A 55,387-nucleotide genomic window follows, 5' to 3' on the forward strand; every position below is an offset into this window, starting at 1 on the left:
GGGGACGTCCTCGCGGGAGAGGTACTGCGGCTTCATCGCGGCGATCTGCATGGCGACGCCGCGGGCGGCGTCGGCGTCCGCGCCGTCGTACTCCACCAGCACGCCGACGGCCGGGGGCAGGTCGGCGGCCCGCTTGTGCAGGTAGGTGACCGACTGGCCCTCGAAGTAGGCGACCTCGCCGAGCTCGATCTTCTCGCCGATGGTGACGGCGAGCCCGTCGACGACCTCGCCCACGGTCTTGCCGTCGAGCTCGGCCGCCCGGAGCGACTCGGTGTCGGTCGCGCGAGCGGCGTCGGCCGCCTCGGCGATGCGCTGCGCGGCGGCGACGAAGTCGTCGTTCTTGGCCACGAAGTCGGTCTCGCTCTTGAGCTCGACCAGCGCGCCGCCGGCGTTGGCGACGAGGCCGGAGGTGGCCTCACGCTCGGCGCCCCGCTTGGCGGCCTTCGCGGCGCCCTTGACGCGCAGCACCTCGACGGCCTTGTCGAAGTCGCCGTCGGTCTCCTCCAGCGCCTTCTTGCTGTCCATCATGCCCGCGCCGGTGAGGTCGCGGAGCTTCTTGACGTCGGCGGCGGTGATCGCCACGCTCAGGCCTCCTTGCTCTCGGTGGTGTCGGCAACCTCGGTCGACTCGGTCGACTCGGTCGACTCGGTCGACTCGGCGGCCGGGGTCTCGGCAGCCTCCGCGGCCGGGGCGGCAGCCTCGTCGGTCTCGACCGGGGCGGCAGCCTCGACGGTCTCCTCGGGAGCCGGGGCCTCGGTGGCCTCGCTCGCGGCACCCGTCGCCTCGGCGGCGGGGGTCTCGGCAGCGGCGTCACCGGTGGCGGCGGCAGCGGCCTGCTCGACCTTTGCGGCCTCCTGGCCCTGCAGCAGGTCGCGCTCCCAGTCGGCCAGCGGCTCGGCCTCGCCGAGCGCGGCCTCCTCGCCGGTCGAGCCGCCCGAGCGGGCGATCAGACCGTCGGCGACGGCGTCGGCGACCACGCGGGTCAGCAGCGAGACGGCGCGGATGGCGTCGTCGTTGCCCGGGATCGGGAAGTCGACCTCGTCGGGGTCGCAGTTGGTGTCGAGGATGCCGATGATCGGGATCCGCAGCTTGCGGGCCTCCTCGACCGCCAGGTGCTCCTTCTTGGTGTCGACGATCCAGACCGCGCTGGGGGTCCGGCTCATCTCGCGGATGCCGCCCAGGGTCTTGTCGAGCTTGTCGCGCTCCCGCTTCATCTGCAGGAGCTCCTTCTTCGTGCGGCCCGAGCCGGCCACGTCGTCGAAGTCGACGTCGTCGAGCTCCTTGAGGCGGTTGATCCGCTGGTGCACGGTCTGGAAGTTGGTCAGCATGCCGCCCAGCCAGCGCTGGTTGACGAAGGGCATCCCCACGCGGGTCGCCTGCTCGGCGATCGCCTCCTGGGCCTGCTTCTTGGTGCCGACGAACATGATCGTCCCGCCCTTGGAGACGGTGTCCTTGATGAACGCGTAGGACGCGTCGATGTAGGACAACGACTGCTGCAGGTCGATGATGTAGATGCCGTTGCGCTCGGTCATGATGAAGCGCTTCATCTTGGGGTTCCAGCGACGGGTCTGGTGCCCGAAGTGGACGCCGCTCTCGAGGAGCTGGCGCATGGTGACGACTGCCATCTGGTTCTCTCCGTGTCGGAGCCCCGGACGCGCGCACGCGGCCGGCAGCTCGGTGTCTTCAGTTCCTGCAGGCGCCCCTACCGGCGGTAGGGGGTGTCCTGCCCTGGCGCTCGAACGAGCGACCCGCCCTGGCACGACTGCTGCCAGGGACTGCCGGGTGCTCGACCGCGTGTGACGTGCGAGGAGCGGAAACCACCTCGCACCGCGGAACGGGCGCGCGAAGTCAACCCAGTCGGGTTGCTGGGGCCAGTCTAGGCGGGCGCACGACGCCATGGCGAATTCTCACGCCGCCAGGGCTGAGCCTGCGAAGCCCTGTGGGCGGCGGGAGGTCGAGGAGGTGGCTCTCGGACCCGACGTAGGCGCCGTCCTGAGGAGCCGAGGAACGAGGCGTCTCGAAGGGAGGGCCCGAGAGCCACCGTCTCGAGACCCGCGGGACGACCTGAGGCTACGGAGCCCTGTGGCGGCGGGAGGAGGTGGCTCTCGGACCCGACGTAGGCGCCGTCCTGAGGAGCCGAGGAACGAGGCGTCTCGAAGGGAGGGGCCGAGAGGCACCGTCTCGAGACCCGCGGGACGACCTGAGCCTGCGAAGCCATGCGGGCGGCGGAAGGGCGAGGAAGTGGCTCCCGGACCCGAGAGCCGCCGACTGCCGTCCACAGGGGCCGGGCCGCGGTCCGTCGTCCACAGGTGTGCCGCCGCTCCCCCACGCACGACCGCGGGAGCCCACGCTGGCCGGGTGCTGCGCCGACTGCTGCTCCTGCCGATCCTGCTGCTGGTCCTGCTGCTCCCCCGGCCGGCCGCGGGCGCCGAGCCCGCGCCGTCCCGCGACGGTGCCTGGCCCCTCCAGCCGCGGCCGCAGGTGGTCGAGGGGTTCGACCCGCCCGCGGTGCGGTGGGGCTCGGGGCACCGCGGGGTCGACCTCGCGGGGTGGCCGGGCGCCCCGGTGCACGCGGCGCTGGCGGGGCGGGTGGCCTTCGTCGGCACCGTCGCCGGGCGCGGCGTGGTCAGCGTGCAGCACGGCGCGCTGCGCACGACGTACCAGCCCGTGACCCCCTCCGTGGCGGCCGGCGACACGGTCGCTCGGGGCCAGGTCATCGGCCACCTCGCCCTGGCGGGCAGCCACTGCTTCCCCGGCAGCTGCCTGCACTGGGGTCTCAAGCGCGGCGAGACCTACCTCGACCCGCTCGTGCTCGTGGGTGCCGGTCCGGTGCGACTGCTGCCGCTGCGTCCCCTGGGGCTGCTCGGCGGCGTGGTGTGAGGCAGAGGGCGGTCAGGCCCGCGGGTGGGCCAGGCGGTAGGCCGAGCGGAGCCGCTCGCTGCTGACGTGGGTGTAGATCTGCGTGGTGGCCAGCGAGGCGTGACCGAGCAGCTCCTGCACGGTGCGCAGGTCGGCGCCTCCCTCGAGCAGGTGGGTGGCTGCCGAGTGGCGCAGGCCGTGAGGCCCCAGGTCGGGGGCGTGCGGCACGTCGGCGACGCGCGCGTGCACCATCGCCCGCACCACGCGCTGGTCGACGCGGCGGCCGCGGGCGCCCAGGAAGAGGGCGCCGCCCGCGCCGCTGGCGATCAGGGCCGGCCGACCGACCGCGAGCCAGCGCCCCACGGCCTCGTCGGCCGGCACTCCGTACGGCACGGTGCGCTCCTTGCGCCCCTTGCCGAGGACGCGCACGACCCGGCGGTGCCGGTCGAGGTCGTCGACGTCGAGGGAGCAGAGCTCCCCGACGCGGATGCCGGTGGCGTAGAGCAGCTCCAGCACCGCCACGTCGCGCAGGCCGACCGGGCTGCCGTCGTCGGCACGCACCGCGGCGGCCTCCAGCAGCGACCGGGCCTCCCCCGGGCTCAGCGCCGCGGGGAGCGGCCGCGCCTGCTTGGGCGAGCCCAGGGTGGCACCGGGGTCCTGCGCCGCCCGACCGGTGCGGTGCGCCCAGGCGGTGAAGACCCGCACGGCGGTCGCCCGACGCGCCAGGGTGGTGCGGGCCCGTCCGCGGGTCTGCTGGTTGGCCAGCCAGCTGCGCAGGGTGCGCAGGTCGAGGTGGTCGAGCTCGGTGTGACCCAGCCGCGCGGCGTGCCCGAGCATGCCGGCCACGTCGCCGAGGTAGGCCCGCACTGTGTGGGGGGTGAGGTCCCGCTCGGAGACCAGGTGGCGCTCGTACGCCGCCAGGGCGGCGGCGAAGGTCTCCGGGAGCTCGTCCACCGGCTCAGCGTAGGTGCGGGGACGCCGGGTCACCGGCTCCCCGCGCGGTGTGCCGCGCCGGCGAGCGCACCCTCACCCCGGCGCGGCCCGGTCGAGCACGCGCCACCGCCCGTCGCCGTGCTCCACCAGCCCCGCCTCCAGGAGCACCTCGAGCGCCTGGGCCGTGCGCGTCGGGGCGATCCCGGCCACGGCGGCGATCGAGGTCGCCGCCGCTCCCCGCACGACCGGCACGGCGTCGAGCACCTGCCGCTGCAGCAGGCTCAGCCGGTCGCGCGGCCCGTCGTCGGCCCGCAGCTCCTCCGCCTGGTGGGAGCCGACGGGGGCGACGGCCTCGAGCACCTCCTCGCCCCTGGTGACGAGCAGGGCGTCGCGGGCGCGGATCATCTGATGCACCCCCACCGACTGCGCGCTGGTGACCGGCCCGGGCACGCCCATCAGCACCCGGCCCAGGCTGCCCGCCCAGTTGCCGGTGTTGAGCGCCCCGCTGCGGACCGCGGCCTCGACCACGACCGTGCCGCCCGCGAGCGCCGCGATGAGACGGTTGCGGGCGAGGAAGCGGATCCGCATCGGTGCGGCACCGGGCGGGCTCTCGGAGACCACCAGGCCGACCTCGGCCAGGTGGTCGATCAGGTCGCGGTGCGCCGTCGGGTAGGCGCGGTCGGCCCCGCAGGCCAGCACGGCGACGCTCGGACCGCCCGCGCGCAGGGCGCCCCGGTGGGCGGCCTGGTCGATGCCGAAGGCCGCGCCGGAGACCGTCGTCCAGCCCGCCTGCGCCAGCACCCGGCCGAGGCCGTCGGCGACCTCGGTGCCGTAGGTGGTGGCGCTGCGCGACCCCACCACCGCCACGGCGCTCGCGCAGGCTGCGTCGAGCCGCAGCGGCCCGCGGCACCACAGGCCCAGCGGCACGTCACCCCGGTCGTTGAGGTGGGGCGCGTGGGCCAGGTCGCCCAGCTGCGCGGGCCACTCCGCGTCTCCCGGCACCACGAAGCGCAGGCCCAGCCGGGCAGCCCGGTCGAGCTCGCGCTCCGGGTCGGCGCGCTCCAGGCGCGCGGCGAGGTCGCCGCCGGCCTCCCCGGCCCGGCCCTGCTCGTGGAGGCCCTCGAGCGTGGCCACCGCGCCCAGGTCGGCGACGAGGCCGGCCAGGCGCGGGTGCCCGGGCTCGCCGGCGACCGAGAGCGCCACCCGGGCCAGCCGCTCGGCGTCGTCCGCGACGCCGCCCCGCGGCGCGGCGCTCATGCGCTCTCCTCGGCCGGGCCGCCCTGGCGGTGGGGCAGCTGGCGGTCGAGCAGGGGCTGCTGCAGTCGGAGCCGCAGGGCGACGTCGAGCTCGTCGGGCCCGGGCCGGTCGAGTCCTCGCAGGTCGGCCACGCTCCAGGCGACCCGGTGCACCCGCACCGAGCCGCGACGGGTCAGCTTGCCGCGCAGCACCTCCTCCTCGAGCCGGGCGTGCGCCGCGGCCTCCAGCGGCAGGCGCTCGCGCAGCCACGGACCGGGAGCCTGCGCGTTGAGCCGCCACGGGGCGTCCGCGTAGCGCGCGGCCTGCCGGGCCCGGGCGGCGGTGACCCGGGCACGGACCACCGCGCTGCTCTCGGGCACCTCGAAGGGAAGCGGCCTGCCACCGGTGCGCGGCTCGACGAATCGCGTGATGTCGACGCGATCGGCGATCGGGCCGGAGATCTTCGAGCGGTACTCCCGGCGCCGCCGCTCGCCGCAGGTGCACTGGTGGCTGGGGTCGGCCGGGTGGTACTCCCCGCAGCGGCACGGGTTGCAGGCGAAGACGAACATGGCGCGGGCGGGGTAGACCGCGTCGTCCTCGCCCCGCGAGATCGAGATCTCGCCCGCCTCCAGCGGCTCCCGCAGCGCCTCGATGACGTCGCTGGGGAAGAGCGGGAACTCGTCCATGAAGAGCACCCCGAGGTGGGCCTTGCTGACCTCACCCGGACGCACCCGCCCGGTGCCGCCGCCGAGCACGCCGCTGCGCGACGCCGAGTGGTGCGGGGAGCGGAAGGGCGGGCGCGTGATCCGCGTGGCCCCGGGCGGCAGGGCGCCGCAGAGCGAGTGCACCGCGGTGAGCTCGAGCGACTCCTCGTCGGAGAGGTCGGGCAGCAGCCCGGGGATGCGCTCGGCGATCGTGGTCTTGCCCGAGCCCTTGGGCCCGGTGAGCAGCAGGTGGTGGCCGCCGGCCGCCGCGACCTCGACCGCGTAGCGCACGTCGGGGATGCCGAGCACGTCGCGCAGGTCGAGGTCGTCGAGCCGCTCCTCGCCGCGCCACGACAGCAGCGGTGCGCCGCTCATCGGCTCCACCGGAGGCGCCTCGGGCACCTCCTCACCCGCCAGGAGCGCGACCACCTGGCCGAGCGAGCGGACGCCGAAGACCTGGAGCCCGCTCACCATCGCGGCCTCGTCGACCTGCGGCTCCGGCACGTAGACGGTGTGCAGGCCCTGTGCGGCCGCCGCCATGGCCATCGGCAGCACCCCCGGCACGCAGCGCAGCCGCCCGTCGAGGGTGAGCTCGCCGATCATCGCCGCTCCCCGCATCGCCGCCGACGGGATGTCGGGGTCGGCGGCCGCCAGCACGGCGACCGCGATGGCGAGGTCGAAGTGGGGTCCGCGCTTGGGCAGGTCGGCGGGCGAGAGCAGGATGGTGACGCGCTTGGTCGACGGCCAGCGGCGACGCTCGGCCTCGAAGACGGTGTTGCCGATCGCGGCTCGGCACCGGTCCTTGGCCTCGTTGATGGAGACGTCGGGACGGCCCACCAGAGCGGTGACGATGACGCCGTTGGAGAGGTCGACCTGCACGTCGACCACGTGGCCCGTCGAGCCGACCAGGGCCACCGCGTGGGTGGTGGCCACCGCCATCAGGCGACGCCCCGCACGTGCTCGACGGTCGCCGCGCCGCGGCCGGTGGCCAGCACGCCGACGACGTCGATGCGCACCTCGGCGTCGGGCAGACCGTGCGCCTCGGCCCAGCGCAGCGCCAGCAGCCGCAGCCGGTCGGCCTTCGGCTGCGCCACCGCCTCCAGCGGGTGGCCGCCGACCTCGCCGCTGCGCGTCTTCACCTCGCAGCAGACCAGCAGGTCGCCCTCGCGCAGCACGAGGTCGAGCTCGCCGAGGTCGCAGCGCCAGTTGCGGTCGACCACGGTCATGCCCGCTTCGGTCAGGTGGCGCGCCGCGACGCGCTCGCCGTAGGCGCCGAGCCCCTGGTTGCGTGATGCCGTCATGACGCGATCCCACCAGCGGCAGCGGCGGTACGCCGGGTGCTCGGCGAGGCTGTGGACGACGGGCCTCGCGCGGTGGGCTGTGGACGCCTCCCGGTCGTCAGCGGCCATTCCTAGACCAGTTGTGGCCCAGCGGCACCAGTTCGCTCGCTTCGCCGGACGAAATGCCCGATTTGCGAGGACACTCGTGCCACTCACCCTGCGTGCCCGCCCGACCGTGCCCCCGAGGACCACCACCATGCTGCTGCGACCACGCCCTCGAGGCGAGGACGGCGCCGTCGCCGTCGAGGCGGCCCTGGTCATGCTCCCGCTCTTCCTCGTCGTCATCGGCATCCTGGAGATGTCCTTCCTGATGCGTGGCGTCACCGCCGCCAACAGCGCCGTCGCCGCCGGCGCCCGCAGCGCGAGCGTCTCGGCCGCCGCGGGCCCGTGCGGGTCCGCCTGCAGCAACACCGCCACGCCCCGGCTGGCCGAGGTCACCGTCGACGCCATCGAGCGCAGCGGCACCGCCCTGCCGAGCCAGGCGATCGAGTGGGTGATGGTCTACGACGCCGACACCAACGGCATGCCCACCGGCCAGACCGGCGGCTTCGACGTCACCAAGTGCACGCTCAACTGCGTCGTCTACACGATGAAGAGCAGCGGCCACCTGGAGTACCAGTCTGGCGCCTGGAACACCACGGCCGAGGTCAACGCCTGCGTCAACGACCCCAACCGCACTGCCGTGGGCGTGGCCATACGCGCGAAGCACTCGTGGTTCACCGGCTTCTTCGGGCAGACCTACTCCTTCAACCAGCGCAACGTGATGCAGTTCGAGCCCCTGCCCAACGACTCGTGCGGCAAGGGGAAGCACGCGTGAGCACCGGGCGCCCGCGGCGAGACCCGCACGGCGAGCGGGGGTACGCCGCCGTGCTCACCGCGGTCTTCGTGGCCTTCGTGATGCTGCCCTGCTGCGCCATCGCCATCGACGTGGCGCGGATGTACCTGGAGATCCAGCGGGTCCAGAACGCCGCGGACGCCGCCGCCCTCGCAGCAGTCACCTACCTGCCCGACGACTTCAACGCGGCGGCGACCACCGCGCGGGCGGTCTCGGGCAAGAACGGCTACCCCGACACCGACCCGGTCGACGTCGCGGTCACCCTCGGCGCCAAGCCGACGCAGCTCAAGGTCACGGTCACCAGCACGATCAGGAACAGCTTCGCCGCCGCCTTCGGCATGGACTTCGCCACCGTCAAGCGCAGCGCGATGGCGGACTACAACGGCCCCGCCCCCATGGGCAGCCCCTGCAACAGCTTCGGCAACGAGCCGCCCCCGGGGTACGCCGAGGCCAACGCCCCCGGCCAGCAGACCGTGGCAGCGCCTCCCGGTGGCGCCACCTGCAGCACCAAGCCCGACTTCTGGGCCGCCATCGCGGGACCCGGCACCCCCAAGGCCAACGGCGACGCCGTCATGACGCGCAGCTGTGCCGCGGGCACCTCCGGGTGCAACGGCACCGTCAACGCGGAGTTCGACCCGACCGGCTACTTCTACGTAGTGCGGGTGGAGCCGGCCGCGGTCGGCCAGCCGGTGCGGCTGCAGGTCTTCGACCCCGCGCACGTCGCGGTCGGAGACAACTGCGAGAACGCGCCGAAGGAGGTCGAGGCCACCACGACCAGGCTCGAGGACGTCATGAACCCCTACACCCATGACGGCCTCACCCGCTACGCCGGGGGCGCGGCCGGCAACTACTGCACCGGCGACGTGGGCAGCGGCGTCATCACCTCCTTCGCCGTGCGCGGCCCCACCGACACCTACCAGCCCGTCAACGGCCCGGCCATGACCGACTGCGTGCGCCAGTTCAAGTCCTACGGCGCCAGCACGGCGACGAGCAAGACCCTGCGGGACAAGCGCAACGACGGCAGCACCAACGGCAGCTACAACCACGAGGTCGCCCGGGTCTTCCGGCAGTGGGTCGACCTGTGCACCTTCACGCCGACCAAGGCCGGCGACCACTACATCCAGGTACGCACCAACGTGTCGCTGACCGGAGCAGCGCTGACCGACTCGATCGGCGGCATCTACGGCGGCAACCAGCGCGTCTTCACCCAGATGGGGGACGACACCGCGGTGGGCGGGTCGGGCAACAACCGCTTCGCCTTCCGGGCCGTCGGCCCGGCCAAGGCGTCGGTCAGCATCTCGGGCTGGGAGGAGATGGGCGTCTACGCCAACTACCCGCAGGCGAACACGATCTTCAACCTGGTGCGCGTGATCCCCGCGGCGGCGAGCAAGACCCTCATCGTCACCTTCTTCGACGTCGGCGACGCCAGCGGCGCGGGCACGATCAAGGTGCTCAAGCCGCTGGACTCCAACCTGCCCGACACCCTGGTCGGCTGCACCGGCAGTGGCGTGCGCACCTCGGTTCCCGACTGCCAGCTCACCAACGTCAGCTCCAGCTCGGGCTTCAACGGCAAGACCCAGACCGTGCGCGTGCCCATCCCGGCGACCTACACCTGCGAGTCGACCCAGCGTGGCGGCTGCTGGTTCCGCCTCACCGTGTCGTTCCCGGGCGGCGTCACCGACACCACCACGTGGTCGGCCCGCGTCGAGGGCGACCCGGTGCGGCTGATCGAGTAGCGCTCAGTCCTTCGGCGGCTCGATCTCGCCGTGGGCGAGCTCCTCGACGTTGACGTCCTTGAAGGTCAGCACCTTGACGTTCTTGGCCAGGCGGCGGGCGGGGCGGTACATGTCCCACACCCAGGCGTCGGTGAGCGTGACCTCGAAGAAGACCTCGCCGGTCTCGCTGCGCGCCTTCACGTCGACCTGGTTGGCCAGGTAGAAGCGGCGGTCGGTCTCGACGACGTACTTGAAGATGCCGACCACGTCGCGGTACTCGCGGTAGAGGTCGAGCTCCATCTCGGTCTCGTACCTCTCCAGATCCTCCGCGCTCATCGTGATGCCTCCTGCAGCTCCGGACCGGTCATGGCGTCGGGCCTGATGCTCTCAGGCCCGGCAAACAGCTCGAGCTGCGGCTCCAGCGCCAGCGGCGGCGGGTCCACGATCCCGGCAGCGCGACGCACGTTGACGAAGCGCATCCGGTGGACCGGGCTCGGCCCGTGCTCGGCCAGCGCCGCCGTGTGCTCCTCGGTGATGTAGCCCTTGTGGGTGGCGAAGTCGTAGACCGGGTAGTCCTCGTGCAGGTCGCACATCAGTCGGTCGCGGGTGACCTTGGCGATGACCGAGGCGGCGGCGATGCACCCGGCCACCCGGTCGCCCTTCCAGATCGCGAGCCCGGGCACCTCGAGACCGTCGACGGGGAAGCCGTCGGTGAGCACGTACGCCGGCCGCGAGGCCAGCCGGGCCAGGGCGCGGCGCAGCGCCTCGACGTTGGCGACGTGCATCCCGAGCCGGTCGCACTCCCCCGGCTCCACCACGACGACCGACCACGCCGCCGCGCGTCGCAGCACCTGCTCGTAGCAGCGCTCCCGCGCCCGCGCCGTCAGCAGCTTGGAGTCGGCCAACCCCGGGACCTGCCCGGCCCGCCCCTCGGGGAGCACCACCGCGGCGGCGACGAGTGGCCCCGCACAGGCACCGCGACCGGCCTCGTCGACGCCGGCCACGGGGCTCAGGCCGACACGTCGCAGCGCCCGCTCGTAGCCGTAGAGGCCGGCGTCGCGGCGTACGGTCGCTCCCCGGGGCAGCTCGCTCATCCCGAGCCCTCCTGCGAGCCCCCCTGGGGATCGGGGACGCCGTCGAACACCTCCGGCCGGTCGATCAGCTCGGCCCGGCCCCACGGCCAGACCAGGGCGAAGACCTTGCCGACGACCAGGTCCTCCTTGACGAAGCCGCCGCCGGGACCGCCCATGTGGCCGCGGGAGTCGAAGGAGAAGGCGCGGTTGTCGCCCATCATCCACAGGTAGCCGTCGGGGACGGTCTTGTCGAAGGTGACGTCGGAGGGGTCGGTGCCGGGCGGCAGGTAGGCGCTCTCGTCGAGCGGGTCGCCGTTGACGGTGATGCGACCGTCGTCGTCGCAGCACACGATGTGGTCGCCGCCCACGGCCATGACGCGCTTCACCAGGTGACCGCCCGTGGGGTAGAGCCCGATCCGCTCCAGCACGCCGGAGACGGGGCCGGTCGCGCCGGCGGTGTCGACGGGGTCGAGCCAGCCGCCGGGATCCTTGAAGACGATGATGTCGCCGCGCTGCGGCTCCCCGCTGCCCCAGTAGGAGACCTTCTGCACCAGGATCCGGTCGTCCTCGACGAACTGCGGCTCCATCGAGGGCGACGGGATGTAGAAGGCCTGCAGGAACAGCGCCTTGATCAGCACCGCCAGAGCCAGGGCGATGCCGAGCAGCACCACCGACTCCAGCCACAGCGGCATCGGCTTCTTGCCGGCGCGCTGCTCCTTGCGCCTGCGACGCCGGCCTCCCGAGGTGTCGGTGGCCTCGTCGACGTCAGTCACGGCACGAGCCTACGTCGCCCGACCACGGTGCGGGGCGGACCTCAGGCCTCGCGGCGCTCCTTGATCTTGGCGGCCTTGCCGCGCAGGTTGCGCAGGTAGTAGAGCTTCGCGCGACGCACGTCACCGCGGGTGACGACCTCGACCTTCTCGAAGATCGGGGAGTGCAGCGGGAAGGTGCGCTCCACGCCGACGCCGAAGGAGACCTTGCGGACCGTGAAGGTGCGACCCACGCCGGAGCCCTGCACCTTGATGACGACGCCCTGGAAGACCTGGACGCGCGAGCGGTTGCCCTCGACCACCTTGACGTGCACCTTGACGGTGTCACCGGCGCGGAAGTCGGGGTTGTCGTCGCGCAGGGTGGCGGCGTTGAGCTGGTCGATGACGTTGGACATCTCGGTCTCCTCGTGACGGCCACAGGTCGGCCACGGAATCGGGGTGGTTGCTCGTGGTGGCCCTGGTGGTGCCGAAGCGGTCAGCCCCCTGTGGCAGGAGACCGTGGCGTACGGGCCAAGGAGCGATTTTGCCACAGCGCACGGTGCCGGCGGAAATCGAGCAGCGGACCGCCGGTGTCCGCCCCGGCTGGTAGGACGGGCCCATGACGCCACCGTGGACCAGGTCGCAGGTGCTCGCCCACCGGGTGGTCGCCCAGCAGCTCGACCGCGACCCCGGCACCACCACCGACCCGGCCCAGGTGGCGCTGCTCGACCTGGGGGCGCAGGACACCGGCCCGGACGGAGCGCGTTGGGCACTGGCGGTCCGCGGCGCCGACCTCGATCCCACCGACCTGCTCTGGGCCTGGACCCTGCGCGGCGCGCCCCACGCCTACCGCCGGTCGCAGGCGGCGGCCGTGGCCGCGGCGACGTGGCCGTGGTCGGAGGCCGACGCCGCCAAGCGGGTCTTCGACGCCGCCGCCCGCTTCGCCGCGGCCGACGTGACGGTGCTCGACGCGCTGGGCCGCATCGCCGACGAGATGCGCGACGTCGTCAGCGCGCCCACGGTCAAGGGCGAGGTCTCCGCGGCCCTGCACGAGCGGCTGCCCTCGAGCTGGCAGCGGTGGTGCCGCCCCTGCGGGGCCGAGCACGTCTACGAGCAGCCCTTCCGCCTCGCGGCCCTGCACGCCGGGCTCGAGCTGGAGCCCGGCACCTCGCCACCGGTGCTGCGCCGGGTCCCGCGGTGGCGTGGCCCGGCCGCCCGGGTCCCCGCCGGGCTCGACCCCGTGCGGGCCACGCTCCGCCTGCTCGGACCGGCCACCCACCAGCATGTGGCGGAGTACCTGGACAGCCCGGTCGCCGAGGTGCGCCGCCGCTGGCCCGACGACGCCCGCGAGGTCTCCGTCGAGGGCCAGCGGCGCTGGGCGTTCGGCGCGGAAGACCCGCCCGAGCCCGACGCCACGCGGGGCGTCGTCCGCCTGCTGGGTCCCTACGACCTCTTCCTGCAGGCACGCGACCGCGACCTGCTGGTGGCCGACCCCGCCCGACGCAAGGCGCTCTGGCCGGTGCTGGGCCGTCCGGGGGCGGTGCTCTCGGGCCACGAGGTGGTGGGCACCTGGCGTCCCCGCACCAGCGGCTCCCGACTGCGACTGGTGGTCGACCCGTGGACCCGCCTGCCCGCCCGCGCCCGGCTCGAGGAGCAGGCCGAGCGCCTCGCGACCTTCCGCTCCCTCACCTTCGCCGGCTTCCTCGACCCCTGACCGCCGCCGAACTCAAGCCCTGCTCCGAGGCTTCGACCTCCGCCCGACGACGCGGGTCTCGAGACGGCCGGCCCGCCCCCTCCTCCGTCGGGTCCGGCCATGCCTCCTCGACCTCCCGCCCTGCTCCGAGGCTTCGACTCTCCGCCCGTCCACGCGGGTCTCGAGACGGCCAGCCCGCCCCCTCCTCCGTCGGGTCCGGCCAGGCCTCCTCGACCTCCCGCCCTGCTCCGAGGCTTCGTCCCTCAGCCTCGGGGGCGTGACTTGGTCAGCACGACGGCGCCGTGGGGGGCGGGCAGGTCGGGGCGCAGGCGGTAGCCGGCGCGCTTGTACATCCGCTGGTTGCGCGCGGAGCCGGCGCCGGTGAAGAGCACGAAGCCGGTGACCTCGGGCGGGGCCGCCTGCTCGATCGCGGCGAGCAGGAAGCGACCGATGCCGGCACCCTGCAGGTCGGGGGCGGCCATGAGCCGGCCGACGTCCCAGGTGCGGTCGTCCTGCAGCCGGCCCCGGGCCGCGCCGATGAGCCGGCCCTCGTGGCGCAGCACCAGCGTCGTCCACTCCCCCAGCCACGCCTGCACGTCGGCGAGGGTCTCGTGCATCGCCGGCACGTGGACCCCCGGGTTGGCCGCCTGCTCGTCGACCCAGCAGGCCCGCTGCAGCGTGTAGACCTCACCGGCGTCGGCCGGCTGCGCCGCGCGCAGCACGGCGTCGAGACCGCCGACGTCGACCACCGAGGCGGGGTGCAGCAGGTCGGGGCGTCGCGCCGCCGTACGGCGCACAGCCTGCTCCCGGCGCCAGGCCGCGATGGCGGCGTGGTCGCCGGAGAGCAGCACCGGAGGGACGTCGAGTCCCCGCCAGCTCGCCGGCCGGGTGTAGACGGGCGCCTCGAGGAGCCCCGCGTTGTGCGACTCCTCGGTCAGCGACTCGGCGTTGCCCATGAAGCCCGGCAGCAGCCGGCCCACGGCCTCGAGCAGCACCAGCGCGGCCACCTCACCGCCGTTGAGCACGTAGTCGCCGATCGAGACCTCGCGCACCTCCAGGCGGCGGGCGGCGTCGTCGGCCACGCGCTGGTCGATGCCCTCGTAGCGTCCGCACGCCACGACCAGGTGCTCGCGGGTGGCGAGCTCCGCAGCGAGCGCCTGCGTCAGCGGCTCCCCCGCCGGGGTCGGGACGACGAGGGTCGCGCCGTCGGGCGCGAGGGCGTCGAGCGCCTCGCCCCACGGCTCGGGCTTCATCACCATGCCGGCGCCGCCGCCGGTGGGGGTGTCGTCGACGGTGCGGTGACGGTCGTGGGTCCACGACCTGAGGTCGTGCACGCCGACCTCGAGCAGGCCGGTGCGCTGCGCCTTGCCCAGCAGGGAGAGCCCGAGCGGGGCGAGGTAGTCGGGGAAGATCGAGACGACGTCGACGCGCACGGCTAGGGCTCCAGCTCGAGCAGGCCCGGCCGGTCGTCGATCACGACCCGGCCGCCGCTCACATCGACCTCGGGCACGAGTGCCACCACGAAGGGGAAGAGCAGCTCCTCACCGTCGCGGTCGATCACGAGCAGGTCCTGCCCGGCGGGGTGCTCGACCCGCACGACCTCGCCGACCCGGACGCCGTCGGCGGTCTCGACCCGGAGCCCGACCAGCTGGTGGTCGTAGAACTCCTCGGGGTCCTCGGGCTGCTCGGCCGCATCGACGTCGGCCTCGAGCAGCGCGCCGCCGAGGGCCTCGGCCTCGGTGCGGTCGGTCACCTCGGCGAAGCCGACCAGCAGCCGGCCCTGGTGCTCGCGCGCGGTCTCGACGGTGAGGACGCGGTCCCCCGCGCGCACGACGGCCCCGACGGCGAAGCGCCGTCGGGGCTCGTCGGTGCGTGGCTGGACCGCGACGTCGCCGCGGACGCCGTGGGCCCGGCCGATCCGGCCGACCACGACCCGCGCGACGCGGTGCGTCATCGCCTCCGGTCGACGTCGACGAAGTCGATGCGGGCGCCGCCCGGGCCGGCCAGCGAGCCGACCACGGTGCGGAAGGCGGTCGCCGTGCGGCCGCCTCGCCCGATCACCTTGCCGAGGTCGCTGGGGTGCACCCGCACCTCGAGCACGGAGCCGCGGCGCATCTGCTTGTCGCGCACCTGCACGTCGTCAGGGTGCTCGACGATGCCGCGGACGAGGTGCTCGAGCGCGTCGGCCAGCACGGTCACGCCTTCTCGGCGCTCTCGACGTCGGCGTCGGCGGCAGCCTCGGTGGTCACCGGCGACTCGTCGGCCGGGGTCTCGACGACCTCGGACGCACCCTCGGCGGCAGCCTCGGCCTGGGGCTCCTCGGCCTTCGGCTCGTCTGCCTTGGGCTCGTCGGCCTTGGGCTCCTCGGCGGCCTTCTTCTCGGCCTTCTTCTTGGCCGTGACGGCCTCGGACTTGGCGGTGGTGCCGGAGTCCTTGAGCGCCTCGTTGAAGATCTCGGTCTTGTCGCGCTTGGCCTCGCGGGTCCGCAGCGTGCCCTCGGTGCCCGGCAGGCCCTTGAACTTCTGCCAGTCGCCGGTGACCTTGAGGATGACCTCGACGGCCTCGCTCGGCTGGGCGCCCACACCGAGCCAGTACTGCGCGCGGTCGGAGACCACGTCGATGTACGACGGGTCCTCCTTGGGGTGGTACTTGCCGATCTCCTCGATCACGCGGCCGTCCCGCTTCTTGCGGGAGTCGACGACGACGACCCGGTAGTACGGCTGACGGATCTTGCCCATGCGCTTGAGGCGAATCTTGACGGCCACGTCTGTGGTGTCTCCTTGGAAGCTCGTGATGTGGTGGGGCTCCGCGCACCCGAGTGGGACGGGGCGAGGGCTCCGGGGGCGTGCGTACCGGATGAGAGGGTCCGGAGGCGCACGACTCAGCGCGCCATTCTGCCACGGCGGCGCGACGGAGCCGAATCCGCGTGCCACGATGCCGGGATGAGCCAGTGGGAGCTCCGCCCGACCAAGCCGCGGCCCAAGAAGCGGTGGTGGGTCGTGGGCGCGCTGCTGCTCGTCGCCGCCCTGGCCGTCTTCGTGGTCGGGCTGTGGCAGACGATCAGCTCCGCGACCGCCACCGACGCCGTCGTCGACGCGACGCGCACGCCGGTGCAGGTCGAGGTCGAGGCCGGCACCGAGCGGATGCTCTACGTGCCCGAGGACCAGCTCGGGGCGGGCTGCGCGCTCTCCGACGCCTCCGGCACGCCGCTCACGCTGTCGTCGACCGGCGCCACCACCACGGTGACCACCGAGGGTCGCACCTGGCGAGGCGTGGGCACCTTCACCAGCCCCTCCGCCGAGGTGACCGTCGACTGCGTCGGCAGCCCGCCCGGGTCGCTGGTGCGCGTGGGGGCACCGCTGGGAGCCGGCTTCGCGGCCGGCCTGGTGGTCACGATCCTGGTGCCGATGGTGCTGGGACTGGCCGGGGTCGCGGTCCTGGTCACGACCACGGTGCTGTGGGTCACCCGCAAGCCGGGCCAGCCGGGTCCGCCTCAGGGTCCGGGTCCGCAGCAGCCGGGCTGGACGCCGCCGCCCGGACCACCGTCGCCCCCACCTCCGGCCTGGTGAGCACCTCCGGCCGCAGCCCCGCCGCCACGCACGCGTCGTACGACGCCTCGGCCTGACGCTCGCTGGTCTCGAGCAGCAGCACCCCGCCCGGGGCCAGCCACGCCGCGGCGCCGGCCGCCACCCGGCGGTGCAGGTCGAGCCCGTCGGCGCCACCGTCGAGCGCCACCCGGTGCTCGTGCTCGCGGGCCTCGGCGGGCATCAGCGCCACCTCCTCGGTCGGCACGTACGGCGCGTTGACCACCAGCAGGTCGACCCGCCCGCGCAGCCGCCGCGGCAGGGCGTCGTAGAGGTCCCCCTCGTGCACCCGCTCCGCCGGCAGGTTCGTGCGCGCGCAGGTCACGGCGACGGGGTCGAGGTCGGCCGCGTGCACCTCGAGGTCCGGACGCCGCGCCGCCAGCGCGGCACCGACCGCGCCGCTGCCGCAGCAGAGGTCGACGACCAGGCCGCCCGACGGCGGGTCGGCGAGCTCGACCAGGGCCGCCGTACGCCGCCGCGGGACGAAGACGCCCGGCTGCAGCCGCACCCGCACCCCGGCGAGCTCGGCCCAGCCCAGCACCTGCTCGAGCGGCTCCCCCGCCACGCGACGCCGGACCAGCGTCTCGAGCCGCTCCCCGGCCGCCTCGTCGCGCAGCAGCGCGGCCTCCTCCTCGGCGTACACGCAGCCGGCCGCGCGCAGCCGGTCCTCCAGGCTCACGCGACGACGCGACCCCGCAGCACCACCCGCGCGGGACGGTGGAGCACCGTGAGGTCGGCCAGCGGGTCGCTGTCGTAGACGCAGAAGTCGGCCGTGGTGCCCTCGCGCAGGTGGCCGTCGAGGCCGAGCCACTCCCGGGCGCGCCAGCTCGCCGCCCCCAGCGCCGCCTCGGCGCTCATGCCGAGGCCGTGCATCGCCACGACCTCGCCGGAGAGGTTGCCGTGGCGGCTCACGCCCCCGCCGTCGCTCCCGGCGTACATCGCCACGCCCGCCTCGTGCGCCTGCATCAGGGTGTCGCGGCGTCGGGCGTGGAGGTCGGTCATGGTCTCGGCGTAGGCCGGGAAGCGCTTGCGGCCGGCCTCGGCGTACTCCGGGAACTTCTCCAGCTGCATCACCGTCGGCACCAGCGCCGTGCCGCGGGCCACCATCTGCTCGACGAGCTCGGGCCGCAGGCCGGTGCCGTGCTCGAGGCAGTCGATGCCGGCCTCGATGAGCCCGGGGAGCACCGCGGTGCCGAAGCAGTGCGCGGTCACCTTCGCGCCGTGCGCGTGGGCCGCGTCGATCGCGGCGGCGAAGGCCTCGGGCGGGAAGGACGGGAGCAGGTCGCCGCCCTCGCGGCTGATCCAGTCGCCGACGAGCTTGACCCAGCCGTCGCCGCGCTGCGCCTCCTGCGCGGCGTACGCCGCCAGCTCCTCGGGCTCGACCTCGTGGGCGTAGTTGCGGATGTAGCGCTTGGTGCGCGCGAGGTGGCGCCCGGCCCGGATCAGGCGCGGTAGGTCCTCACGCTCGTGGATCCAGGAGGTGTCGGCCGCCGAGCCGCAGTCGCGGATGAGCAGGGCGCCGCCGTCGCGGTCCTCGACCGCCTGCCGCTCGGTCTCCGCCTCGCTGACCGCGCCGCCGTCGTCGAGCCCGAGGTGGCAGTGCGCGTCGACCAGCCCCGGCACGATCCACCCCTCGGCGACCGTCTCGGCCCCGGGCTGGCGCTCGTAGGTGACCGTGCCGTCGACGACGTAGAGCTCGCGCACCTCGCCGTCGGGCAGGACCGGACCGGCGTACCTGTGGACCGTCATGCCCGGAGGCTAGCGGCCGGCGTGCGGCTCCTGGGTCCGCCGCTACTTCAGGAACTTGGAGAGGTCGCCGAGCGCGGAGAGGTCGACGTCGTCGTCCTGCTGCTTGCCGCCGAGACCGAAGGCGGAGCCGGGGGCCGCGGCGGGCTTCTCGGTCTCCTGCTGCGCCCGCTTGGCGGGGTTGCCGGACTTGCGGGCACCCTTGCCCTTCTTCTTCTGCGGGGCCTGCCGCGCGCCGGCCTTCTTGCCGCCGCCGGGCATCCCCGGCATGCCCGGCATCCCTGGCATGCCCGGCATCCCGCCGCCGCGCGCCATCTGCTGCATCATCTTGCGCGCCTCGAAGAAGCGGTCGACCAGCTGGTTGACGTCGCTGACCTGGCGGCCCGACCCGCGGGCGATGCGGGCCCGGCGTGACCCGTCGATGAGCTTGGGGTTGTCGCGCTCGGCCGGCGTCATCGACTGGATGATCGCCTGGATCCGGTCGATCTCGCGCTCGTCGAAGTTCTCGAGCTGGTCGCGGAACTGACCCATGCCGGGGAGCATCCCGAGCATCTTGCTCAGCGAGCCCATCTTGCGGACCTGCTGCATCTGCTCGAGGAAGTCGTCGAGGGTGAACTCCCCGCCCTCGCCCGAGAGCTTGGCCGCCGCCTTGGCGGCCTGGTCGGCGTCGAAGGTGCGCTCGGCCTGCTCGATCAGGGTGAGCAGGTCGCCCATGTCGAGGATGCGCGAGGCCATCCGGTCGGGGTGGAAGAGGTCGAAGTCGACGAGCTTCTCGCCGTTGGAGGCGAACATGACGGGCTTGCCGGTCATCTTCGCGATCGACAGCGCCGCACCGCCGCGGGCGTCGCCGTCGAGCTTGGTGAGCACGACCGCGTCGTAGCCGACGCCGTCGAGGAAGGCCTGCGCCGTGGTGACGGCGTCCTGGCCGATCATGGCGTCGACGACGAAGAGCACCTCGTCGGGCTGCACGGCGTCGCGGATGTCGGCGGCCTGCTGCATCAGCTCGGCGTCGATGCCCAGGCGACCGGCGGTGTCGACGATGACCACGTCGTGCAGCGTGCGCTTGGCCTCCTCGATCGCCCGGCGGGCGACCGTGACCGGGTCACCGACGCCGTTGCCGGGCTCGGGGGCGAAGACCGTGACGCCGGCGCGCTCGCCGTTGACCTGCAGCTGGTTGACCGCGTTGGGGCGCTGCAGGTCGGCGGCGACCAGCATGGGGCTGCTGCCCTGGCCCTTGAGCCACAGCGCGAGCTTGGCGGCCAGCGTGGTCTTGCCGGCGCCCTGGAGGCCCGCGAGCATGATGACGGTCGGGGGGTTCTTGGCGAAGCGCAGCCGCCGGGTCTCGCCGCCGAGGATCGAGACGAGCTCCTCGTTGACGATCTTGATGACCTGCTGGGCCGGGTTGAGCGCCCCGCTGACCTCGACGCCGCGGGCCCGCTCCTTGACCGCGGCGATGAACTCCTTGACCACCGGGAGCGCCACGTCGGCCTCGAGCAGGGCGAGCCGGATCTCGCGCGCGGTCGCGTCGATGTCGGCCTCGGAGAGCCGGCCCTTGCCGCGGAGGTTCTTGAAGGTGTCGGCGAGCCGGTCGGAGAGCGTGGCGAACAACGGAGCAACCTCGAGGTGGACGGCGTCTGGCCGGCCCGGGCGGGGTGCCCGGGCCACCGCTCAAGACTAGTCGGGGGTGGTGCCGAAGGTGCGTTCGAGGGCCGCGCGCACCACGTGGGCCGCCTCGGCGGCCCGCTCCTCGGAGAGCACCCCGGCCCAGGCCTCCTGCACGTAGAAGACGTCGACCGCCTGCGGGCCCAGCGTCGAGACGTGCGCCGAGCGCACCGACACCTCCGCTCCCGCGAGCGCCCGGCACACGACGTGGATCAGGGCGGGCCGGTCGTCGGAGCGCACCTCGAGCACGGTCGCCGACTCCGAGACCTCGGGCCGCACGGCCACGGAGGGTGCCAGTCGCAGCGCCGGGCCCAGCCGCAGCCGGGAGGCGACGTCGAGGCGACCCTCGACGATGGCCTCGAGGCGCTGCCGCAGCAGGACCGCGTCGAGGTCGTGCTCGACGACGTCCCACACCGAGACGCCGTAGCGGTCCTGCGGCCAGGCCCGGGCAGCACGCACCGAGACCCGTTGCAGCGCCAGCATCGCGGCGGCGTCCGCCAGCAGGCCGAGGCGGTCGCCGGAGACCACCGTCACGCGGGCGCCGTCGGGGTGGTCCTCGACGCTCACGGCGACCTCGCGCGGGTCGGCGGCCACGGCGGCGGGGACGACGATCTCCGGCGTGACCTGCTCGACCTCGTCGTCGGCCACGGGGTCGTCGGAGAGCACGGCGGCAGCACGCCGTACGAGGTCGGCGACCAGCGAGGCGCGCCAGCGCGTCCAGGCCTTCTCGGAGGTGGCCCGGGCGTCGGCCTCGGTGAGCGCCGCCAGCAGCTCGAGCTCCTCGCGGTCGTGGAGGCGCTCGGCGACCACCGCGACGGTGGCGGGGTCCTCGGGGTCGCGGGTCGTGGCCGTCTCGGGGAGCAGCAGGTGCCAGCGGACCAGCGTGCCGACGAGGTCGACCTCACGGGCGTCGAAGCCGATCCGTGCGGCCACCTCGCGCGCCACCGGCTCCCCGGCCACGCAGTGCTCGGTGAGCCCGCCCTTGCCGATGTCGTGCAGCAGGGCGGAGACCGCCAGCACGTCGGGACGTGCGACCCGACGGATCAGCCCGGCCGCCTCGACGCAGGTCTCGATCATGTGGCGGTCGACGGTGAAGCGGTGGATCTCCGAGGCGTGCGGGAGCAGCCGCACCCGCTCCCACTCCGGGAGCACCAGGTCGAGTGCCCCGGTCTCCTCGAGCGTCTCCCACACCGAGCGCAGGCCCGGCCCGGAGGCGAGCAGACGCACCAGCAGGTCGCGCGCCTCGTGCGGCCAGGGCTCGGGCAGCCGCGCCCCCTCGCGCACCAGGCGTGACGCGGTCGGCGGCGCCAGCACCAGGCCGCGCTCGGCGGCCTCGGCCGCGCAGCGCAGCAGCAGCAGCGGGTCGCCGGCGATCGCCGCCCCGCGGTCGAGCACCACCTCCTCGAAGGAGATCGCGACGCCGGGGGCCACCGTCTCCAGGCGCGGTCGCCGTCCCCCGCTCGGCGCCGGACGGCGCTGCGCCGCCTCGGCCCGCTGCCAGGCGAGCGAGGCGAGGTGGGCGAGCCGGCGCGCGAGCACCCGCAGGTGCCGCTGGGCCGCCTCCCCGCCGGGCAGCCCCAGCACGTCGGCCAGGTCGGGCCAGTACTCGGGGACGATCCGGTCGGTCGCCCGGCCGGCGACGGTGTGCAGCGCGTCGCGGACGTCGAGCAGCCCCTGGCGCGAGCGCTCCAGGTCTCCGTGGGGCACGTCGACCAGCCAGCTGGCCACCAGCGCCTTGAGCAGGGTGGCGTCGCGCAGCCCACCGGTCGACTGCTTGAGGTCCGGCACCGACGCGTGGGCCAGCTCCGGGTGGCGGGCGCGGCGCTCGGCCACGAGCTGCCTCAGCTCGCCGAGGCGCAGCCGGGCGTCACGGCGCCACTGGGTGGAGACCGCGGAGCGCAGCCGCAGCGTCACGCCGGGGTCGCCGGCAAGGTGGCGGCAGTCGAGCATGCCGAGCGCGACCCGCAGGTCGGCCGAGGCCTGCTGCTGCACCTCCTCGACGGTGCGCACGGCGTGGTCGACGTCCGCCCCGGAGTCCCACAGGGGGTACCAGACCTGTGCGGCCCAGTCGCCCGGCTCGACGGCGGCGTCGTGCACCAGGACGACGTCGAGGTCGCTGAAGGGGGCCAGCTCGCCGCGGCCGTAGCCGCCGACGGCGACGAGCGAGACCCCCGTCTGGGGGCAGTCCGCCTTGGCGTACGCCGCGCGGCACAGGTCGTCGGCTGCCGCGGTGCGCTCGGCGCGCTCGGCGGCGGTCATCGCGGGGCCGCCCTCAGAGGGCGGCGCTGTCGCGATCGCCGGTGCGGACCCGCACGACCGACTCCACCGGCGAGACCCAGACCTTGCCGTCGCCGATGCGACCGGTGTGGGCCGCGGCCACGATGGCCTCGGAGACCGGGCCCGCGTCGGCGTCGTCGACGAGGACCTCGACCTTGACCTTCGGCACCAGGGCGATGTCGTACTCCGCACCCCGGTAGACCTCGGTGTGGCCCTTCTGCCGGCCGTAGCCGCTGACCTCGCTGACGGTCATGCCCGTCACGCCGACGCCCTCGAGCGCCTCGCGGACGGACTCCCACTGGTGCGGCTTGATGACCGCGGTGATGAGCAACATGTCGGACAACCTCTCAGGTGAGTCGAGGGGACCCGGGAGCGAGCCCGGGGCAACGCGTCGGCCCGCGACGCCGCCGAGGTGTCTCCACCCCGGTGACGTCGCGGGCCGTGTGCACGTGCGTGCGGATCAGATCGCGGCTTCGTCCCGGTCGCCGGTGCGCACCCGCACCACGCTGTCGACCGGCGAGACCCAGACCTTGCCGTCGCCGATGCGACCGGTCTGCGCCGCCTTGACGACGATGCCGGCGACGTCGTCGACGTCCGCGTCGTCGACCAGGATCTCCACGCGGATCTTTGGCACCAGGGCGATGTCGTACTCCGCGCCCCGGTAGACCTCGGTGTGACCCTTCTGCCGGCCGTAGCCGCTGACCTCGCTGACGGTCATGCCCGTCACGCCGAAGGCCTCCAGCGCCGAGCGGACCTCTTCCCACTTGTGCGGCTTGATCACCGCGGTGATGAGCCTCATGCCTTCGATCCCTCCTTCGCCGTGGGGGTGGCGCCGGCCAGGACGGCCGGGCCGCCGACGAGACCGGAGCGGGCGCCCGAGGAGGCGTTGAGGTCGTAGGCGGCCTCGCCGTGCTCCTTGTAGTCGATGCCCTCGATCTCGTCCTCGCCCTCGATGCGCCACCCGAGGGTGACCTTGACCAGCAGGCCGACGATCAGCGTCGCGACGCCGGACCAGACGACCGCGTACAGCGCGACGACGACCTGGGTGACGAGCTGGCTGAGGCCATCGCCGTAGAAGAGGCCGCCGCTGGTGGCCAGGAAGCCGATGCCGACGGTGCCGACGAGACCACCGACGAGGTGGACGCCCACGACGTCGAGCGAGTCGTCGTAGCCGAACTTGTACTTCAGGCCGACCGCCAGCGCGCACAGCGAGCCGGCCACGAGGCCGAGCACGATGGAGCCCACGGGCGAGAGCGAGCCACAGGCCGGGGTGATGGCCACCAGGCCGGCGACCACGCCGGAGGCGGCACCCAGGGAGGTGGCCTTGCCGTCGCGGATCTTCTCCACCACGAGCCAGCCGAGGATCGCCGCGCAGGTGCAGACGGTGGTGTTGAGCCAGACCAGGCCGGTCTCGGTGGTGAACTGCGTCAGGTCGGCCTCGCCGCCCGAGCCGTCGACGAAGACGATGGAGCCCACGTTGAAGCCGAACCAGCCGAACCACAGGATGCCGGCGCCGATCATGGTCAGCGTCAGGTTGTGCGGCTTCATCGGCTCCTTGCCGAAGCCGAGCCGCTTGCCGATGAGCAGGGCGAGCACGAGGCCCGCGACGCCCGCGTTGATGTGCACGACGGTACCGCCGGCGTAGTCGACGGGGGCCGCGGTGCCGATCAGGTCGGCGAGCGCGCCGTCCTCACCGCTGAGGAAGCCGCCACCCCACACCATGTGGGCCAGCGGGAAGTAGGAGAGCGTGACCCAGATCGGGACGAAGACCATCCACGCCGAGAACTTCACGCGGTCGGCGATCGCACCGGCGATCAGCGCCGCGGTGATGACCGCGAAGGTCAGCTGGAAGGCGACGAAGACGTAGTCGCCCGGGTCGACGCCGTTGAGTCCGAAGAGCTGGAAGGGGTTGGTGAAGAGCATCGCGACCGACGTGTCGCCGTAGGTCATCGACCAGCCCCACAGCACGTAGACGATCCCCACGACCGCCATCGCGCCGAAGCACATCATCATCATGTTGAGCACGGACTTCGAGCGGCTCATGCCGCCGTAGAAGAGCGCCAGCCCGGGCGTGGTCATGAAGAGCACGAGCGAGGCCGACACCAACATCCAGGTGTAGTAGCCGTCGTACATAGGACGGACCTCCGTTGAGTGGTGAGTGAGCAAGACCGGACCGCCCATGAGCCGACAACGCCGTCGAGCGGCGCGATCCTGTTGGCCGTACTCTCGGTGCCGGAGGTTTCGGGTTCCTGAGGTCCGTGTTTCGCCCAAGTCACGGGTGCGGGCGTTGTGTTACGTGCGTGTGTCGTGGCGCGGTTTCCCGGAAAGGCGGGCAAAAGCGGACGTTTCCCCCTAATCTCAGGGGGTGGACGCAAGCATGACGAGCACCCGCGACGAGGTGCTGGCCGCGACGGAGGTCGCCTACCCCGACCCCGCCTCGACCGCCGGGGGGCCGCGTCCCACCGTGCCCCGCACGGTCGCCCCCGCCGTCGTGCCCGACGCCACCGCCCCGGTGCGCCGCAAGCGCGGCCGCCCGCGCGACCCGCTGGCCGACGGCCGGATCCTGGCGGCGGCGTCGTCGCTGATCCTGCTGCGCGGCTTCGACGCCATGACCGTCGACGAGGTCGCCGCCACCGCGGGCGTCGGGAAGGCCACGGTCTACCGCCGCTGGGCCAAGAAGGAGGACCTCGCGGTGGCCGCCATGGAGCGGCTCTACTCCGACGAGATGCCCGTGCCCGACACCGGCACCCTGCGGGGCGACCTGGCCGAGGCCTACCGCGCGCAGCTGGGCTTCGCCCAGTCGCCCGCCGGGGCCGACTACCTGCGCACGCTCGTGAAGGAGTCGATGCGCGACGACCGGATGGCCAGCCTCTACCGGGCCGCCCACGAGCAGTCCGAGCGCAACGCGCGCGAGATCTTCCGGCGCGCCAAGGAACGCGGCGAGATCGACGTCGAGGTCCCGGTGTCGCTGCTGGTCAAGCTGGTCTCGGGCCTGGTCGTGCTGGCGACGGTGATGGGCAACGACTCCCCCACCTCGGAGGACCTCGAGGCGCTCGTCGACCTCGTCGTGCGCGGCATCAGCGCCTGACGGCGGGCGCTACTCCGAGAGCAGCGCCTCGACGAAGGTCGCCGGGTCGAAGGGCGCCAGGTCGTCGGCACCCTCGCCGACGCCGACGAGCTTGACGGGCACGCCGAGCTCGCGCTGCACGGCGACCACGATGCCGCCCTTGGCCGAGCCGTCGAGCTTGGTCAGCACGATCCCGGTGACGTCGACCGCCTCGCGGAAGACCCGGGCCTGGACCAGACCGTTCTGACCGGTGGTCGCGTCGAGCACCAGCAGCACCTCGGTGACGGGGGCCTGCTTCTCGACCACGCGCTTGACCTTGCCCAGCTCGTCCATCAGGCCGGCCTTGTTCTGCAGCCGGCCCGCGGTGTCGACGACCACCACGTCGACGCCCTGCTCGACGCCGGTCCTGACGGCCTCGAAGGCCACGCTGGCCGGGTCGCTGCCCTCGGGGCCGCGGACGACGTCGACGCCGACCCGCTCCCCCCAGGTCTGCAGCTGCTCGCTGGCCGCGGCGCGGAAGGTGTCGGCGGCACCCAGCACCACGCTCTTGTCCTGCGCCACCAGGACCCGGGCGAGCTTGCCGACCGAGGTGGTCTTGCCGCCGCCGTTGACGCCCACCACCAGCACCACGCCGGGCTTGCCGTCCTCGCCGGTGACCGCGACGCGACGGTCCATCGTCGGGTCGACGAGCGTCAGCAGCTCCTCGCGCAGGACCGTGCGGGGGTCGGCGCCGGCGCCCTCGACCCGCAGCCGCGTGCGCAACCGCTCGACCAGCTCCTGGGTGGGCGCCACCCCGACGTCGGCGGTGATGAGGGTGTCCTCGAGCTCCTCCCAGGTGTCCTCGTCGAGACGGTCGCGGGAGAGCAGGGCCAGCAGGCCGCGCCCGAAGCCGCCCTGGGAGCGGGAGAGGCGCTGGCGCAGCCGCACCAGACGACCGGCCGTGCCCTCCGGGCGGTCGAGGACCGGGACCGGGGGCGCCTCCTCCTCGACCGGGGCCTCCGGCGAGGTGGTGACGGCGGTGTCGGGTGGCTGCTCGACGAGGACGTCGCGCGGGGCCTCCCGCGGCGGCGCCTTCGGCTGCCTGCGGCCGCCGAGGAAGGCCGCGATCCCGACGCCGACGCCCAGGAGCAGGACGACGACGCCGATGACGACGTAGAGCTCGATGCCGGTCATGGCACCGATCCAATCAAACGTGGCGGGGCCGCCGCTCAGCGGCTGTGCGTTGCCTCGAGCTCGCGCTCCTCAGCGGGCGCCACCGTGGGCAGCCGCAGCACGCCGCGACGCATCGCCCGGCCGACGAGCGGCAGACCGGGGGTGTCGGCACCGCGGTAGGGGAAGGCGGCGTACACGAGGACGGCGGCGGCAAGCACCAGGGCGGGGAGCAGCACGAGCACGACGGCACCCATCGGGCCTCCTCGGGACGACGATCGGGGGAAGGCGCCCGGGCGTCCCGGCCCGAGCGACGTCCACCAGGCTAGGGCAGGGGCACCGGTACGCCGCGGCCGGGTCAGGTCTCGGAGGTCAGCGGCGCCAGCGCGGCGCGGACCGCCTCCGGCACGGGCCGGACGACCCGGCGTGCTCCCCCGTCGGCGGGCGCCGCGGGGTCGACGTAGACGTGCACGAAGCGTCCCTCGGCGGCCGCCTCGTCGCCGGGGCCCTGGAAGAGGCCGACGCGGTAGGTCACCGAGGAGGTGCCGAGGCGCTCGCAGGCGAGCCCGAGCTCGACGGGCTCGGGGTAGCCGACCTCGGCGAAGAAGCGGCAGGAGACCTCGGCGACCAGGCCGACGGCCGGCAGCGTGCGGACGTCGGCCCCCACGGCCTCGGTGACGTGGGCGTTGACGGCCGTGTCGATCAGCTCGAAGTAGCGCGCGTTGTTCATGTGGCCGTAGACGTCGACGTCGGCCCACCGGGTGGTCGCCTGCCGCCACACGGCGTAGTCGGCGCGGGTCGGTCGCGCGGGTCGCTCGCTCACCGGTCGGTCACGCCGGCTGCTGCTCACGCAGCCGCTGGCTGATCACCGTGGTCACGCCGTCGCCGCGCATGGTGACGCCGTAGAGGGCGTCGCCGACCTCCATGGTGCGCTTCTGGTGGGTGATGACGAGCAGCTGCGAGCTCTCGCGCAGCTCCTCGTAGATCTCGAGCAGGCGGCCGAGGTTGGTGTCGTCGAGCGCCGCCTCGACCTCGTCGAGGATGTAGAAGGGCGAGGGCCGGGCCTTGAAGAGCGCGACCAGGAAGGCCACGGCGACCAGCGAGCGCTCGCCGCCGGAGAGCAGCGAGAGCCGCTTGACCTTCTTGCCCGGCGGCCGCGCCTCGACCTCGATGCCGGTCGTGAGCATGTCGTCGGGGTCGGTGAGCACCAGCCGCCCCTCCCCTCCGGGGAAGAGCCGGGCGAAGGTGGCCGCGAAGGCCCGCTCCACGTCGGCGTAGGCCTCGGTGAAGACCTGCTCGACCCGCTCGTCGACCTCACGGACGATGTCGAGCAGGTCCTTGCGGGTGCTCCTGAGGTCCTCGAGCTGCTCGGTGAGGAACTTGTGACGCTCCTCCAGCGCGGAGAACTCCTCCAGCGCGAGCGGGTTGATGCGTCCGAGCTGGGCGAGCGCGCGCTCCGCGGAGCGCAGCCGCTTGCTCTGCTCCTCGCGGTCGTACGCCGTGGGCTCGGGCTCCGGCTCGCCCTCGGGCACCTCGGCGAAGACCGGCACCGGCTGGTCGGGGCCGTACTCCGCCACCAGCGCCTCGGCGTCGAGGCCGAGCTCGTCGAGCGCGCGCTCCTCGAGCTGCTCCAGCCGCATCCGCTGCTGGGTGCGGGCCATCTCGTCGCGGTGGCTCTCGTCGACCAGCCGGTCGAGCGAGCGGCCCAGGTCACGCAGGGTGGTGCGCTGCTCGCGCAGCGCGGTCTCGCGGTCGGCGCGGGCGGCCTCGATCGACGCGCGCTCCTGGGCGGCGACGCCGATCGAGCGCTCCAGCCGGTCGAGCACGACGGCCGCGGCGCGGGCGACCAGCTCGCCGGCGCGGCCCTCGGCGAGCAGCTGCTCGCGCCGGGCGATCGCCTGGGCGCGGGAGTCGCGCTCCTCACGGGCGGCCCGGCGCAGGCCGTCGGCCCGCCCGTGCAGCGCCCGGGCGCGCTCCTCGGCGGTGCGCAGCGCCAGCCGCGCCTCCATCTCCGCCGCGCGCGCCGCCCGGGCGAGCTCGGCCAGCCGGTCGCGCTCGGCGGTGTCGGGCTCCTCGTCGGGCGCCTGCTCGGCCTGCGCGAGCCGCTCCTCCAGCGCGGCGAGGCCCTCGAGGTCGCGGTCGCGGGCCGCCTCGGCCGCGGCGACGGCCTCGGCCAGCCGCTCGGCCTCGGCGCGGGCGTTGCGGGCCTGGGAGCCGTGCTGCCCGAGCTCCTCGGCGACGGCGGCCAGGGTCGCGTCGGACTCGTGCAGCTTGGCCAGCGCGACGTCGGCGCGGCGCTGCGCCTCCTCGCGCTCCCGCTCGACGGCGCCGAGCTCGAAGCCGAGCCGCTCGAGGTCGTGACCGACGGTGGTGACCTGCTCGGCGGTCTCGTCGACGGCGGCCTGCACCTCGAGCAGGCTCTGCCCGTCGCTGGACCCGCCGCGCGCCGCGTGGGCGCCGAGCACGTCGCCGTCGCGCGTGACGGCCGTGAGGTCGGGACGCTCGCGCACCAGGGCGCGCGCCGAGGCCAGGTCGTCGACCACCGCGACGCCGTCGAGCAGCACGGCGAGCGCCTCGGTGACCTCCTCCGGCGCCTCGACGACGTCGATCGCGTAGGTCGCCGCGGCGGTCAGCGAGCCGACGGGGGCACGGCGCTCGCGGCTCCCGGAGGGCCCGCCACCGACCAGCAGGTCGGCGCGACCGAGCTCCCGGCTGCGGAGGTGGTCGAGGGCGCGCTCGGCGGACTCGAGGTCGCGCACCACGACGGCCTCGGCCATGGTGCCGAGCCCCGCGGCCACGGCCGCCTCGTAGCCCGGCCGGACGCTCAGCAGCGCGGCGACCGACCCCAGCAGCCCGCTGACCTCGTCGGTGGCGGCCAGCAGCGAGCCGGCGCCGTCCTTGCGCGAGAGGCCGAGCTCGAGGGCCTCCTTGCGAGCCTCGAGACCGGTGCGCTCGTGCTCGAGCCGCGACCGCTCCTCGGTCAGCTTGGCGACGCGCGCCTCGAGCTCCTCCAGCGCCGCGGACGCCGCCTCGTGCTCGGCGTCGAGCCCCTGCTCGCCGGCGTCGAGCCCGGCGACCCTGCTCTCCAGGGAGGTGAAGGCCTGCTGGGCGCGCTCGGCTCGGGTGAGCGCCTGCTCGCGCGCCTCGCCGAGCCGGCCGAGCTCCTCCTCGGCCGCCGCGGCGCGGCTGCGCAGCCCGCCCAGCTGGCCACTGAGCCGCGCCAGGCCCTCGCGCCGGTCGGCGGCGGCGCGCAGCAGGTCGGCCACGCGTCGCTGCTCGGCGTCGGCGGCCGACTCGGCGTCCTGCCGTGCCTGCAGCGCGGCGTCGAGCTCTCCCCGGCGCTGGCCCACCTCGGCCTGGGCGCCCTCCTCCGCGGCCTGCACCCGGGTGGCCTCGGTCTCGAGCTCCTCGGGGTCGCGACCCTGGGGCACGGGCGGGAGCGCCGCGGCGTTGCGGACCCGCTCAGCGGCGAGGCCGGCGGTGCCGTGCAGCCGCTCCCGCAGGCCCGACAGGGCGAACCAGGTCTCCTGGGCCTGCGCCAGCGCGGGCAGGTCGGTGCGCAGCGCCTCCTCGAGCTCGGCCTCGCGCTCGCGTGCCCGCGTCAGCTGCTCCTCCAGCTCGGCGCGGCGCTGCTGCAGCGCCGACTCGTCGGCGAGCTCCTGCTCCAGGGTCGTGCGCGCGGTGGCCACGTCGTCGGCGAGCAACCGGGCCCGGGCGTCGCGCACCTCGGCCTGCACGACCTGTGCCCGGCGCGCCACCTCGGCCTGGCGCCCCAGCGGCTTGAGCTGGCGCCGGATCTCGGTGAGCAGGTCGGCGAGGCGGGTGAGGTTGCCGTCGGTCGACTCCAGCTTGCGCAGCGCCTTCTCCTTGCGCTTGCGGTGCTTGAGGACCCCGGCCGCCTCCTCGACGAAGCCGCGGCGGTCCTCCGGCGTCGCGCGCAGGATCGAGTCGAGCTGCCCCTGACCGACGATGACGTGCATCTCGCGGCCGATGCCGGAGTCGCTGAGCAGCTCCTGCACGTCGAGCAGCCGACAGCCGTGGCCGTTGATGGCGTACTCGGACCCGCCGTTGCGGAACATGGTGCGGCTGATCGTGACCTCGGAGTACTCGATCGGCAGCGCGCCGTCGGTGTTGTCGATGGTCAGCGAGACCTCGGCGCGGCCCAGCGGGGGCCGGCCGGCCGTGCCGGCGAAGATGACGTCCTCCATCTTGCCGCCGCGCAGCGACTTGGCGCCCTGCTCGCCCATCACCCAGGCCAGCGCGTCGACGACGTTGGACTTGCCGGAGCCGTTGGGCCCGACGATGCAGGTGATGCCCGGCTCCAGCTGGAGGGTGGTGGCGGACGCGAAGGACTTGAAGCCCTTGAGCGTGAGGCTCTTGAGGTACAAGTCAGGCTCCCCTGTTCGTGGCTCGGCGGGGTCGGATCAGCGCACGCCGGGGAAGGAGCGCGCCAGCGACCCTACCCACGAGCCTCCCCGGAAGTGGGGAGGCGGGGCCGGGCGTGGTCGAGCAGGCGTGGACCGGGCGACCGGGGTCACCGGTCGCCGGAGCCTCAGGAGTGGGCGAGGGAGGTGTCGCGCGCGACGGCCTCGTCGACCGACGCGGAGGCGACCGACGCGAGCGCGTCGTTCTCGTGCTGCAGGCGCAGCACCATGTCCTCCAGGTCGGCGACGCGCTGCCGGAGCAGTCGGTTCTCCCCTGCCAGGCGGTGGGAAACTCGAGGGTCGGGACCGGTCGAGTAGCCGAGAAGCGCCTTGGCCATGAACGTCGAGCCTTCCAGTTGACACACGGCCTGATCAGGCACGATCCGGCCGTCTCCAAGCGTCTCACGCCCCCTGACGGCCCGGCAACTCCGCGCGCGGAGGTGGGCCTCAGGTACGCCGCCGCCGCGGCGCGGGCTGGCAGACCGGGCAGAAGTACGACGAGCGGTTGGTGAAGGCGACGCGGCGGATGGGGGTGCCGCACCGGGCGCAGGGGCGGCCCTCCTGGCCGTAGGCGTGCAGCGAGCGGTCGAAGTAGCCCGACTCGCCGTTGACGTTGACGTAGAGCGCGTCGAAGGAGGTCCCGCCCTGCTCGAGGGCGGCCAGCATGACCTCGCGGCAGCCGGCGAGCAGCGCCTCCACGTCGCGGACCCGGAGCCGGTCGCCCGGGCGCTCCCCGTGCACCTGCGCGCGCCACAGCGCCTCGTCGGCGTAGATGTTGCCGACGCCCGAGACCACCTCCTGGTGCAGCAGCAGTCGCTTGACGCCGCTGCGGCTGCCCCGGACGCGGCGCACGAAGGCGGCGTCGTCGAAGGCCGGGTCGAGCGGGTCGAGCGCGATGTGGGCGATCTCGCCGGGCACCTGCGCGCCGCCGGTCGAGACGAGCAGACCACCGAACATGCGCTGGTCGACGAAGCGCAGCTCGCGGTCCTCGAGCACCAGGCGCACCCGCAGGTGGCGCTCGTCGGGCGCCCCCTCGGGCTGCACCAGCATCTGGCCCGACATCCCGAGGTGACCCAGCAGGGCGTCGCCGCCGTCGGTGGCCAGCCACCAGAACTTGCCGCGCCGGCGGGCCGCGGTGAAGGCGACCCCGGCCAGGCGGTCGGCGAAGTCGCCCGCGCCGCCGGGGTGGCGGCGTACGGGGCGGGGGTGGAGCACGTCGACGCGACGCACGACGCGGCCGAGCGCGTGGCGCTCCAGGCCGCGGCGGACCACCTCGACCTCGGGCAGCTCGGGCACGCGCCTGCTCAGCCCTCGCGGGTGGCCGCGTCGGCCGCGACGGCCTCGTCGGAGGAGGTGCTGTCCTCGAGCTCGCGGTGCAGCGTGCGGTACGCCGCCTCGGCCGCCTGCTGCTCGGCCTCCTTCTTCGACCGCCCCACACCGTGGCCGTGCATGCGGTCGGCGACGCGCACCTGCGCGGTGAAGGTCTTCATGTGGTCGGGCCCGTCGGCCTCGATGACGTACTCGGGCACGCCGAGCTCGTGCTCGGCGCTCAGCTCCTGCAGGCTGGTCTTCCAGTCGAGCCCCGCGCCGAGCGCGGCGGCCGCCTCGAGCATGGGGTCGAAGAGCAGGTGCACCACCCGGGTGGCCTCCTCGAAGCCGCCGGAGAGGTAGATCGCGCCGATCAGCGCCTCGACGGTGTCGGAGAGGATCGAGGCCTTTTCGCGACCGCCGGTGGCCTCCTCGCCCTTGCCCAGCCGCAGGTGCGAGCCGACGCCGATCGCGCGGGCCACGCGGGCGAGCGCGCGGGCGTTGACGCACGCCGCGCGCAGCTTGGCCAACCGCCCCTCGGAGAGGTCGGGGTGGCTGCGGTAGAGCGTCTCGGTGACCACCACGCCCAGCACCGAGTCGCCGAGGAACTCCAGGCGCTCGTTGGTCGGCAGGTTGCCGTTCTCGTACGCGTAGGAGCGGTGCGTCAGGGCGAGCTCGAGCAGCTCGGGAGCCAGGTCCGGCTCTCCGAGCTGCTCGCGCAGGGCGTCGGTCGGCGCGGCGGTGGTGCTGCCATCGTCGACGCCCGGCTCACCCGGGCGGGACGTCAGAGGACCTGACGCCGGTCGTTGCGGGCGCCGTACTGACCGCACTCGCCGCACGCGCGGTGCGGGAGGTGCTTGGCGTCGCAGGCCGGGTTGGCACAGCTGACCAGGGACGGCGCAACCGCCTTCCAGGCCGAACGGCGGTGCCGCGTGTTGCTGCGGGACATCTTCCGCTTCGGGACTGCCACGGTGTGCTCCTTGGGGATCTGGGTGGTGCGTGGATCAGGTCTGGTCGTGCAACTGCTGCAGCGCGGCCCACCGAGGATCCACGGGGTCCTCGTGCCGGTGGTCCGGGTCGTCCGCCAGGCGCGCACCGCACTCGGTGCACAGCCCGGGGCAGTCGTCCCGGCACAGCGGCTGGTACGGCAGTGCGAGCACCACCGCGTCACGCAGCAGCGGCTCGAGGTCGACCAGGTCGTCCTCCAGCCTGCTGACATCGGCGTCCTCGTCGTCCCCGCGGTGCGGCTCGGGGGCGTCGTAGACGTAGAGCTCCTGGAGGTCGACGGTGAGGGTGTCCTCGATCGGCTCCAGGCACCGAGAGCACTCACCCGCCAGCGCGACCGAGGCCGTGCCGGTGACGAGCACCCCCTCCATGACCGCCTCGAGGCGCAGGTCGAGCTCGACCGTGCTTCCCTCGGGGACGCCCAGGACGTCGATGCCGAGTCCTGCCGGCGCCTCGGCGTCGTAGGACTTCTCGCGCTGGGTCCCAGGGCGGCGGCCGAGCTCGCGCGTGTCGAGCACGAACGGCGCTCTCGGATCGAGGGTGCGCAAGAGAGTCACTCCGTCTAGGTGCAGGCAGAACCTCCGGGAGTCTACGGGCTGCCCGCGGGATGGGCCAATCGGCGCCGGTGGGCGCCCCGGGGCCTCAGTCCTCCTCGGCCGCCCGCTCGGCCAGGCGCGCCGTGAGCTGCCCCAGCACCTCGGGGGGCACCAGCCCCGAGACGTCGCCGCCGAAGGTCGCCACCTCCTTGACCAGCGAGGAGGCCAGGAAGGAATACTCCGGGCTGCAGGGCACGAAGACGGTGTCGACGTCGGCCAGCGAGGAGTTCATCTGGGCCATCTGCAGCTCGTAGTCGAAGTCGGTGACCGCGCGCAGCCCCTTGACGATGGCGTGCACGTCGTGGGCCACGCAGAAGTCGGTGAGCAGCCCCTCGAAGCCGGCGACGGTGACGTTGGGGAAGGCCGCGCAGACCTCCTCGAGCTGCGCCATCCGCTCCTCGGAGGTGAAGAGCCGCGCGCGCGACTTGCCCTTGTTGACCCCGACGGCGACGACGACCTCGTCGAAGAGGCGGGCGGCGCGGGCGATGATGTCGACGTGACCGTTGGTCACGGGGTCGAAGGACCCGGGGCAGACGGCGCGGCGCATCAGTCGCCCTCCTGGCGTGGGGTCGGGGGTGGCGAGGCGGCGCGAACGTACCAGAGGGCGGTCTCGCCGTAGTCCTTGCGCCGCTCGACCTCCCAGCCGTCGGGCCAGCCCGGCTCGGCGCTGCGCGAGGAGCGCTCCAGGACCAGCACGCCGCCGGGGTCGAGCCACCCGTGGCCGGCGAGCAGCGCGAGCACCTGGTCGACCTCGACCGCGTCGAGGTCGTAGGGCGGGTCGGCGAAGACGAGGTCGTACGGCGCCCGCGGCGGCGCGGCGAGCGCACGGGCGACCGGCAGCGCCACCACCTCCACGGCCCGGAAGCCGAGCGTGCGGGCGTTGTCGGCGACCAGGCGAGCCGTGCGGCGGTCGTGCTCGACCGCGGTGAGCACGGCCGCGCCGCGCGAGAGCGCCTCGAGACCCACGGCCCCGGAGCCGGCGTACAGGTCGAGCACCCGCAGGCCGTCGAGCGGGCCCAGCAGCGACTCCAGCCGGGAGAAGAGCGCCTCGCGGGCGCGGTCGGTGGTGGGCCGGGTCGCGTCGCCACTCGGCGTGCGCAGCCGCCGGCCCCCGGCGCTGCCCCCGATGATGCGCGTCATGTCTTCTCGAGGTAGTCGGCGCGCTCGGACTCCTCGAGCCCCGCGACCGCCGCGGCGAGGTCGGGGTCGGCGGCGAGCTCGGGGTCGGACCCGACGTGCGCCGCGGCGAGCTCGCGGGCGCGGGCGATGACGTCCTCGTGCTTGAGCACCGAGAGCAGCCGGAAGCCGCCGCCGCGGCCGCCGCTCTGCTGGGCGCCGAGCAGGTTGCCCTCGCGGCGCTGCTCGAGGTCGACGCGGGAGAGCTCGAAGCCGTCGCGGGTGGCGGCGACGGCGGTGAGCCGCGACATCGAGGAGCCGCCGGGCTCGGCGGCGCTCACGAGCAGGCAGAGCCCGGCGTGGCCGCCGCGGCCGATGCGACCGCGCAGCTGGTGGAGCTGCGAGACCCCGAAGCGGTCGGCGTCGAGCACGACCATCACCGTGGCGTTGGGCACGTCGACCCCGACCTCGATCACGGTCGTCGAGACCAGCACGTCGACCTCCCCGGCGGCGAAGGCGGTCATCACCGCGTCCTTCTCCTCGGGCCCCATCCGGCCGTGCAGCGCCTCGACCCGCAGGCCCTCCAGCGCGCCCTCGGCCAGCTCGGGCGCCAGCTCGTCGACGGCGAAGAGCGGCGCCTCCTCGCTCTCCAGGTCGGGGTCGATGCGCGAGCACACGACGTAGGCCTGCCGGCCGGCGGCGACCTCCTCGCGCACCCGCTCCCAGGCGCGGTCGAGCCACTCCGGCCGGGCACGGGTGGGCACGACGCTGGTCTGCACCTCGCCCCGGCCGGCCGGCAGCTCGCTGAGGGTGGAGGTGTCGAGCTCGCCGAAGACGGTCATGGCGACCGTGCGCGGGATCGGGGTGGCCGTCATGACCAGCACATGGGGCGGGGAGCCGGCCTTGGCGGCGAGCGCGGAGCGCTGCTCGACCCCGAAGCGGTGCTGCTCGTCGACGACCACGAGGCCCAGGTCGGCGAACTGCACCCGCTCCTCCAGCAGCGCGTGCGTGCCGACCACGATGCCCGCGTCGCCGCCGGCCGCGTCGGCGAGCGCCTGGCGGCGCACGGCGGCGGTGGCCGAGCCGGTGAGCAGGGTGAGGCGGGTGGCCTCGGCGGGCATCCCGAGCTCGCCGCCCCGGGCGAGGTCGCCGAGCATCGCGCGCAGCGAGCGCTCGTGCTGCTGGGCCAGCACCTCGGTGGGCGCGAGCAGCGCCGCCTGCCCGCCGGCCTCGACGACCTGGAGCATCGCCCGGAGCGCGACCAGGGTCTTGCCCGACCCCACCTCGCCCTGCAGCAGCCGGTGCATCGGGGTGGGCCGGGCCAGCTCGACGGCGAGCTCCTCCCCCACCCGCTGCTGGCCGGCGGTGAGGGTGAAGGGCAGCACGGCGTCGAAGGCATCGAGCAGCCCGCCCTCGACGTGGGGCCGCGGCACGGCCGTGCGGCGGGCGAGCTCGGCGCGGCGACGGGCGAGCACCACCTGCGCGACGAAGGCCTCCTCGAAGACCACGCGCTGCTGGGCCGTGGCCAGCTGGGCCCAGGTGCGGGGGCGGTGCAGGCCACCGAGGGCGTCGGCCAGCGAGGTGAGGTCCTCGGCCTCGCGCACCGCCGGCGGCAGCACCTCGGGCACGCGCTCGACGAGCGTCAGCGCGAGCCGGACGGCGTCCTCGAACTGCCAGGTGGTGACCTTGCCGTGCTCGGGGTAGATCGGGATCAGCGGCGGCTGCTCCTCGGGCGTGCCGTCGTCGCCGAACATCTTCGACAGCGGGTTGGCCAGCTGCCACTCGTCGCGGAACCAGCGCAGCTTGCCGCTGAAGACGCCGAAGCGCCCCACGGCGGTCTCGCGGGTGCGCCAGGCGGCGGTGCCGGCGTTGCGGTCGAAGTAGACGAGCTTGAAGGTGCGCCCCTCGGTCGCGACCACCACCTCCTGCCGGTAGGCGGTGCGACGGGTGCGCTTGTCGATCCAGGTGTGCTGCTTGCTGTGCGTGATCCGGCCCACCAGCGAGACGAGGTCGCCCTCGCCCAGCTCGTCGAGCTCGCTGAGCGACCCCTTGCGGACGTAGGTGCGCGGCAGCGTCATCAGCAGGTCGCCGACGGTCTCGATCCCGGCGACGCCGGAGATCTTCTGCTTGCCGGCCCGACCCTCGATCGTGGTGACCGGGGAGTCCCAGTAGACCCACTCGGCCATCACTCCACCCCCACCAGCAGGGGGTAGCGCGGCTGCTCGCCCCGGTGCACGACGACGTCAACACCGGCCCGGGTGCGCTCCACCCAGGCGGCGCAGCGCTCGGCCAGGTCGCCGGCGCCCTCCCCCGCCACCACCGTGACCAGCTCGCCGCCGCCGTCGAGCAGCCGACCCAGCACCTCGCAGGCGACCTCGAGCAGGTCGTCGCCGACGACGGCGAAGTCGCCCTGCAGCACGCCCAGCACGTCGCCCGCCGAGCACGGACCGGCCGTGGTCATCGCGTCGGTGGCCGCCACGGTGACGGCACCGTGGCGGGCCCCGCCCGCGGCGTCGGTCATGTGGACGACGTCGGCGTCGAGCGGCCGCCCGGGCTCGTGCACGGCCAGGGCGGCGATGCCCTGCACCTGCGCCCGCGTCGGCACCACGACGACGTGGACGCCGCGCGCGTCGGCCTCGCGCGCGGCGGCCTCGGCCACCGCCACCGAGTCGGGGTCGTTGGGCAGCACCACGACCTCGGCCGCGCCGGTCTGCTCGATCGCGGCCAGCAGCTCGCCGGTGCTCGGACGGCGCCCCGGCCCGCCGCGGACGACGACCGCCCCGGCGCCGGCGAAGAGCTCGGCCAGGCCGCTGCCCGCCGCCACCGCGACCACCCCGCGGCCGGTGCGCCGCCGCTCGGCCGCGCGCCCACGCCCGCGCTCGACCTGCTCGGCGAAGTGCGTCACCGCGATCCGGTGGGGCCGGCCCGCCCGCACCCCGGCCTCGATCGCCGCCCCGACGTCGTCGACGTGCACGTGGACGTTCCACAGCCCGTCGCCCCCGACCACCACCAGCGAGTCGCCGAGCGGGGCGAGCTCGGCGCGTAGCGCCTCCACCGCCTCGGGCTCCGCGGCGAGCAGGTACATCACCTCGTACGCCGGCCCGCCCTCGGTCAGGTCGTCGGTGGGCACGGCGCGGGGCAGCGCCGTGGTGCCCAGCACGGGCGGCGAGGTGAGCGCGGTCTCGCCGGTCAGCACCGTCTCGAGGGCCCCCAGCAGCACGCACAGCGCCCGTCCCCCGGCATCGACCACGCCCGACCGGGCGAGCACCGGCAGCTGCTCCGGGGTGCGCGCGAGCGCCTCGCGCGCCGCCACCGATGCGGTGTGCACCACCGCACCGAGCCGGGCGTCCGGGTGCGCGGCCTCCTGCACCGCCGCCTGCGCGGCGGCGCGGGCGACGCTGAGGATGGTGCCCTCGACGGGGCTGCCCACGGCGGCCCAGGCGGCCGCGGCGGCCTGCTCCATCCCCTCGGCGAAGACCGGTGCCGACCGGTCGTGCGGGCCGGCGTCACGCACGCGGCGCACGAAGGCGCCCAGCAGCTGGCTCAGGATCACCCCGGAGTTGCCCCGCGCGCCGAGCAGCGCGCCCCGGGAGTACGCCGCCAGCGCGTGGCGCAGGTCGCCCGGGCGCTCGGCGACGGCCTCGCGCAGCGCGTCACGGGCACTCTCGAGGGTCAGGTAGACGTTGGTGCCGGTGTCGCCGTCGGGCACCGGGTAGACGTTGAGCGCGTCGACCTCCTCACGCGTGGCCGCCGCCTGGGCCACCGCGAGGTCGGCGTACGCCGTGAGCATCGCGAGGTCGAAGGTCGCCACGGCCCCGGGCGCGCCGGTGCCCGTGGTGCCCTCCGTGCCCTCGCGTGGGCCCGCTGCTGTCATGCTGCTCCCCGTCCCGATCGGGCACACCGTAGTCGCACCCTCCGACGTTTTGGCGCCACCCGCGGACTGCGATATTCTCGTGCGGTTGCCCGGAGCGAGTCCGCTCGGGCCCCCCTGTTCTAGTTCGTCCGTCTCATCGAGGAGTTCGCGGTGGCTGCCGTCTGCGACATCTGCGCCAAGAAGCCTGGCTTCGGGAACAACCGTCCGTGGTCGCGCAAGATCACGAAGCGCCGCTTCGACCCCAACATCCAGCGCGTCCGCGCCACCGTCAACGGTGCGCCCAAGCGCCTCAACGTCTGCACCGGCTGCTTGAAGTCGGGCAAGGTCACCCGCTGACGCACGTCGTCGCGTGACCACGGCGCCTCCCTCGGTCCCGAGGGTGTCGCCACAGGCCTGACGGGCCGCACCGACCGACCGCCCTGCCGCGCCGCGTCCACCGACGCGCTCGCCGCACGGGCGGTCGTGTCGTCTCCGACGCCTGCCGGGTGCACGCGCCGGGTCAGCGGGAGGCGTAGTGGTCCCAGCCGGTGGGTCCGTCGTACGCCGCCCCGTCGACGGTGACGACGGGGCCGTCGGGAGCGGCCGCGGCGACGGTGCCGATCTCGACGAAGCCCGCGGGCAGCCGGGCGTCCGCGGGGAAGGTCGCCGCGATCGCGTGGTCCTCCCCCCCGCCGAGCACGAACTGCATCGGGTCGACGCCGAGGGCCGCGCCGACCGCCCGCATCGGCTCGGCGAGCTCGAAGGCGGCGCTGCGCACGTCGATCCCGACGCCCGAGCCGACGGCGAGGTGGCCGAGGTCGGCGAGCAGGCCGTCGGAGACGTCGATCATCGAGGTCGCCCCGGCGACGGCGGCCTCCGGCCCGGCGGCGTACGGCGGCTCGGGGCGCTGGTAGGCCTCGACCAGGGCGCGGGGCGAGCGGAAGCCGCGCGTCAGCACCGCCAGGCCCGCGCCCGCCCAGCCCTGCCGGCCCGCCAGCGCCACCCGGTCGCCGGGGGCGGCGCCGCTTCGCAGCACCGGGGCCTGGTCGCAGGTGCCGAGCACCGTCACGGCCACGACGATCTCCGAGCCCGCGGTCAGGTCGCCCCCCACGATGCTCGCGCCCACCAGGTCGGCCTCCTCGGCCAGGCCGTCGCAGAGCTCCTCGAGCCAGTCCGTGCTCAGGTCGGGCGGGGCGACGAGACCGACGGTGAGCGAGTGGGCCCGCCCGCCCATGGCGTTGACGTCGGAGAGGTTCGCCGCCGCCGCCTTGCGGCCGATCGCCCGGGCCGGCGCCCACTCGCGGCGGAAGTGCCGTCCCTCGACGAGCACGTCCGTGGAGACCACCACGTGCCCGCGGGGGGTGCGGAGCACGGCGGCGTCGTCACCCGGCCCGACGTAGACGTGCTCGCCCTGGGGGAAGCGTCGCGCGAGCGCGCCCACCACGTGGTGCTCGCCGGCCTGGCCCAGGGTCTTGCCGCTCATGCGCTCCATCCCAGCACGCCCGGGGGCGCCCACCGCGCACGGATGCGTGTACCACCACCCGGGTGGGGTCGGGTAGGTTGCGCCCAGGAACCGGCCGCACCTGGGTAGAGGCGGCCGACCACCCACACCTCGAGGAGGCGCACATGGTCGTGCAGGCCTACATCCTGATCCAGACCGACGTCGGCAAGGCGGCCGAGGTGGCCCGCCAGATCACCGAGATCAAGGGCGTCATCCTCGCCGAGGACGTCACCGGCCCCTACGACGTGATCGTGCGCGCCGAGGCCCGCAACGTCGACGAGCTCGGCAAGCTGGTCGTCGCCAAGGTGCAGACCCTCGACGGCATCACCCGCACGCTGACCTGCCCGGTGGTGCACATCTGAGCGCCCGGCCCGTCGCACGCCGACGCCCGTCACCGCTGGTGGCGGGCGTCGCTGCGTGCTGTGGACTGCTGCTCGCCGGCTGCGGCGGCGACGCCGGCCCGCAGGACCCCGAGACCCAGGCCGCCTGCCGCGACCTGGTCGCGGCGCTCCCCGACCGGCTGGAGGGGCTGCCCCGCACCACCACCGAGGAGTACGCCGTCGCGTGGGGCGCCGCGGTCGAGCTGCGCTGCGGCGTGCCCGAGCCCGAGGAGCTGACCCCCGTCTCGCGGTGCGACGTGGTCGCCGACGTCGACTGGTTCGCCCCCGAGGAGGTGGCCGAGGACCAGTCGGCCGACGCCGTGCTCACCACGGTGGGCCGTGACCCCCGCGTGGAGGTGACGGTGCCCGCCGAGCTGCGTCCTCCGGTCGACGTGCTCACCGACCTGGCCGACGCCGTGCGCGCGGAGACCGTCGAGGTGCGCCGCTGCTCGTGAGGGCGGACCAGCGTGCCCGGCTCAGCGCAGGCCGGTGGAGCGCTGCAGCGCCAGCTGCACGAGGCGCTCGACCAGCGCCGGGTAGTCGAGCCCGGTGTGCTGCCACATCAGCGGGAACATCGAGGTGGCGGTGAAGCCGGGCATGGTCTCCACCTCGTTGAGGAGCAGCTGCCCGTCGTCGAGGCAGAAGAAGTCGACGCGCGCGAGCCCCTCGACGTCGAGCGCCTCGAAGGCACGCACCGCGAGCTCCCGCATCCGGCCGAGCACCTCGTCGTCGACCTCCGCCGGCAGCACGTAGCTCTCCTCGAGGTACTTGGCCTCGAAGTCGTAGAAGACGTGGTCGCCGTGCACCGTGATCTCGGCGGCGACGCTGGTCTCGGGGGCGTCGCCCGCCAGGCCCTGCAGCACGCCGATCTCGAGCTCGCGCGCCCCGGACGGCGCGGCCGCCTCGACCAGCACCTTCGGGTCGTGCCGGCGCGCCTCCTCCACCGCGTCGTCGAGACCGGCGGGGGCGTCGACCCTGCTGATGCCGAAGCTCGAGCCCGCGCGCGCGGGCTTGACGAAGACGGGGTAGCCGAGCGCCGCCACCGCCTCCCGCACCAGGGCGGGGTCGTGCTCCCACTGCCGCGGCCGCACCAGCACGTAGGGCAGCACCGGGAGTCCCGCGGCGAGGAAGACCTGCTTCATGAAGTGCTTGTCGGTGCCGACCGCGCTGGAGGTGACGCCGGCGCCGACGTAGCGGACCCCGGCCATCTCGAGCAGTCCCTGCAGGGTGCCGTCCTGGCCCCACGGCCCGTGCATGACGGGGAAGACGACGTCGACCTCGCCGAGCAGCGTGGGCACGTCGCGGGGCTCGGTGACCACCAGGCCCTGGCCGGGCGTGAGCGTGACCTCGGTGGTGCCGCTGACCGACGGCAGCTCCCCGGCCGGGCCCAGCGCGAGCCGATCGGGGTCGGCGGCCTCCAGCACCCACCGGCCGTCGCGGGCGATGCCGACAGGCACGACGTCGTAGCGCTCCGGGTCGAGGGCGGCGATGACGCTGCCGGCGGAGATGCAGGAGATCGAGTGCTCCTCCGACCTGCCTCCGAAGACGACGGCCACCCGAGTGCGCGAGCTCACGCACCGACCCTACGGCGTGGGCCGCCCCACCCGCCGGACCCGCCGCGCGCGCCCTACGGTGGGTGGGTGCACCCCACCACCCGCGCCGTCCACCTGGGACGCCCTCCCCACGAGCCCGACCAGCCCTTCAACGAGCCCATCACGATGGCCTCGACGTACGTTGCCGGCGGCGACCGCGAGTACGGCCGCTACGCCAACCCGACGTGGGCGGCCTTCGAGGAGGCGCTCGCGGGGCTCGAGGGCGGCGAGCAGGGCGCGCGGTGCCTGTCCTACGCCAGCGGGCTGGCGGCGGTCGCCACGATCCTCGACCTGGTCGGCCCCAGCGGCAAGGTCGTGGCGCCGCGGCACGCCTACCTCGGCTCGATCACGCAGCTGGCCGACCTGGAGATGCGCGGCCGGGTCAAGGTCGAGCTCGTCGACATCTCCGACACCGACGCGGTCGTGACGGCGTGTGACGACGCCGCGCTGGTCTGGGTGGAGACGCCGACCAACCCGATGATGGAGGTCGCCGACGTCCCGGCGATCGTGCGCGCCGCGCACGCGGCCGGGGCCTACGTCGTCGTCGACAACACCTTCGCCACCCCGGTGCTGCAGCAGCCGCTCGACCAGGGCGCCGACCTGGTGCTGCACTCGGTGACGAAGTACATCGCCGGTCACTCCGACGTGCTGATGGGCGCGATCGTCACGCGCGACGACGAGCTGTACGCCGTGCTGAAGCAGCGCCGCGACATGATCGGCGCCGCCCCCGGCACCCTGGAGGCCTACCTCGCGCTGCGCGGGCTGCGCACGCTCCCGCTGCGCGTCGAGCGGGCCTCGGCCAACGCCGCCGAGCTCAGCCGACGACTGGCCGACCACCCGCAGGTGCGCGAGGTGCGCTACCCCGGCTTCGGCGGCATGGTCGCGATCGTGCTCGACTCCGGCGACGCGGCCGACGTCGTCCAGCACGCCACCCGGCTCTGGGTCTACGCCACCTCGCTGGGCGGCGTCGAGTCGACCCTCGAGCGCCGGCGCCGCTGGAAGACCGAGGCCGCCACCATCCCCGAGGGGCTGCTGCGCCTCTCGGTCGGCATCGAGGACGTCGAGGACCTCTGGGACGACCTGGCCCAGGCGCTCGACGTCTCGGCCCGCTGAGGGACCGCCCTGGTCAGTCCTGCTCGTGCTTGGTGTCGCGGGCGATGAAGGCGTACATCATCTCGCGCGCGGAGATCTCGCCGCGGACGACGCGGTCGACGTGCTCGGCGACGGGGGCGTCGACGCCGTGCCGGGCGGCGAGGTCGTAGATGGAGGCGCACGACTTGGCGCCCTCGGCCACCTGCCGGGTCGAGGCGACGATCTCCTCGGTGGTCATGCCCTGGCCGAGCCGCTCGCCGAAGGTGCGGTTGCGCGAGAGCGGCGAGGAGCAGGTGGCGACCAGGTCGCCCAGGCCGGCCAGCCCCATGACCGTCATCGGGTCGGCGCCGAGCCGGTTGGCCAGCCGGGCCGTCTCCGCGAGCCCGCGCGTGATCAGCGACGCCGTGGTGTTGTCGCCGAAGCCGAGCCCCACCGCCATGCCGACGCACAGCGCGATCACGTTCTTGTACGCCCCGCCGAGCTCGCAGCCGAGCACGTCGCGGCTCCAGTAGGGGCGGAAGGCCTGGCTGTGGCAGAGCGCCTGCACGCGGCGGGCCACGGCCTCGTCGGCGCAGGCGACCACGCTCGCCGCCGGCTCGCGCATCGCGATCTCGCGGGCGAGGTTGGGGCCGCTGACGACCGCGAGCCGCTCGGGCCCGGCGCCGGTGACCTCCGCGATGACCTCGCTCATCCGCTTGGTGGTGCCGAGCTCGATGCCCTTCATGAGCGAGACGAAGACGGCGTCGGGCGGCAGGTGCGGCGTCCACTCCGAGAGGTTCTCCCGCAGCTTCTGCGACGGCACCGCCAGCACGACGTACGACGCCTCCCACGCGGCCTCGGCCGGATCGGGCGTCGCCCAGACGGTGTCGGGCAGCGCGATGCCGGGGAAGTACTCGGCGTTCTCGCGGGTCTCGTTGATGGTGCGGCAGACCTCGGGGCGGCGGCCCCACAGCGTCACCTGGTGGCCGGCGTCGGCCAGCACCAGGCTGAAGGCGGTGCCCCACGAGCCGGCTCCGAAGACCGCGACCTTGGTGCGCTCGCTCATCCGCGCGTCTCCTTCGGGGGCTTGCGGGGGTTGCCGATGACGTGGCCGCCTGACGTCGCAGGGTCGAAGCGCACCGGCGGCGCGGTCTCGCCGCGCAGGTCCTCGACGAGCGCGGTGACGGCGGCCATGATCCGGTCGGTCGCCTGGTGCAGCACCTGCGGGGTCAGCGGCTGGCCGGCGAGGTCGTCGAGGTCGACGGGGTCGCCCACCTTGAAGCGCGTCGTACGGCGGGGGATGACGTGCGGTCGCACGGTGTAGGCCGGCAGCACCTCCTGCGCACCCCACTGGCCGATGGGGATCACCGGGGCGCCGGTCGCGAGGGCGATCCGGGCCGCCCCGGTCTTGCCCCGCATCGGCCAGCCGTCGGGGTCCTTGGTGATGGTCCCCTCCGGGTAGACGCCGAGGCACTCGCCGGCCTCGACCGCGGCGACGGCGGCGTCGAAGGCGCCACCGGCACGCTCGGTCTCCCGGTAGACGGGGATCTGCCCGGCCCCGGCGGCGATGGTGCCCAGCACCGGGGTGCGGAAGATCGCCTCCTTGGCCAGGTAGCGCACCAGCCGGCCGTGGTCGTAGAGGAAGTGGCCGAGGGCGAGCGGGTCGAGGTGCGAGATGTGGTTGACCACCACGATGCACCCACCGGTCGCGGGCACCTTCTCCCCGTCGATCCAGTCGCGCTTGGTGGCCAGGCTGAGCGTGGGCCGCACCAGGCCGGCGGCCACGGCGTACGCCCAGCCGGGTCGCTGCTCCAGCTTGCGCACCGTGGCCACACGCACCTCCTCGTCCCGGACCGGCCGCTGGGGTCGGCCGACGGTGAGCCTACTGCCCGCGGTCGTCGCGGAGGCTGCGAGGATCGGCCGCGATGTCCTTCTGCCTGCTGGTGCCGGTCAAGTCGCTCGACACCGCCAAGTCACGTCTCGTCACGCCGGCCTCCGACCGCCGCGAGCTGATGCGAGCCTTCGTCGCCGACGCGCTGGAGGCCGCGCTCGCGAGCCCCGCCGTGCACCATCTCTACGTCGTGACCGACGAGCAGGGGCTCGGACCCAGCGGCACCCGCACACTGCCCGACGGGGGCGGCGGCGACCTCAACGCCGCGCTGCGGCACGCCGAGCGCACGGTCCGCCTGCGTCACCCCGACCTGGGCGTCGCCGCGATGTGCGGCGACCTGCCCGCGCTGCGCACCGACGACCTGACGACCGCACTGACCGGCTCGACCGCGCCGCGGTGGTACGTCGCCGACACCGCGGGCACCGGGACGACGCTGCTCGCAGCCGGACCCGGCGTCCACCTCGACCCCCACTTCGGGCCGGACTCGGCCCACCTGCACGAGCAGTCGGGCGCGCGACCGGTGCGCGCCGAGGTGGCCTCGCTGCGCCACGACGTCGACACGGAGGCCGACCTGCGCGCCGCGATCGAGCTGGGCCTGGGACGACTCACCCGCGCGGCGATGGGTCGCCACGCGGGTGAGTGAGGGGCCGACGGCCCCGGGTGTGTCTGGAGCGGGCCTCAGGCCTTCTTGGCCGCTGCCTTCTTCGTCGCCGAGCTGGTGGCCGGCGCCTTCTTGGCGGTCGACTTCGTGGCGGTCGCCTTCTTGGCCGTGGACTTCTTGGCCGTCGACTTCTTGGCCGGCGTGCTCGACGTCGTCGACTTCTTCGCCGTCGACTTCTTCGCCGGCGTGCTCTTGGCGGTCGACTTCGTGGCCGTCGACTTCTTCGCCGGGGTGCTCTTGGCGGTCGACTTCGTGGCCGTGGACTTCTTGGCCGGCGTGCTCTTGGCGGTCGACTTCTTCGCCGCCGTCGACTTCGTGGCGGTCGCCTTCTTGGTCGTCGACTTCTTGGCGGGCGCGCTCTTGGTCGTCGACGCGGCGGGCGTGCTCTTCTTCGCCGTCGAGGACGTGCGCTTCGCGGCGCTGCCACCGGTGACCTTCTTCGCCGCGGCCCGCGCGGCCGACGTCGCCGAGGCCGGCGTCGCCTTCTCCACCGTCGCGATCGTCAGCTTGGGCAGCTTCTTCGCGCCCGACACGACGTCCTTGAGCTGAGCGCCGGCCTTGAAGTTGGGCACCGACTTCTTCTTGGCCTTGATCCGCGCGCCGGTGGCGGGGTTGCGCACCCACCGCGCGTCGCGCACCTTCTTCTCGAAGGAGCCGAAGCCGGTGATGGCGACCTTCTCGCCCTTCGCGACCTCGCGCGTGATCGTGTCGAGCACCGAGTCGAGCGCGTGGGCCGCTGCCTTGCGGTTGCCTTCGAAACGCGCCGCCAGGGTGTCGATCAGCTGGCTCTTGTTCACAGGGGTGTCCCTTTCGTGGACCGCCGCCGAGCCCGACGCCCGACTATGCCCCACGCAGGCTAGGCAAAAGTGATCACCACCACAACGGCGGCCACGCGTGTCGGGACACGCAATTGCCGTGCCCGACCGGTCGGGTCAGTGCAGCGTGACCGGCTTGTACGACGGGCGCGCGGCCTCGAAGGCGTCGATGTCGTCGGCGTGCGAGAGCGTGATCCCGATGTCGTCGAGTCCCTCGAGCAGCCGCCAGCGGGTGTAGTCGTCGATGTCGAAGGAGTCCTCGACCGCGTCGGGACCCTCACCGGCACGCACGGTGCGCGACTCCAGGTCGACCGTCACCGTCGTGCCGGGCTCGGCCTCCAGCAGGTCCCACAGCCGCTGCACGACCTTCTCGTCGACCTGTGCCGCCACCAGCCCGGCCTTGCCGGAGTTGCCGCGGAAGATGTCGGCGAAGCGCGGCGAGACCACGGCCCGGAAGCCGTAGTTCTGCAGCGCCCACACGGCGTGCTCGCGCGAGGAGCCGGTGCCGAAGTCGGGACCGGCCACCAGCACCGAGCCGGCGGCGTACGGCTCGCGGTTGAGCACGAAGCCGGGGTCGTTGCGCCAGGCGGCGAAGAGCCCGTCCTCGAAGCCCGTGCGGGTGACGCGCTTGAGGTAGGACGCCGGGATGATCTGGTCGGTGTCGACGTTGCTGCGGCGCAGCGGGACGCCGATGCCGGTGTGCTGGGTGAACTTCTCCATCTCAGACCTCCTCGCCCGAGGCGACGGGCTCCAAGTCGGCGGGGCTCGACAGGGTCCCGCGCACCGCGGTCGCGGCCGCGACCGGCACGGACACCAGGTGGGTGCGCCCGCCCTTGCCCTGGCGACCCTCGAAGTTGCGGTTGGACGTCGAGGCGCTGCGCTCGCCCGGCGCGAGCTGGTCGGGGTTCATGCCCAGGCACATCGAGCACCCGGCGCCCCGCCACTCCGCGCCCGCCTCCTTGAAGACGACGTCGAGACCCTCGTCCTCCGCCTGCAGCCGGACCCGCGCCGAGCCCGGGACGACGAGCAGGCGCGTGTCGGCGGCCACGGTGCGGCCGCGCAGCACCTCCGCGGCGAGCCGAAGGTCCTCGATGCGGCCGTTGGTGCACGAGCCGACGAAGACGGTGTCGACGGAGATCTCGCGCATCGGCGTGCCGGCCTCGAGCGCCATGTACTCCAGGGCCTTCTCGGCGGCGACGCGGTCGTCGGCGTCCTCGAGGTCGGCGGGGTCGGGGACCGCGCCGCCCAGCGGCACGCCCTGCCCGGGGTTGGTGCCCCAGGTGACGAAGGGCGTCATGGTCGAGGCGTCGAGCACGATCTCCTTGTCGAAGGTCGCGTCGGCGTCGGTGCGCAGCGAGCGCCAGTGCTCGACGGCGGCGTCCCAGTCGGCGCCCTTCGGCGCCTCGGGACGGCCCTCGATGTAGTCGAAGGTGGTCTGGTCGGGAGCGATCATCCCGGCCTTCGCGCCCCACTCGATCGACATGTTGCAGATCGTCATGCGGCCCTCCATCGAGAGCTCCTCGATCGCCGGGCCGCGGTACTCCACGACGTACCCCTGTCCGCCACCGGTGCCGGTGTGCGCGATCAGCGTGAGCACGAGGTCCTTGGCGGTGACGCCGTCGGGCAGCGAGCCGTTGACCGTGACGGCCATCGTCTTGGGCCGGCTCTGCGGGAGCGTCTGCGTGGCGAGCACGTGCTCCACCTCGGAGGTCCCGATCCCGAAGGCGAGCGCGCCGAAGGCGCCGTGCGTGGAGGTGTGGCTGTCGCCGCAGACGATCGTCATGCCCGGCTGGGTGAGCCCGAGCTGCGGACCGATGATGTGCACGATCCCCTGCTCCTTGTCGCCCAGGGGGTGCAGCCGCACGCCGAACTCCTCGGCGTTGCGACGCAGCGTCTCGACCTGGGTGCGCGAGACCGGGTCGGCGATGGGCTTGTCCCAGTCGACGGTCGGCACGTTGTGGTCCTCGGTCGCCACCGTGAGGTCCGGACGGCGTACCCGGCGGCCGGCGAGGCGCAGGCCGTCGAAGGCCTGCGGCGAGGTGACCTCGTGGATCAGGTGCAGGTCGATGTACAGCAGGTCCGGCTCGCCGTCGGCGCGGCGCACCACGTGCTCCTCCCACACCTTCTCGGCCAGCGTCCGGGCGCGGTAGATTTCAACTTCTTGCTCTTCGGGCATGACTTCTTCCCCACCATCGTCGTTCCACATGCTGAACACTTCGCGGTCCACGGACGTATCCCCCGTGACCACGCAAGTGGCGACCGGGTCGAGACCACGGCCCACCTGCAGCGTGCGACATCGCAGCGCAGCGTGCAGAATCACCCTACGTTGTATCCCGACATACGAGACGGCAGTATTGAGATATGGACAACTCCAGTGGAGTAGGGGTCCTCGACAAGGCGGCCCTCGTGCTGACCGCCCTCGAGTCGGGCCCCGCCACCCTCGCCGGTCTCGTCGCCGGCACCGGCCTCGCCCGCCCGACCGCCCACCGCCTCGCCGTCGCCCTGGAGCACCACCGCCTGGTGGCGCGCGACATGCAGGGCCGCTTCGTCCTGGGTCCCCGCCTGGGCGAGCTCTCCGCAGCCGCCGGCGAGGACCGTCTCCTCGCCACGGCCGGCCCCGTGCTCGCCCGGCTGCGCGACATCACCGGCGAGTCGGCGCAGCTGTGGCGGCGCCAGGGTGACGCCCGCGTCTGCGTGGCCGCCGCCGAGCGCCCGAGCGGGCTGCGCGACACGATCCCCGTCGGCTCGCAGCTGACGATGCGCGCCGGCTCGGCGGCCCAGGTGCTGCTCGCGTGGGAGGACCCCGAGCGGATGCACCGCGGCCTCCAGCACGCCGCCTTCTCCGCCACCGCCCTGGCCGGCATCCGCCGCCGCGGCTGGGCGCAGTCGGTGGGCGAGCGCGAGCAGGGCGTCGCCTCGGTCTCCGCCCCCGTGCGCTCCCCCAGCGGCAAGATCATCGCCGCGGTCTCCGTGAGCGGCCCGCTCGAGCGACTCACCCGGCAGCCCGGCCGGATGCACGCCCCCGCCGTGCTCGCCGCCGCCGAGCGGCTCTCGGAGTCGCTGCGCCGCGCCGCCGCCGACGCCTGACCTCGCCGTACGTCGCGTGGTGGCGGGCGCTCCATGTAACGCGGTGTTGTGGCATGTGAACACGTGTCGTGGGTCGGCGTGTCGCGCCGCAACCCCGCACCAGTGGCCACGTGGCCTGGGGCGCGGCCCGGCACGCCCTGGGGTGGCGCCGTACGCATGTAGCGCGGTGCTGTGGCGTCGTGGCGCGCGCACAGGCCTTGTCCACATGCCATAACACCGCGTTACATGGGCCCGGCCGCACGCGCCGCTCCCGTGGGCGGGCTCGTGGACGGAGCCGGCTAGAAGAGCGCGCGCTGCTCCAGGTCGAGCAGGACGCGCTTGCGCTCGAGGCCGCCGGCGTAGCCGGTGAGGGTGCCGTCGGCGCCGATGACGCGGTGGCAGGGCACCACGATCGGGATCGGGTTGCGGCCGTTGGCCAGGCCGACCGCACGCGACGCGGCGTTGGTCAGGCCGAGGGCGCGGGCGACCTCGCCGTACGACGCGGTCTCGCCGTAGCCGATGCGGCGCAGCTGCGCCCACACCCGGTGCTGGAACTCGGTGCCGGTGGGTGAGAGCGGCAGGTCGAAGTGCTCGAGGTCGCGGTCGAAGTAGGCCCGGAGCTGACGCACCGCCTCGGCCAGGACCGGCGCGTCGTCGACCCGCTCCCCCAGCGGCTCGCCCGCGGGCGACGCGCCGTAGGGGTGGAACTGGATGCCGGTGAGAGCGCCGCCGCGGCTCGTCAGGCGCAGCGGTCCGACGGGGCTGTCGACCTCGGTCCAGCAGCGCTCGGTGGTGGTCGTCGTGGGCAGGCTCACGGGTGGCTCCTCACGGGGTGGGGCGCAGGATCGGGTTGGGGCGCGGGCATCCGGTCGAGCACGACCGACCAGAGCCGCATCAGGGCGTAGGAGCGCCAGGGGCGCCAGGAGGCGACGCGCTCGTCGGTGAGCTCGAGGCCGAGCTCGCGGGCGGCGTTGCGCACGCCGATGTCGGTGGGCAGGAAGGCGTCGGGGTCGCCGAGCGCGCGCATCGCGAGGTAGTCGGCCGTCCAGGGACCGATGCCGCGGCAGGCGAGCAGCCGAGCCCGGACCTCCGCCACGGAGGCGCTGCCGTCGAGTGGCACCTCGCCGTCGCGCAGCGCGGCCCCCAGGCCCACGAGCGCGCGGGCACGGGCCCGCGGCATCCGCAGCACCTCGGGGTCCTCTGGGTCGAGCCCGGCGAGCACGGCCGAGGTGGGGAAGAGCCGGGTGACGCCGTGGTCGCCCTCGAGCGCGAGGGGCTCGCCCCAGGCCTCGACGAGCCGGGCGGTGGCGGTGCGGGCCGAGGCGAGCGAGACCTGCTGCCCGAGCACCGTCTGCACCGCCGCGGCCTCGGGGTCGAGCTGCCCCGGCACCCGCAGCCCCGGCCGCGCACGCGTGAGCGGGGCGAGCACCGGGTCGTGGGCGAGCGCGGCGTCGACCACGACCGGGTCGCAGTCGGCGTCGAGCAGCCGGCGGGCGCGCTGCGCGGCCGGCGCCAGGTCGCGCACGTCACCGAGGACGAGCCGGCACGGCACCGTGCCGGGCGTGCTGCCGGAGAGGTCGAGCCGCACCACCGCCGGACCGTGCGGGAGCCGCACCGCCCGCTCGTAGGACCAGCCGTCGACGGCCTCCAGCCCCGGCACGGCGTGCACCGCCAGGAAGTGGTGCAGGTCGCGTGCCGCGAAGGGCTCGCGCACGGCCAGACGCACCTGGAGCGTGCCGGGGGTCGCCGGCGCCGAGCGGCCCTCCGCGCGACGGCGCAGCTCGCGCGGGGTGGTGGCGTAGACCTCGCGCACGGTGTCGTTGAACTGCCGCAGGCTGGCGAAGCCCGCGGCGTGGGCGACGTCGGCGAAGCGGAGCCCGGTGCCCTCGATCAGCGTGCGCGCCGCCTGCGCGCGCCGCGACCGGGCCAGGGCGAGCGGGCCGGCGCCGTACTCGGCGGTGAGCAGGCGGTGCAGCTGGCGCTCGGAGTAGCCCAGCCTCCCGGCGAGCCCGGGCACGCCCTCCCGCTCGACGACCCCGTCGTCGATCAGCGCGAGGGCCCGGCCGGCGGCGTCGGAGGCGACGTCCCACCGCGGGCTCCCCGGGGTGGCGTCGGGCAGGCACCGCAGGCACGCCCGGAAGCCAGCCTGCTGCGCCGCCGCGGCGGAGCGGTAGAAGGCGACGTTGTGACGACGCGGGGTGATCGCGGGGCACGACGGACGGCAGTAGATGCCGGTGGTCCGGACGGCGGTGTAGAAGACGCCGTCGAAGCGGCGGTCGCGCCCGCTCACCGCGCGGTAGCGCGCCTCAAACACCTCGGCGTCGTGCCGCTCGACCGTCTCGCTCACCAGGCCAGCCTGCCACCCGCCACCGACGACCTCTCGCGGGAATCGGACACGCACCTCACGCACGGCCCGAGGGCACGACGGCCCGCGGCGGTCACCGGCGTCCGGCCGCCTCCAGCGCCTGCGTCAGCTCGGCGATCTCGGCGTGGAAGGCGGCCAGCACGTGGTCGGGGTCCGGGATCACGGCGGTGTCGGTCTTGAAGCCGATCCGCACGGTGCCGTCGTAGGTGAAGATGCACGTGCCGAGGGTCTGGTCGCCCGAGCCCGGCACCCAGCCCAGCAGGCTCGTGATGCGGGTGCCGGCGAGGTAACGCGGCTCCCGTGGGCCCGGGACGTTGGTGGTGACGCCGCTCGCCTTGCCGGCGAAGAAGGTCACCAGGAGGCGGCTCAGGCGACGCCCGAGGCGGCCGATGCCCTGGATCATCGCGAAGGTGATGACCGGCTCCGGGGAGCGCTTGATCCGGTCCATCCTGCGCTTGGTCTCCTCCAGCCGCTCCACCGCTCCGGCGAGCCCGGAGGGCAGCAGCAGGAGCACGAGGGCGAAGCGGTTGCCGAGCTCCCGGGGAAGCGGCAGGTGCCCGGGGCGCAGGTTGACCGGGATCATCGTCGGGACGTCGACCGCGCGCTCGCCCCGCTCGACCTGGTAGCGCTCCAGGGCCCCGGCGAGAGCGGAGACCAGGACGTCGTTGACGGTCGCGCCGGCGCCCTTGGCGATGTCCTTGACCAGCTGCAGGTCGATCGGGTCGGACCAGACGGCCCGCTTGTGCGCCCCGGCGTCACCGGCCACCGCCGACGGGGGGTTGCGCGTGAGCAGCAGCTTGCCGAGCACGCCGACCCCGCTGAGCCCGGTCCTGACCGCGGCGCGGGTCGACGCCCAGACGCGCGCCGGCCGGAGGGCGCTCGAGACCTCGGGGGCAGCCCGCCTGGCCGCCTCCACGAGGTGACCGACGCCGTGCGGCCGCGCCACGCCGGCGTCCGCACCGTGCTCGTCGGTGTCGGGGGCGGGGTCCGTGAGCGAGAGCAGCACCCGGGTCAGGGCGATGCCGTCGGCCAGGGCGTGGTGCAGCCGCACGTAGATCGCCGAGCCCTCGTCGAGCCCCTCCACGAGGTGGATCTCCCAGAGCGGGCGGTCACGCGGCAGCGGGGTGGCGAGGAAGCCCCCGACGTACGCCTGCAGCGCGGCCGCGTCGCCCGGCGCCGGGAGCCGCACCTCGCGCACGTGGTCGGCGAAGTCGAAGTCGGGGACGTCGCGCCAGCGCATCCTCGTGCCGCGCCGACCGACGGCGACCGGGCGGCGCGAGAAGACGGGGTAGGCCTCGACCAGCCGCCGCTGCACCACGCGGTCGAGGCGGGCCCGGTCGATCGGCCCCTCGAGGAACATGACGCACTCGATGACCATCAGGTTCTGGACCCGGTCCATGGTCAGCCAGATGGCGTCGACCGGGTTGACGCGATGGTCCCTCACCGAGCGAGCCTGTCACGCGGCACCAAGCCGGTGGTGTCCCCCGAGAACGCCGCAGGCCCCAGCCCGATGGGCTGGGGCCTGCTTGACGTACCCCCGACGGGATTCGAACTCGCGCTACCGCCTTCCGAGCCCGACCAGCACAGCGGCGGCGTGCTAGGCCCCGGACCCGGAGAACGCCGCAGGCCCCAGCCCGGTGGGCTGGGGCCTGCTTGACGTACCCCCGACGGGATTCGAACCCGCGCTACCGCCTTGAGAGGGCGGCGTGCTAGGCCACTACACAACGGGGGCCTGAGCCGACGGAGACTCTAGCGGCGCGGAGAGCCTGCCTCCAAATCGCTGACGGTCTCGTCACTCGCTGGGGTACTAGGACTCGAACCTAGACTAACTGGACCAGAACCAGTCGGGCTGCCAATTACCCCATACCCCATGGGTGCGCTCGCCTGGTGGAGTCGGGTCCTGCTGGACCACCGGGCGAACCGAGGGACAAAGATACACATCGGCGCTCGCGCCCACCAATCGAGGCCTGCCCCGTGAGAAGCCTCACGTCGCGGCCGGTCCGGCGCCCACCTGAGGGGGCGCCGTACGCCGCTGCACGTGCATCGCCCGCGCCACGACGAGCACCAGCGCGAGGTAGGTGGAGTGCTGCACGACGGTCACCGGGATCCGCCACCAGGAGACCTCCGAGATCGTCAGGGCCTGGTCCATCTGGCCGAAGGCGATCGCGAGGCCGAAGGCGACCAGGTTGTTGACCACGTGCATGCCGATGGCGGCCTCGAGGCCGCCGAGCAGGATCACGCTGACCGCGGCGATGACGCCGAAGGCGAAGCGGTCGAAGAAGAGCGGGAAGTTCTGGGAGCCGTGCGCGAAGGCGAAGCCGGTCGAGGTGACCACGACGGCGATCGCCTGGGCGACGCGCTGCGCGGCGGCCTCCGGCAGGCCGAGCCGGCGTCCGATGCCGTGCGAGAGCGCCGAGAAGGCCTGCAGCAGGTAGGCGCGGAAGCCGTACTCCTCACCCACTGCCTGCAGCGGCGTGGTCAGCAGGACGACCACGAGCAGCGCGACCGTCTGACCGGTCCACGGCGCCAGCTCGGCACCGGGGCCGCCGGTCTCCTCGAGCCCGGCGGGCAGCACCGCGGCCACCAGCACCGAGAGGAAGAGGCAGGGCACCGCGAGCCCGACGCAGGCCCACAGCAGCCGCCAGCGCAGGAAGGGCTGCACCGAGGCCAGCCAGCGCGGCCGCATGCCGTGCAGCAGCCGGATCGTGCCCCACGAGAGCGGGATCAGCGCGGCGAGCCCGAGGTTGACGTAGAGCAGCAGCGACGGCGTCAGCGACTCCATCGTCATCGCGTCGAGCACCCGGTCGACGTAGGCGCCGTCACCGCCCTCGAAGGCCGCCCCCACCAGCAGCACGGGCAGCAGCAGCACCTGGGCCGCGAGCACCCCGACGACCAGCAGCAGGATGCCGAGCAGCGGCCGCCACCAGGCGTAGGTGTGGGTGCGGAGCATCGCGTCGTACGAGCGGGGCTCGGGGTGCGGGTGGGCCGGCCGCGCCGGCGCCGGTGGTCCGCCGGGGTAGGGGCCGGCGTACGGGCCCGGCTGCTGCCCGTACGGCGACCCGTACGGCGCCCCCTGGGGCGGTGGGTGCTGCTGCCCGTACGGCGGCGGGTACGGCGGCGG

The 55,387-nt window shown here is 74.2% G+C and carries 57 protein-coding genes and 2 tRNA genes (2 of these 59 running past the window's edge); 12 read left to right on the forward strand and 47 right to left on the reverse strand.

From position 1 onward, the window contains the following. Together tsf and rpsB are read right to left on the reverse strand one after the other, a co-directional pair. A protein-coding gene (gene tsf, locus IG63_RS0100490) for a translation elongation factor Ts (protein WP_030482418.1) crosses the window boundary here: on the reverse strand, positions 1-582 show its 5' portion. Its footprint begins 231 nt before the window's first position; 582 of the gene's 813 nt are visible here — the first part of the coding sequence; it begins with the start codon at positions 580-582; the stop codon falls past the left edge of the window. A gap of 2 nt (positions 583-584) precedes the next feature. Then, positions 585-1,625 (reverse strand): 30S ribosomal protein S2, encoded by a 1,041-nt coding sequence (gene rpsB / locus IG63_RS0100495; protein WP_030482419.1) that lies wholly within the window; start codon positions 1,623-1,625, stop codon positions 585-587. Positions 1,626-2,358: 733 nt separating this feature from the next. Here rpsB and IG63_RS23430 point away from each other — a divergent pair. Further along, on the forward strand, positions 2,359-2,880 hold the full coding sequence (locus tag IG63_RS23430) for a murein hydrolase activator EnvC family protein (RefSeq protein WP_030482420.1): 522 nt from the start codon (positions 2,359-2,361) through the stop codon (positions 2,878-2,880). A gap of 12 nt (positions 2,881-2,892) precedes the next feature. Here the strand turns inward: IG63_RS23430 and IG63_RS0100505 are convergent, their stop codons facing one another. The 4 genes from IG63_RS0100505 to IG63_RS0100520 form a co-directional block, all read right to left on the reverse strand. Further along, positions 2,893-3,813: a tyrosine recombinase XerC gene (locus IG63_RS0100505; protein WP_030482421.1), complete on the reverse strand. Its 921-nt coding sequence runs from the start codon at positions 3,811-3,813 to the stop codon at positions 2,893-2,895. Between the two features lie 72 nt (positions 3,814-3,885). After that, positions 3,886-5,049 (reverse strand): DNA-processing protein DprA, encoded by a 1,164-nt coding sequence (locus IG63_RS0100510; RefSeq protein ID WP_030482422.1) that lies wholly within the window; start codon positions 5,047-5,049, stop codon positions 3,886-3,888. Next, a complete protein-coding gene (locus IG63_RS0100515) occupies positions 5,046-6,671 on the reverse strand; it encodes a YifB family Mg chelatase-like AAA ATPase (protein WP_030482423.1) in 1,626 nt (541 codons plus the stop codon). Before IG63_RS0100515 ends, IG63_RS0100510 begins: the two co-directional genes overlap by 4 nt. After that, the gene (locus IG63_RS0100520; protein ID WP_030482424.1) at positions 6,671-7,033 is read right to left on the reverse strand and encodes a YraN family protein; all 363 of its coding nucleotides are present in this window, start codon (positions 7,031-7,033) and stop codon (positions 6,671-6,673) included. Before IG63_RS0100520 ends, IG63_RS0100515 begins: the two co-directional genes overlap by 1 nt. A 235-nt stretch (positions 7,034-7,268) precedes the next feature. Between IG63_RS0100520 and IG63_RS0100525 the strand changes: the two genes are divergently transcribed. Both IG63_RS0100525 and IG63_RS0100530 read left to right on the forward strand, forming a co-directional pair. Beyond that, the gene (locus IG63_RS0100525; protein ID WP_169741738.1) at positions 7,269-7,889 is read left to right on the forward strand and encodes a TadE/TadG family type IV pilus assembly protein; all 621 of its coding nucleotides are present in this window, start codon (positions 7,269-7,271) and stop codon (positions 7,887-7,889) included. After that, a complete protein-coding gene (locus tag IG63_RS0100530; RefSeq protein WP_030482426.1) occupies positions 7,886-9,643 on the forward strand; it encodes a pilus assembly protein TadG-related protein in 1,758 nt (585 codons plus the stop codon). The genes IG63_RS0100525 and IG63_RS0100530 overlap by 4 nt, the downstream gene beginning before the upstream one ends. Positions 9,644-9,646: 3 nt before the next feature. On the opposite strand, the gene IG63_RS0100535 is transcribed toward IG63_RS0100530, so the two are convergent. From IG63_RS0100535 to rplS, 4 genes are read right to left on the reverse strand one after another with little or no spacing between them, the layout of a single operon-like run. Beyond that, positions 9,647-9,958, reverse strand: a complete 312-nt coding sequence (locus tag IG63_RS0100535) for a DUF2469 domain-containing protein (protein ID WP_030482427.1) — start codon at positions 9,956-9,958, stop codon at positions 9,647-9,649. Further along, entirely contained in the window at positions 9,955-10,716 is a 762-nt protein-coding gene (locus IG63_RS0100540) for a ribonuclease HII (RefSeq protein WP_084596438.1), read from the reverse strand. Before IG63_RS0100540 ends, IG63_RS0100535 begins: the two co-directional genes overlap by 4 nt. Further along, positions 10,713-11,468 carry a signal peptidase I gene (gene lepB / locus IG63_RS0100545; protein WP_245604212.1) on the reverse strand — a complete coding sequence of 252 codons (756 nt, stop codon included), beginning with the start codon at positions 11,466-11,468 and terminating at the stop codon, positions 10,713-10,715. Before lepB ends, IG63_RS0100540 begins: the two co-directional genes overlap by 4 nt. A 41-nt stretch (positions 11,469-11,509) precedes the next feature. Next, positions 11,510-11,860 (reverse strand): 50S ribosomal protein L19, encoded by a 351-nt coding sequence (gene rplS / locus IG63_RS0100550; RefSeq protein ID WP_030482430.1) that lies wholly within the window; start codon positions 11,858-11,860, stop codon positions 11,510-11,512. Between the two features lie 203 nt (positions 11,861-12,063). Here rplS and IG63_RS0100555 point away from each other — a divergent pair, with 203 nt between their 5' ends. Beyond that, on the forward strand, positions 12,064-13,158 hold the full coding sequence (locus IG63_RS0100555; RefSeq protein WP_030482431.1) for a DNA glycosylase AlkZ-like family protein: 1,095 nt from the start codon (positions 12,064-12,066) through the stop codon (positions 13,156-13,158). Between the two features lie 242 nt (positions 13,159-13,400). Here IG63_RS0100555 and trmD read toward each other — a convergent pair whose 3' ends face one another. The 4 genes from trmD to rpsP are packed head-to-tail and all read right to left on the reverse strand — an operon-like array spanning position 13,401 to position 15,902. After that, positions 13,401-14,570 (reverse strand): tRNA (guanosine(37)-N1)-methyltransferase TrmD, encoded by a 1,170-nt coding sequence (gene trmD, locus IG63_RS0100560; RefSeq protein ID WP_030482432.1) that lies wholly within the window; start codon positions 14,568-14,570, stop codon positions 13,401-13,403. Between the two features lie 2 nt (positions 14,571-14,572). Beyond that, the gene (rimM, locus tag IG63_RS0100565) at positions 14,573-15,091 is read right to left on the reverse strand and encodes a ribosome maturation factor RimM (protein ID WP_030482433.1); all 519 of its coding nucleotides are present in this window, start codon (positions 15,089-15,091) and stop codon (positions 14,573-14,575) included. Continuing rightward, positions 15,088-15,330: an RNA-binding protein gene (locus tag IG63_RS0100570; RefSeq protein ID WP_030482434.1), complete on the reverse strand. Its 243-nt coding sequence runs from the start codon at positions 15,328-15,330 to the stop codon at positions 15,088-15,090. Before IG63_RS0100570 ends, rimM begins: the two co-directional genes overlap by 4 nt. Positions 15,331-15,332: 2 nt before the next feature. Then, positions 15,333-15,902, reverse strand: coding sequence for a 30S ribosomal protein S16 (rpsP, locus tag IG63_RS0100575; protein WP_030482435.1), 570 nt, complete (start codon positions 15,900-15,902; stop codon positions 15,333-15,335). Between the two features lie 177 nt (positions 15,903-16,079). Between rpsP and IG63_RS0100580 the strand changes: the two genes are divergently transcribed. Continuing rightward, positions 16,080-16,706: a hypothetical protein gene (locus tag IG63_RS0100580; RefSeq protein WP_030482436.1), complete on the forward strand. Its 627-nt coding sequence runs from the start codon at positions 16,080-16,082 to the stop codon at positions 16,704-16,706. On the opposite strand, the gene IG63_RS0100585 is transcribed toward IG63_RS0100580, so the two are convergent. From IG63_RS0100585 to IG63_RS0100615, 7 genes are all read right to left on the reverse strand, one after another. Next, positions 16,600-17,400 (reverse strand): putative protein N(5)-glutamine methyltransferase, encoded by an 801-nt coding sequence (locus tag IG63_RS0100585; RefSeq protein WP_051705996.1) that lies wholly within the window; start codon positions 17,398-17,400, stop codon positions 16,600-16,602. The genes IG63_RS0100580 and IG63_RS0100585 overlap by 107 nt on opposite strands. Further along, complete coding sequence (locus tag IG63_RS0100590; RefSeq protein ID WP_030482438.1) at positions 17,397-18,470, reverse strand: amidohydrolase family protein; 1,074 nt, start codon at positions 18,468-18,470, stop codon at positions 17,397-17,399. Before IG63_RS0100590 ends, IG63_RS0100585 begins: the two co-directional genes overlap by 4 nt. Positions 18,471-18,512: 42 nt before the next feature. Next, positions 18,513-20,075: a signal recognition particle protein gene (ffh, locus tag IG63_RS0100595; protein ID WP_030482439.1), complete on the reverse strand. Its 1,563-nt coding sequence runs from the start codon at positions 20,073-20,075 to the stop codon at positions 18,513-18,515. 66 nt (positions 20,076-20,141) lie between these two features. Continuing rightward, positions 20,142-22,388, reverse strand: coding sequence for a [protein-PII] uridylyltransferase (locus tag IG63_RS0100600; RefSeq protein WP_030482440.1), 2,247 nt, complete (start codon positions 22,386-22,388; stop codon positions 20,142-20,144). A gap of 13 nt (positions 22,389-22,401) precedes the next feature. Further along, entirely contained in the window at positions 22,402-22,740 is a 339-nt protein-coding gene (locus tag IG63_RS0100605; RefSeq protein ID WP_030482441.1) for a P-II family nitrogen regulator, read from the reverse strand. Positions 22,741-22,866: 126 nt separating this feature from the next. Further along, positions 22,867-23,205: a P-II family nitrogen regulator gene (locus tag IG63_RS0100610; RefSeq protein WP_030482442.1), complete on the reverse strand. Its 339-nt coding sequence runs from the start codon at positions 23,203-23,205 to the stop codon at positions 22,867-22,869. Next, positions 23,202-24,539, reverse strand: a complete 1,338-nt coding sequence (locus IG63_RS0100615; RefSeq protein WP_211249156.1) for an ammonium transporter — start codon at positions 24,537-24,539, stop codon at positions 23,202-23,204. The genes IG63_RS0100610 and IG63_RS0100615 overlap by 4 nt, the downstream gene beginning before the upstream one ends. Positions 24,540-24,783: 244 nt before the next feature. Between IG63_RS0100615 and IG63_RS0100620 the strand changes: the two genes are divergently transcribed. Then, positions 24,784-25,494, forward strand: coding sequence for a TetR/AcrR family transcriptional regulator (locus IG63_RS0100620; RefSeq protein ID WP_051705997.1), 711 nt, complete (start codon positions 24,784-24,786; stop codon positions 25,492-25,494). Between the two features lie 9 nt (positions 25,495-25,503). On the opposite strand, the gene ftsY is transcribed toward IG63_RS0100620, so the two are convergent. The 13 genes from ftsY to IG63_RS0100680 all read right to left on the reverse strand — a co-directional run bounded on the left by ftsY (position 25,504) and on the right by IG63_RS0100680 (position 38,945). Next, a complete protein-coding gene (gene ftsY, locus IG63_RS0100625) occupies positions 25,504-26,646 on the reverse strand; it encodes a signal recognition particle-docking protein FtsY (RefSeq protein ID WP_030482445.1) in 1,143 nt (380 codons plus the stop codon). Positions 26,647-26,681: 35 nt separating this feature from the next. Beyond that, a complete protein-coding gene (locus tag IG63_RS0100630; RefSeq protein WP_030482446.1) occupies positions 26,682-26,879 on the reverse strand; it encodes a hypothetical protein in 198 nt (65 codons plus the stop codon). 101 nt (positions 26,880-26,980) lie between these two features. After that, positions 26,981-27,445: an acyl-CoA thioesterase gene (locus IG63_RS20270; RefSeq protein ID WP_036194215.1), complete on the reverse strand. Its 465-nt coding sequence runs from the start codon at positions 27,443-27,445 to the stop codon at positions 26,981-26,983. 7 nt (positions 27,446-27,452) lie between these two features. Further along, positions 27,453-31,010 carry a chromosome segregation protein SMC gene (gene smc, locus IG63_RS0100640; RefSeq protein WP_030482448.1) on the reverse strand — a complete coding sequence of 1,186 codons (3,558 nt, stop codon included), beginning with the start codon at positions 31,008-31,010 and terminating at the stop codon, positions 27,453-27,455. A 164-nt stretch (positions 31,011-31,174) separates the two neighbouring features. Then, positions 31,175-31,384, reverse strand: a complete 210-nt coding sequence (locus IG63_RS0100645; RefSeq protein ID WP_030482449.1) for a hypothetical protein — start codon at positions 31,382-31,384, stop codon at positions 31,175-31,177. 109 nt (positions 31,385-31,493) lie between these two features. Further along, positions 31,494-32,342, reverse strand: coding sequence for a bifunctional DNA-formamidopyrimidine glycosylase/DNA-(apurinic or apyrimidinic site) lyase (gene mutM / locus IG63_RS0100650; protein WP_030482450.1), 849 nt, complete (start codon positions 32,340-32,342; stop codon positions 31,494-31,496). An 8-nt stretch (positions 32,343-32,350) separates the two neighbouring features. Beyond that, entirely contained in the window at positions 32,351-33,184 is an 834-nt protein-coding gene (gene rnc, locus IG63_RS0100655; protein WP_084596440.1) for a ribonuclease III, read from the reverse strand. Next, complete coding sequence (rpmF, locus tag IG63_RS21940) at positions 33,139-33,324, reverse strand: 50S ribosomal protein L32 (protein ID WP_084596442.1); 186 nt, start codon at positions 33,322-33,324, stop codon at positions 33,139-33,141. The genes rnc and rpmF overlap by 46 nt, the downstream gene beginning before the upstream one ends. 34 nt (positions 33,325-33,358) lie before the next feature. After that, positions 33,359-33,877 carry a YceD family protein gene (locus IG63_RS0100660; RefSeq protein ID WP_036194112.1) on the reverse strand — a complete coding sequence of 173 codons (519 nt, stop codon included), beginning with the start codon at positions 33,875-33,877 and terminating at the stop codon, positions 33,359-33,361. Positions 33,878-34,001: 124 nt separating this feature from the next. Next, positions 34,002-34,502: a pantetheine-phosphate adenylyltransferase gene (coaD, locus tag IG63_RS0100665; RefSeq protein WP_030482453.1), complete on the reverse strand. Its 501-nt coding sequence runs from the start codon at positions 34,500-34,502 to the stop codon at positions 34,002-34,004. Further along, positions 34,502-35,095 carry a 16S rRNA (guanine(966)-N(2))-methyltransferase RsmD gene (rsmD, locus tag IG63_RS0100670; protein WP_030482454.1) on the reverse strand — a complete coding sequence of 198 codons (594 nt, stop codon included), beginning with the start codon at positions 35,093-35,095 and terminating at the stop codon, positions 34,502-34,504. The genes coaD and rsmD overlap by 1 nt, the downstream gene beginning before the upstream one ends. After that, on the reverse strand, positions 35,092-37,257 hold the full coding sequence (locus IG63_RS0100675) for an ATP-dependent DNA helicase RecG (RefSeq protein WP_030482455.1): 2,166 nt from the start codon (positions 37,255-37,257) through the stop codon (positions 35,092-35,094). The genes rsmD and IG63_RS0100675 overlap by 4 nt, the downstream gene beginning before the upstream one ends. Then, positions 37,257-38,945, reverse strand: a complete 1,689-nt coding sequence (locus IG63_RS0100680) for a DAK2 domain-containing protein (protein WP_084596444.1) — start codon at positions 38,943-38,945, stop codon at positions 37,257-37,259. The genes IG63_RS0100675 and IG63_RS0100680 overlap by 1 nt, the downstream gene beginning before the upstream one ends. A 150-nt stretch (positions 38,946-39,095) precedes the next feature. Here IG63_RS0100680 and rpmB point away from each other — a divergent pair, with 150 nt between their 5' ends. Next, a complete protein-coding gene (gene rpmB, locus IG63_RS0100685) occupies positions 39,096-39,281 on the forward strand; it encodes a 50S ribosomal protein L28 (RefSeq protein ID WP_030482457.1) in 186 nt (61 codons plus the stop codon). 163 nt (positions 39,282-39,444) lie between these two features. Here rpmB and IG63_RS0100690 read toward each other — a convergent pair whose 3' ends face one another. Then, entirely contained in the window at positions 39,445-40,416 is a 972-nt protein-coding gene (locus tag IG63_RS0100690; protein ID WP_425411765.1) for a thiamine-phosphate kinase, read from the reverse strand. Positions 40,417-40,550: 134 nt separating this feature from the next. On the opposite strand from IG63_RS0100690, the gene IG63_RS0100695 reads away from it, so the two are divergent. Beyond that, positions 40,551-40,787: an Lrp/AsnC family transcriptional regulator gene (locus tag IG63_RS0100695; protein WP_030482459.1), complete on the forward strand. Its 237-nt coding sequence runs from the start codon at positions 40,551-40,553 to the stop codon at positions 40,785-40,787. A gap of 38 nt (positions 40,788-40,825) precedes the next feature. After that, entirely contained in the window at positions 40,826-41,260 is a 435-nt protein-coding gene (locus IG63_RS0100700) for a DUF3515 domain-containing protein (RefSeq protein WP_051705998.1), read from the forward strand. 21 nt (positions 41,261-41,281) lie between these two features. On the opposite strand, the gene IG63_RS0100705 is transcribed toward IG63_RS0100700, so the two are convergent. Further along, positions 41,282-42,379 (reverse strand): D-alanine--D-alanine ligase family protein, encoded by a 1,098-nt coding sequence (locus IG63_RS0100705; protein ID WP_030482461.1) that lies wholly within the window; start codon positions 42,377-42,379, stop codon positions 41,282-41,284. 66 nt (positions 42,380-42,445) lie between these two features. On the opposite strand from IG63_RS0100705, the gene IG63_RS0100710 reads away from it, so the two are divergent. Next, the gene (locus IG63_RS0100710) at positions 42,446-43,510 is read left to right on the forward strand and encodes a trans-sulfuration enzyme family protein (protein ID WP_030482462.1); all 1,065 of its coding nucleotides are present in this window, start codon (positions 42,446-42,448) and stop codon (positions 43,508-43,510) included. A gap of 13 nt (positions 43,511-43,523) precedes the next feature. Here IG63_RS0100710 and IG63_RS0100715 read toward each other — a convergent pair whose 3' ends face one another. Together IG63_RS0100715 and IG63_RS0100720 are read right to left on the reverse strand one after the other, a co-directional pair. Further along, the gene (locus tag IG63_RS0100715; protein WP_030482463.1) at positions 43,524-44,534 is read right to left on the reverse strand and encodes an NAD(P)H-dependent glycerol-3-phosphate dehydrogenase; all 1,011 of its coding nucleotides are present in this window, start codon (positions 44,532-44,534) and stop codon (positions 43,524-43,526) included. Further along, positions 44,531-45,301, reverse strand: coding sequence for a lysophospholipid acyltransferase family protein (locus tag IG63_RS0100720; protein WP_157209961.1), 771 nt, complete (start codon positions 45,299-45,301; stop codon positions 44,531-44,533). The genes IG63_RS0100715 and IG63_RS0100720 overlap by 4 nt, the downstream gene beginning before the upstream one ends. Before the next feature lie 92 nt (positions 45,302-45,393). On the opposite strand from IG63_RS0100720, the gene cofC reads away from it, so the two are divergent. Then, entirely contained in the window at positions 45,394-46,002 is a 609-nt protein-coding gene (cofC, locus tag IG63_RS0100725) for a 2-phospho-L-lactate guanylyltransferase (RefSeq protein ID WP_030482465.1), read from the forward strand. 35 nt (positions 46,003-46,037) lie between these two features. On the opposite strand, the gene IG63_RS21945 is transcribed toward cofC, so the two are convergent. From IG63_RS21945 to leuC, 3 genes are all read right to left on the reverse strand, one after another. Beyond that, positions 46,038-46,817, reverse strand: a complete 780-nt coding sequence (locus IG63_RS21945; protein ID WP_084596448.1) for an HU family DNA-binding protein — start codon at positions 46,815-46,817, stop codon at positions 46,038-46,040. Positions 46,818-46,952: 135 nt separating this feature from the next. Further along, positions 46,953-47,555, reverse strand: a complete 603-nt coding sequence (leuD, locus tag IG63_RS0100740; protein ID WP_030482468.1) for a 3-isopropylmalate dehydratase small subunit — start codon at positions 47,553-47,555, stop codon at positions 46,953-46,955. A 1-nt stretch (position 47,556) separates the two neighbouring features. Continuing rightward, entirely contained in the window at positions 47,557-49,011 is a 1,455-nt protein-coding gene (leuC, locus tag IG63_RS0100745) for a 3-isopropylmalate dehydratase large subunit (protein WP_051706000.1), read from the reverse strand. A gap of 185 nt (positions 49,012-49,196) precedes the next feature. Here leuC and IG63_RS0100750 point away from each other — a divergent pair, with 185 nt between their 5' ends. After that, positions 49,197-49,922, forward strand: a complete 726-nt coding sequence (locus IG63_RS0100750) for an IclR family transcriptional regulator (protein WP_030482470.1) — start codon at positions 49,197-49,199, stop codon at positions 49,920-49,922. A gap of 278 nt (positions 49,923-50,200) precedes the next feature. Here IG63_RS0100750 and IG63_RS0100755 read toward each other — a convergent pair whose 3' ends face one another. The 6 genes from IG63_RS0100755 to IG63_RS23755 form a co-directional block, all read right to left on the reverse strand. Further along, complete coding sequence (locus IG63_RS0100755; protein ID WP_245604213.1) at positions 50,201-50,716, reverse strand: methylated-DNA--[protein]-cysteine S-methyltransferase; 516 nt, start codon at positions 50,714-50,716, stop codon at positions 50,201-50,203. Next, positions 50,713-52,248: an AlkA N-terminal domain-containing protein gene (locus IG63_RS0100760; RefSeq protein WP_245604216.1), complete on the reverse strand. Its 1,536-nt coding sequence runs from the start codon at positions 52,246-52,248 to the stop codon at positions 50,713-50,715. Before IG63_RS0100760 ends, IG63_RS0100755 begins: the two co-directional genes overlap by 4 nt. Positions 52,249-52,339: 91 nt before the next feature. Continuing rightward, the gene (locus IG63_RS0100765) at positions 52,340-53,710 is read right to left on the reverse strand and encodes a wax ester/triacylglycerol synthase family O-acyltransferase (protein WP_030482473.1); all 1,371 of its coding nucleotides are present in this window, start codon (positions 53,708-53,710) and stop codon (positions 52,340-52,342) included. A gap of 215 nt (positions 53,711-53,925) precedes the next feature. Then, a tRNA-Glu gene (locus tag IG63_RS0100770) sits at positions 53,926-53,998 on the reverse strand. A 67-nt stretch (positions 53,999-54,065) separates the two neighbouring features. Continuing rightward, positions 54,066-54,137: transfer RNA gene (locus IG63_RS0100775), tRNA-Gln, on the reverse strand. Between the two features lie 113 nt (positions 54,138-54,250). Continuing rightward, positions 54,251-55,387, reverse strand: partial view of a CPBP family intramembrane glutamic endopeptidase gene (locus tag IG63_RS23755; protein WP_051706001.1) — the 3' portion only. Its footprint extends 18 nt past the window's final position; only the last 1,137 of its 1,155 coding nucleotides appear in the window; its start codon lies beyond the right edge, outside the window — the gene reads right to left on this strand; its stop codon occupies positions 54,251-54,253.

It is taken from the genome of Nocardioides aequoreus (assembly GCF_000720335.1).
Taxonomy (GTDB): domain Bacteria; phylum Actinomycetota; class Actinomycetes; order Propionibacteriales; family Nocardioidaceae; genus Marmoricola; species Marmoricola aequoreus.

Coding starts and splice junctions, on each gene's coding strand:
- IG63_RS0100600 (WP_030482440.1), bottom strand. CDS start 22,388: ATGACCGCCGCCGAGCGCGCCGAGCGCACCGCGGCAGCCGACGACCTG.
- IG63_RS0100520 (WP_030482424.1), bottom strand. CDS start 7,033: ATGACGGCATCACGCAACCAGGGGCTCGGCGCCTACGGCGAGCGCGTC.
- IG63_RS0100555 (WP_030482431.1), top strand. CDS start 12,064: ATGACGCCACCGTGGACCAGGTCGCAGGTGCTCGCCCACCGGGTGGTC.
- IG63_RS0100675 (WP_030482455.1), bottom strand. CDS start 37,257: ATGGCCGAGTGGGTCTACTGGGACTCCCCGGTCACCACGATCGAGGGT.
- IG63_RS0100615 (WP_211249156.1), bottom strand. CDS start 24,539: ATGTACGACGGCTACTACACCTGGATGTTGGTGTCGGCCTCGCTCGTG.
- IG63_RS0100645 (WP_030482449.1), bottom strand. CDS start 31,384: ATGGCCAAGGCGCTTCTCGGCTACTCGACCGGTCCCGACCCTCGAGTT.
- cofC (WP_030482465.1), top strand. CDS start 45,394: ATGTCCTTCTGCCTGCTGGTGCCGGTCAAGTCGCTCGACACCGCCAAG.
- coaD (WP_030482453.1), bottom strand. CDS start 34,502: ATGCGCCGCGCCGTCTGCCCCGGGTCCTTCGACCCCGTGACCAACGGT.
- IG63_RS0100580 (WP_030482436.1), top strand. CDS start 16,080: ATGAGCCAGTGGGAGCTCCGCCCGACCAAGCCGCGGCCCAAGAAGCGG.
- IG63_RS0100510 (WP_030482422.1), bottom strand. CDS start 5,049: ATGAGCGCCGCGCCGCGGGGCGGCGTCGCGGACGACGCCGAGCGGCTG.
- rplS (WP_030482430.1), bottom strand. CDS start 11,860: ATGTCCAACGTCATCGACCAGCTCAACGCCGCCACCCTGCGCGACGAC.
- IG63_RS0100695 (WP_030482459.1), top strand. CDS start 40,551: ATGGTCGTGCAGGCCTACATCCTGATCCAGACCGACGTCGGCAAGGCG.
- IG63_RS0100680 (WP_084596444.1), bottom strand. CDS start 38,945: ATGACAGCAGCGGGCCCACGCGAGGGCACGGAGGGCACCACGGGCACC.
- IG63_RS0100605 (WP_030482441.1), bottom strand. CDS start 22,740: ATGTTGCTCATCACCGCGGTCATCAAGCCGCACCAGTGGGAGTCCGTC.
- IG63_RS0100540 (WP_084596438.1), bottom strand. CDS start 10,716: ATGAGCGAGCTGCCCCGGGGAGCGACCGTACGCCGCGACGCCGGCCTC.
- IG63_RS0100535 (WP_030482427.1), bottom strand. CDS start 9,958: ATGAGCGCGGAGGATCTGGAGAGGTACGAGACCGAGATGGAGCTCGAC.
- IG63_RS0100750 (WP_030482470.1), top strand. CDS start 49,197: ATGGACAACTCCAGTGGAGTAGGGGTCCTCGACAAGGCGGCCCTCGTG.
- IG63_RS0100525 (WP_169741738.1), top strand. CDS start 7,269: ATGCTGCTGCGACCACGCCCTCGAGGCGAGGACGGCGCCGTCGCCGTC.
- IG63_RS0100620 (WP_051705997.1), top strand. CDS start 24,784: ATGACGAGCACCCGCGACGAGGTGCTGGCCGCGACGGAGGTCGCCTAC.
- leuC (WP_051706000.1), bottom strand. CDS start 49,011: ATGCCCGAAGAGCAAGAAGTTGAAATCTACCGCGCCCGGACGCTGGCC.
- ftsY (WP_030482445.1), bottom strand. CDS start 26,646: ATGACCGGCATCGAGCTCTACGTCGTCATCGGCGTCGTCGTCCTGCTC.
- IG63_RS0100715 (WP_030482463.1), bottom strand. CDS start 44,534: ATGAGCGAGCGCACCAAGGTCGCGGTCTTCGGAGCCGGCTCGTGGGGC.
- leuD (WP_030482468.1), bottom strand. CDS start 47,555: ATGGAGAAGTTCACCCAGCACACCGGCATCGGCGTCCCGCTGCGCCGC.
- rsmD (WP_030482454.1), bottom strand. CDS start 35,095: ATGACGCGCATCATCGGGGGCAGCGCCGGGGGCCGGCGGCTGCGCACG.
- rimM (WP_030482433.1), bottom strand. CDS start 15,091: ATGACGCACCGCGTCGCGCGGGTCGTGGTCGGCCGGATCGGCCGGGCC.
- IG63_RS0100590 (WP_030482438.1), bottom strand. CDS start 18,470: ATGACGGTCCACAGGTACGCCGGTCCGGTCCTGCCCGACGGCGAGGTG.
- IG63_RS0100515 (WP_030482423.1), bottom strand. CDS start 6,671: ATGGCGGTGGCCACCACCCACGCGGTGGCCCTGGTCGGCTCGACGGGC.
- IG63_RS0100610 (WP_030482442.1), bottom strand. CDS start 23,205: ATGAGGCTCATCACCGCGGTGATCAAGCCGCACAAGTGGGAAGAGGTC.
- IG63_RS0100630 (WP_030482446.1), bottom strand. CDS start 26,879: ATGGGTGCCGTCGTGCTCGTGCTGCTCCCCGCCCTGGTGCTTGCCGCC.
- rpsB (WP_030482419.1), bottom strand. CDS start 1,625: ATGGCAGTCGTCACCATGCGCCAGCTCCTCGAGAGCGGCGTCCACTTC.
- IG63_RS0100690 (WP_425411765.1), bottom strand. CDS start 40,416: ATGGAGCGCATGAGCGGCAAGACCCTGGGCCAGGCCGGCGAGCACCAC.